Source organism: Bifidobacterium phasiani, from assembly GCF_019331775.1.
In the GTDB taxonomy this organism is placed as follows: domain Bacteria; phylum Actinomycetota; class Actinomycetes; order Actinomycetales; family Bifidobacteriaceae; genus Bifidobacterium; species Bifidobacterium phasiani.
This window is the reverse complement of record NZ_JAHBBD010000007.1, coordinates 57,672-115,342: the sequence shown is the minus strand read 5'-3', so window position 1 is coordinate 115,342 and position 57,671 is coordinate 57,672. Positions and strand designations below refer to the sequence as shown.

Annotated in this window: 43 protein-coding genes (2 of these 43 cut by a window edge); 29 read left to right on the top strand and 14 right to left on the bottom strand. The window is 69.0% G+C overall.

What is annotated here, in order from left to right; genetic code table 11:
- Together KIH73_RS04600 and KIH73_RS04595 are read left to right on the top strand one after the other, a co-directional pair.
- Positions 1-730: the 3' portion of an aldo/keto reductase gene (locus tag KIH73_RS04600; RefSeq protein ID WP_219081047.1), read on the top strand. It extends 209 nt beyond the left edge of the window; 730 of the gene's 939 nt are visible here — the last part of the coding sequence; the start codon falls outside the window, past its left edge; its stop codon occupies positions 728-730.
- A gap of 349 nt (positions 731-1,079) precedes the next feature.
- Complete coding sequence (locus tag KIH73_RS04595; RefSeq protein WP_219081046.1) at positions 1,080-1,331, top strand: hypothetical protein; 252 nt, start codon at positions 1,080-1,082, stop codon at positions 1,329-1,331.
- Positions 1,332-1,471: 140 nt separating this feature from the next.
- Here the strand turns inward: KIH73_RS04595 and KIH73_RS04590 are convergent, their stop codons facing one another.
- Entirely contained in the window at positions 1,472-2,248 is a 777-nt protein-coding gene (locus KIH73_RS04590; protein ID WP_219081045.1) for a nitroreductase family protein, read from the bottom strand.
- A 223-nt stretch (positions 2,249-2,471) separates the two neighbouring features.
- Positions 2,472-2,855 carry a DUF4235 domain-containing protein gene (locus tag KIH73_RS04585; RefSeq protein ID WP_219081044.1) on the bottom strand — a complete coding sequence of 128 codons (384 nt, stop codon included), beginning with the start codon at positions 2,853-2,855 and terminating at the stop codon, positions 2,472-2,474.
- 159 nt (positions 2,856-3,014) lie between these two features.
- Between KIH73_RS04585 and KIH73_RS04580 the strand changes: the two genes are divergently transcribed.
- A complete protein-coding gene (locus KIH73_RS04580; RefSeq protein WP_219081043.1) occupies positions 3,015-3,704 on the top strand; it encodes a histidine phosphatase family protein in 690 nt (229 codons plus the stop codon).
- Positions 3,705-3,922: 218 nt separating this feature from the next.
- The gene (locus KIH73_RS04575) at positions 3,923-4,948 is read left to right on the top strand and encodes a LacI family DNA-binding transcriptional regulator (RefSeq protein WP_219081042.1); all 1,026 of its coding nucleotides are present in this window, start codon (positions 3,923-3,925) and stop codon (positions 4,946-4,948) included.
- Between the two features lie 60 nt (positions 4,949-5,008).
- On the opposite strand, the gene KIH73_RS04570 is transcribed toward KIH73_RS04575, so the two are convergent.
- Both KIH73_RS04570 and KIH73_RS04565 read right to left on the bottom strand, forming a co-directional pair.
- On the bottom strand, positions 5,009-5,725 hold the full coding sequence (locus tag KIH73_RS04570; RefSeq protein ID WP_236022580.1) for an HAD family hydrolase: 717 nt from the start codon (positions 5,723-5,725) through the stop codon (positions 5,009-5,011).
- A 101-nt stretch (positions 5,726-5,826) separates the two neighbouring features.
- Positions 5,827-7,434: an alpha-amylase family glycosyl hydrolase gene (locus tag KIH73_RS04565; protein WP_236022579.1), complete on the bottom strand. Its 1,608-nt coding sequence runs from the start codon at positions 7,432-7,434 to the stop codon at positions 5,827-5,829.
- Between the two features lie 368 nt (positions 7,435-7,802).
- On the opposite strand from KIH73_RS04565, the gene KIH73_RS04560 reads away from it, so the two are divergent.
- The 8 genes from KIH73_RS04560 to KIH73_RS04525 all read left to right on the top strand — a co-directional run bounded on the left by KIH73_RS04560 (position 7,803) and on the right by KIH73_RS04525 (position 20,390).
- Positions 7,803-9,050, top strand: coding sequence for an extracellular solute-binding protein (locus KIH73_RS04560; RefSeq protein ID WP_219081041.1), 1,248 nt, complete (start codon positions 7,803-7,805; stop codon positions 9,048-9,050).
- A 20-nt stretch (positions 9,051-9,070) separates the two neighbouring features.
- The gene (locus KIH73_RS04555) at positions 9,071-10,471 is read left to right on the top strand and encodes a carbohydrate ABC transporter permease (protein ID WP_219081040.1); all 1,401 of its coding nucleotides are present in this window, start codon (positions 9,071-9,073) and stop codon (positions 10,469-10,471) included.
- Positions 10,468-11,373 (top strand): sugar ABC transporter permease, encoded by a 906-nt coding sequence (locus KIH73_RS04550; RefSeq protein ID WP_219081039.1) that lies wholly within the window; start codon positions 10,468-10,470, stop codon positions 11,371-11,373. The genes KIH73_RS04555 and KIH73_RS04550 overlap by 4 nt, the downstream gene beginning before the upstream one ends.
- Before the next feature lie 664 nt (positions 11,374-12,037).
- Positions 12,038-14,035 (top strand): type I pullulanase, encoded by a 1,998-nt coding sequence (pulA, locus tag KIH73_RS04545; RefSeq protein WP_219081038.1) that lies wholly within the window; start codon positions 12,038-12,040, stop codon positions 14,033-14,035.
- Positions 14,036-14,140: 105 nt separating this feature from the next.
- Positions 14,141-14,893 (top strand): TraX family protein, encoded by a 753-nt coding sequence (locus KIH73_RS04540; RefSeq protein ID WP_219081037.1) that lies wholly within the window; start codon positions 14,141-14,143, stop codon positions 14,891-14,893.
- A 1,109-nt stretch (positions 14,894-16,002) separates the two neighbouring features.
- Positions 16,003-18,267: a 4-alpha-glucanotransferase gene (malQ, locus tag KIH73_RS04535; RefSeq protein WP_219081036.1), complete on the top strand. Its 2,265-nt coding sequence runs from the start codon at positions 16,003-16,005 to the stop codon at positions 18,265-18,267.
- A gap of 199 nt (positions 18,268-18,466) precedes the next feature.
- Positions 18,467-18,898 (top strand): VOC family protein, encoded by a 432-nt coding sequence (locus KIH73_RS04530; protein ID WP_219081035.1) that lies wholly within the window; start codon positions 18,467-18,469, stop codon positions 18,896-18,898.
- Between the two features lie 475 nt (positions 18,899-19,373).
- Positions 19,374-20,390 (top strand): LacI family DNA-binding transcriptional regulator, encoded by a 1,017-nt coding sequence (locus tag KIH73_RS04525; protein ID WP_219081034.1) that lies wholly within the window; start codon positions 19,374-19,376, stop codon positions 20,388-20,390.
- 119 nt (positions 20,391-20,509) lie between these two features.
- Here the strand turns inward: KIH73_RS04525 and KIH73_RS04520 are convergent, their stop codons facing one another.
- Positions 20,510-22,333 carry a glycoside hydrolase family 13 protein gene (locus KIH73_RS04520; protein ID WP_219081033.1) on the bottom strand — a complete coding sequence of 608 codons (1,824 nt, stop codon included), beginning with the start codon at positions 22,331-22,333 and terminating at the stop codon, positions 20,510-20,512.
- A 262-nt stretch (positions 22,334-22,595) separates the two neighbouring features.
- Between KIH73_RS04520 and KIH73_RS04515 the strand changes: the two genes are divergently transcribed.
- The 4 genes from KIH73_RS04515 (at position 22,596) to KIH73_RS04500 (ending at position 28,370) form a co-directional block, all read left to right on the top strand.
- Entirely contained in the window at positions 22,596-23,828 is a 1,233-nt protein-coding gene (locus KIH73_RS04515; RefSeq protein ID WP_236022578.1) for an extracellular solute-binding protein, read from the top strand.
- A 10-nt stretch (positions 23,829-23,838) separates the two neighbouring features.
- Complete coding sequence (locus KIH73_RS04510; RefSeq protein WP_219081032.1) at positions 23,839-25,236, top strand: carbohydrate ABC transporter permease; 1,398 nt, start codon at positions 23,839-23,841, stop codon at positions 25,234-25,236.
- Positions 25,233-26,135, top strand: a complete 903-nt coding sequence (locus KIH73_RS04505; protein ID WP_219081031.1) for a sugar ABC transporter permease — start codon at positions 25,233-25,235, stop codon at positions 26,133-26,135. The genes KIH73_RS04510 and KIH73_RS04505 overlap by 4 nt, the downstream gene beginning before the upstream one ends.
- A 462-nt stretch (positions 26,136-26,597) precedes the next feature.
- Positions 26,598-28,370: a glycoside hydrolase family 13 protein gene (locus KIH73_RS04500; protein WP_219081030.1), complete on the top strand. Its 1,773-nt coding sequence runs from the start codon at positions 26,598-26,600 to the stop codon at positions 28,368-28,370.
- Positions 28,371-28,477: 107 nt separating this feature from the next.
- Here KIH73_RS04500 and KIH73_RS04495 read toward each other — a convergent pair whose 3' ends face one another.
- The gene (locus KIH73_RS04495) at positions 28,478-29,482 is read right to left on the bottom strand and encodes a LacI family DNA-binding transcriptional regulator (RefSeq protein ID WP_219081029.1); all 1,005 of its coding nucleotides are present in this window, start codon (positions 29,480-29,482) and stop codon (positions 28,478-28,480) included.
- Positions 29,483-29,922: 440 nt separating this feature from the next.
- Between KIH73_RS04495 and KIH73_RS04490 the strand changes: the two genes are divergently transcribed.
- The 6 genes from KIH73_RS04490 to KIH73_RS04465 all read left to right on the top strand — a co-directional run bounded on the left by KIH73_RS04490 (position 29,923) and on the right by KIH73_RS04465 (position 39,183).
- The gene (locus KIH73_RS04490; protein ID WP_219081028.1) at positions 29,923-31,308 is read left to right on the top strand and encodes an ABC transporter substrate-binding protein; all 1,386 of its coding nucleotides are present in this window, start codon (positions 29,923-29,925) and stop codon (positions 31,306-31,308) included.
- Between the two features lie 130 nt (positions 31,309-31,438).
- Complete coding sequence (locus KIH73_RS04485) at positions 31,439-32,278, top strand: carbohydrate ABC transporter permease (RefSeq protein WP_236022586.1); 840 nt, start codon at positions 31,439-31,441, stop codon at positions 32,276-32,278.
- A gap of 1 nt (position 32,279) precedes the next feature.
- Positions 32,280-33,107: a carbohydrate ABC transporter permease gene (locus tag KIH73_RS04480; RefSeq protein ID WP_219081026.1), complete on the top strand. Its 828-nt coding sequence runs from the start codon at positions 32,280-32,282 to the stop codon at positions 33,105-33,107.
- Positions 33,108-33,357: 250 nt separating this feature from the next.
- Complete coding sequence (locus KIH73_RS04475) at positions 33,358-35,946, top strand: glycoside hydrolase family 31 protein (RefSeq protein ID WP_219081025.1); 2,589 nt, start codon at positions 33,358-33,360, stop codon at positions 35,944-35,946.
- 327 nt (positions 35,947-36,273) lie between these two features.
- Positions 36,274-38,337 (top strand): alkaline phosphatase, encoded by a 2,064-nt coding sequence (gene phoA, locus KIH73_RS04470; RefSeq protein ID WP_219081024.1) that lies wholly within the window; start codon positions 36,274-36,276, stop codon positions 38,335-38,337.
- Between the two features lie 612 nt (positions 38,338-38,949).
- Positions 38,950-39,183, top strand: a complete 234-nt coding sequence (locus tag KIH73_RS04465; RefSeq protein ID WP_219081023.1) for a hypothetical protein — start codon at positions 38,950-38,952, stop codon at positions 39,181-39,183.
- A gap of 271 nt (positions 39,184-39,454) precedes the next feature.
- On the opposite strand, the gene KIH73_RS11195 is transcribed toward KIH73_RS04465, so the two are convergent.
- Positions 39,455-40,060, bottom strand: coding sequence for a hypothetical protein (locus tag KIH73_RS11195; protein WP_219081021.1), 606 nt, complete (start codon positions 40,058-40,060; stop codon positions 39,455-39,457).
- Positions 40,061-40,126: 66 nt separating this feature from the next.
- Here KIH73_RS11195 and KIH73_RS04455 point away from each other — a divergent pair, with 66 nt between their 5' ends.
- Positions 40,127-40,480: a hypothetical protein gene (locus KIH73_RS04455; protein WP_219081019.1), complete on the top strand. Its 354-nt coding sequence runs from the start codon at positions 40,127-40,129 to the stop codon at positions 40,478-40,480.
- A 152-nt stretch (positions 40,481-40,632) separates the two neighbouring features.
- On the opposite strand, the gene KIH73_RS04450 is transcribed toward KIH73_RS04455, so the two are convergent.
- Complete coding sequence (locus KIH73_RS04450; protein WP_219081017.1) at positions 40,633-41,910, bottom strand: Fic family protein; 1,278 nt, start codon at positions 41,908-41,910, stop codon at positions 40,633-40,635.
- A gap of 841 nt (positions 41,911-42,751) precedes the next feature.
- Here KIH73_RS04450 and dnaK point away from each other — a divergent pair.
- From dnaK to KIH73_RS04425, 5 genes are all read left to right on the top strand, one after another.
- On the top strand, positions 42,752-44,611 hold the full coding sequence (gene dnaK / locus KIH73_RS04445; RefSeq protein WP_219081015.1) for a molecular chaperone DnaK: 1,860 nt from the start codon (positions 42,752-42,754) through the stop codon (positions 44,609-44,611).
- Positions 44,612-44,626: 15 nt separating this feature from the next.
- The gene (gene grpE, locus KIH73_RS04440) at positions 44,627-45,379 is read left to right on the top strand and encodes a nucleotide exchange factor GrpE (RefSeq protein ID WP_219081013.1); all 753 of its coding nucleotides are present in this window, start codon (positions 44,627-44,629) and stop codon (positions 45,377-45,379) included.
- A gap of 183 nt (positions 45,380-45,562) precedes the next feature.
- A complete protein-coding gene (locus tag KIH73_RS04435; RefSeq protein WP_219081010.1) occupies positions 45,563-46,570 on the top strand; it encodes a DnaJ C-terminal domain-containing protein in 1,008 nt (335 codons plus the stop codon).
- A 142-nt stretch (positions 46,571-46,712) separates the two neighbouring features.
- Positions 46,713-47,285: a heat shock protein transcriptional repressor HspR gene (locus tag KIH73_RS04430; protein ID WP_219081008.1), complete on the top strand. Its 573-nt coding sequence runs from the start codon at positions 46,713-46,715 to the stop codon at positions 47,283-47,285.
- A gap of 263 nt (positions 47,286-47,548) precedes the next feature.
- Positions 47,549-48,220: an HAD family hydrolase gene (locus KIH73_RS04425; protein ID WP_219081006.1), complete on the top strand. Its 672-nt coding sequence runs from the start codon at positions 47,549-47,551 to the stop codon at positions 48,218-48,220.
- Between the two features lie 261 nt (positions 48,221-48,481).
- Here the strand turns inward: KIH73_RS04425 and KIH73_RS04420 are convergent, their stop codons facing one another.
- The 6 genes from KIH73_RS04420 to KIH73_RS04395 form a co-directional block, all read right to left on the bottom strand.
- Entirely contained in the window at positions 48,482-49,768 is a 1,287-nt protein-coding gene (locus tag KIH73_RS04420) for a serine/threonine-protein kinase (protein ID WP_219081004.1), read from the bottom strand.
- Positions 49,769-49,938: 170 nt separating this feature from the next.
- Positions 49,939-51,549 (bottom strand): hypothetical protein, encoded by a 1,611-nt coding sequence (locus KIH73_RS04415; RefSeq protein WP_219081002.1) that lies wholly within the window; start codon positions 51,547-51,549, stop codon positions 49,939-49,941.
- On the bottom strand, positions 51,546-52,565 hold the full coding sequence (locus KIH73_RS04410; RefSeq protein WP_219081000.1) for a hypothetical protein: 1,020 nt from the start codon (positions 52,563-52,565) through the stop codon (positions 51,546-51,548). Before KIH73_RS04410 ends, KIH73_RS04415 begins: the two co-directional genes overlap by 4 nt.
- On the bottom strand, positions 52,562-53,533 hold the full coding sequence (locus KIH73_RS04405) for a protein phosphatase 2C domain-containing protein (RefSeq protein ID WP_219080998.1): 972 nt from the start codon (positions 53,531-53,533) through the stop codon (positions 52,562-52,564). Before KIH73_RS04405 ends, KIH73_RS04410 begins: the two co-directional genes overlap by 4 nt.
- Positions 53,534-53,880: 347 nt before the next feature.
- Positions 53,881-54,081, bottom strand: a complete 201-nt coding sequence (locus KIH73_RS04400) for a hypothetical protein (RefSeq protein ID WP_219080996.1) — start codon at positions 54,079-54,081, stop codon at positions 53,881-53,883.
- Positions 54,082-54,323: 242 nt separating this feature from the next.
- The gene (locus tag KIH73_RS04395) at positions 54,324-55,067 is read right to left on the bottom strand and encodes a vWA domain-containing protein (RefSeq protein ID WP_219080994.1); all 744 of its coding nucleotides are present in this window, start codon (positions 55,065-55,067) and stop codon (positions 54,324-54,326) included.
- Between the two features lie 290 nt (positions 55,068-55,357).
- On the opposite strand from KIH73_RS04395, the gene KIH73_RS04390 reads away from it, so the two are divergent.
- On the top strand, positions 55,358-57,671 hold the 5' portion of the coding sequence (locus KIH73_RS04390) for an NACHT domain-containing protein (protein WP_219080992.1). It continues 1,547 nt past the right edge of the window; the window shows 2,314 of its 3,861 coding nt (coding positions 1-2,314); its start codon is at positions 55,358-55,360; the stop codon falls past the right edge of the window.

Genomic DNA, 57,671 nt, shown 5'->3' with positions numbered 1-57,671 from the left:
CGACCGCTCCGCGATCCGCATTCAGACCAAATTCGGCATCAGCATCGATCCGCAGACGCATCGGCTGAGCCGGTACGACTTCACCCGGGAGCACCTGCTCGCCGCGCTGGACGGCGAACTGGAGCGTCTGGGCACCGACTACGTCGACTTCGTGCTGCTGCACCGCCCCGACACCCTGGTCGACCTGGACGAGCTTGCGGCGACCTTCGACGAGCTCGCCTCCAGCGGCAAGGCGCTGCACTTCGGCGTGAGCAACATGACGCCGATGCAGATCGAGCTGCTGAACGGCGCCGTGCGCCAGCCCCTCGAGGTCAACCAGCTGCAGGTGGGCCTGGGGCATACCGGCATGTTCCGCCAGGAGTTCCACGCCAACATGGCCGATGCCGACGCCGTCGACCATGACGGCGGCGTGCTGGCCTACAGCCGCCTGAAGCATATGACGATCCAGGCGTGGAGCCCGATGCAGCACAGCGCCACCGGTCGCGTGATCATCGGCGACCCGACGCTGCCGGAGCTGAACGACGAGCTGTCCGCGGTCGCCGAGCGCCACGGCGTCACGCCGAACGCGATCGCGATGGCATGGATCCTGCGCCACCCCGCGCATATCCAGGCCATCGCCGGCACGATGAACCCCGACCGCCTGGCCGAGATGGCCGCCGGCGCCGACGTGGAGCTCACCGGACAGGAGTGGTACGACCTGACCATGGCGGTCGGCGTCACGCTGCCGTAGCCGTGGTGCCGCAATGCCGTGGTGCCGTGGTGTCGCAATGCCCGCGCAATACGGCGGTGCGCCGCGGTGCGGCGGTGTATCGCGATGCCGCCGTGTATCGCGGCATGGCAGTTACGGCGGCCACGGCGGCGAGGCGTCGTGCCACGACGCTTCCGGCAGTCGCGGATCGAGGAACGGCCGTGCGGCCGCCGGCGTGCAGGTTGTCCGTCCGGTCCGACAAACGGTGAAACAACGGCCGTGCGGGCGGGCGGAACGCGGTACAGTGATTGCTCGGTATTGCGAGGCCGTGTCCGGCGCATCCCGTCCTTCCGACGCGGATGCGCCGGCGGTCGGGAACGGGAAGGTCGCCATGCATTATTTCACGCCGAAGCGGTGCGCGTCGTCGGGCAAGATCATGTACCACGACAAGGCGCAGGCGCAGCGCGCGGCCGACGAAAGCTTCCGCGAACGCGGCATCGACCTGTGGGTGTACCGCTGCGAGCTGTGCGGCACCTGGCATCTGACCAGCCACGACCCCGACGCCTCGTACCGCTACGTGCCGCTGAACCAGCAGCTCAAGCCGCATTCCCGCAAGAAGGGGTACAAGCCGCGCCGCCGGTAGGTGTGCCGGCCTCGGTGCGCGCGGGTCCGCGGAAGCCGCGAAGACAATGAGCCGTAAAGGCAACGAAACTGCGGAGACAGCGAAGCCGGCCCGGTCGACGCGTGACGTCGGCCGGGCCGGCTTCGTCTGTGCCGGGCCACTCAGCGGTCGAGGCGGAACCCCTGCCGCTCGGTGTGCGGCAGCAGCGGCTGGTTCAGCACGCCCTGGTCCACGGCGTTCCTGGCGATCTGGTCGCTGAACGCGTCGACCGGACGGTCCGTGTTGCGCAGGTCGTAGTACTGGTGCACCTCGTTGTCGAAGTCCTCCAGCCCGTCGATCAGCTCGACGTCGTCCGCCGGGTACTCGTTCTCGAAGAACTGCATCGTGCGCGGCATGCGCGGCTTGAGCTCGGGCTCCTGATCGGGCTTGCCGATCGCCAGTCCCAGCACCGGGTAGGTGTATTCGGGCAGTTTGAGCAGTCTGATCAGGTCGGCGGTGTCGGCGAGGATCGAGCCGAGCACCACGCAGCCCAGGCCGAGCGCGTTCGCGGCGGTCTCCATGGCGTGCAGCGCGAGCACGGCGTCGTTCTGCGCCTGCGTGAAGCGGTAGCTCGCGTTCAGCGTGAAGTCCTCGCCGTGGCCGTCGACCTCCTTGGTCTCGGCGATGACCGCGTTGCGGTGCTCGTCGAGGATGAACACGTACAGCAGCGGCGCCGTGGCGATGTACGGCTGATGGCCGATCTCGGCGAGCTTGGCCTTGATCCGCGGATCGGTGACGCGGATGGCCGACCAGTCGTTGAGGTACTGGCTGGACGGCGCACGCTGGGCCACCAGCTCCAGTGCGGCTATGGTCTCGTCGTCGATCGGCTCGTCCTTGAACTTGCGGATCGAACGACGGTTGAGCAGGACATTGACTGTTTCGTTGCCGAGATCACTCATACTGCCATTGTCGCAGGAAACGCCGCCGCGACGAGCGGCTATCTCTCTGGGCTGACGCGCGTGCCGGCCGGCGTATGCTCCGCTCGGCGTACGCCCCGATCGGGCCCGCGCCGCGGCGCGAACTCGCGATCCGCGTGCGCGTCGACCCCGCCGCGGGCGCCTGGCTCCGGCATGTACCATGCGCCTGCCGTCGGCGTGCGGGCAACGCCGCGCGCCGGTCCGGCTAGCGGCGCCGGGCGGCCTTGCGGTGGCGGCGGTCCACGAACGCCTGCGACCCGCGGGTGGACAGCTGCGAGACGACCGCGCCGAACGCGGCCGAGCACGCGGCGAACAGCAGCCCCATCAGGAAGCTCTGCTGCGCGGCGTCGCCGTGCCGGCGGGTGCGGGACGTGCCCTTGTCCCACGCCATCTGGAACAGCTGGCCCGCCACCAGGCCGGTCAGCGCCGGCATGACGAGCTTGAACAGCTTGTCGCCGAGGGAGTCGGGGTCGCTGAGTCGCTGCTCTCGCATGGCGTTCACCTTCTCGTCGATGGCATGGAACCTGGCCACGGTGCGGTCCGCGGACGACGCCTCGGCGTGCCCGTATGCCTCATACTCGTCGCTCATGGTTCCCATCATAGACGAGCCGGCCGGCCCGCACCCGGCCGGCCCCGCGGCGGCGCGGCGGCCGCGGCTGCGGTTCCGATCGGGGACCGTGCGCCGGTCCCGGCCGGCATACGCGGACCGGCCGTCGTGTTCGGGGGTGGTCCGGGCTACAGTGGGGCTATGACTACGAACAACGTTGGAGGCAACGGAGCCCCGGGCCGTCTCGTGCTGCTGCGACACGGCCAAACGGCGTGGAGCGTGTCCGGGCAGCACACCGGCCGCACCGACATCCCGCTGACCGAGGTCGGCCGGCGGCAGGCCGCGGAGGCCGGCGTCCGGCTGCGCGCGGCGTTCCCCGACGGCTTCGGCGATGGGTGCGTGTTCTCCAGTCCGCTGCGGCGGGCCCGGGACACCGCGCGGCTGGCCGGATACCGCTGCGCGCCGCTGGACGAGATCGCCGAATGGGACTACGGCTGCGCGGAGGGCCGCACGCGCGGCACGGTCAGCGAGATGCTCGGCCGGCAGTGGGATCTGTGGCGCGACGGCACCGAGGCACTGCCCGAGGCGATGCGCGGCGAGCACGGCGAGACGCTGCCGGACGGCACCCGCGTCACCGTGGTGAACGGTCCCGGCGAGACCAGGGACGACGTGGCCGCCAGGACGCGGACCGCGATCGCCCGCGTGCTGCCGCTGATCGAATCCGGGCACGACGTGCTGCTGGTGGCCCACGCGCATGTGCTGCGCATCCTGACCACGCAGTGGCTCGGCGTCGACGCCGGGCTGGCCCGTCTGCTGCGCCTGGACACCGCGCACTACTGCGTGCTCGGCCAGTACAAGGGCGACAACGTGATCGTCCACTGGAACGCCTGACCCGCCCGCCTTCGCCGCGTCGCGCCGCGCCGCGCTGCAACCCTTGCAACGGCCTGCGCGGCCGCATCCGCCCCGCCATGACGCCGCTGCCGGCGGTCGTACGCGCATGGCGGACTGACAACGTGTGCAGTATTCTTGAAACAGTTGTCATATGCAATGGGCCGCCGCGTGCCGACGACGGTTCCGGCGGCGCCGCGTGGCGAAGGGACGGACGGAATATGAACAAAGCGGGTATCCGCGAGGTGGCCGAGGCCGCCGGCGTATCGATCTCCACGGTGTCGCGTGCGTTCACGCGCCCCGACCTGGTCTCGGAGAAGACCCGCGACAAGGTGCTGGAGACCGCGGACCGGCTCGACTTCAACATCTCGCGTTCCGCCACCGCCCTGAAGTCCGGCCAGTCGTACCGCGTGGCGCTGCTGATGAACGAGGAGATCACCAGCTGGTTCAACACGCAGGTGTTCGCCGGCATCGACTCGGTGATGCACGACGCCGGCTACGACGTCTCGCTCTACCAGCACATCGACACGGCGGAGAACCGCCGGGAGTTCTTCACGACGCTGCCGGTGCGCCGCAACGTCGACGCGGTGTTCGTCGCCTCGTTCGCCATCGACGGCGCCGAGGTCGACCAGCTCAAGCGCACGAACGTGCCGATCATCGGCATCAACACGCCCTCGACCGAGGGGTTCGACGGGTCGATCAGCATCGACGACGAGGACGGCATGTTCACCGCGGCCCAGCACCTGATCAACCTCGGCCACAAGCACATCGTGTACACGTGCTCGGCCCCGGCGGAAAGCATCCACTCCAGCATCGACGCCCGCGGCCGCGGCTTCATCCGCGCCTGCGAGGCGGCGCAGGCCACGCGCGACCTGGACTGGGAGGTGCTGACCGTGCCGCGCGGCACCGAGTTCGTGGAGTCGACGCTGGCCGCGCTGCTGGCGCTGGACGACTTCCCCGACGCGATCTGCTGCCAGATGGACATGATGGCGATCCCGCTGGTGCTGCGCCTGGGCCAGTACGGGCACGAGACGCCGCGCGACTACTCGATCATCGGCTTCGACGACAGCTCCTACGCGGACACCGTGAACCTGACCACGATGCGCCAGAACCCCAAGGAGATGGGCCGCATCGCCGCGCAGAAGGCCCTGACCCTGATCAAGGGCGAGACGCTGGAGAACCCGCACGAGACGGTCAAGGCGCATCTGGTGCTGCGCGGCACCGACCGCCTGTACCACGAGGACTGACGCCGGCCCGGCGGCCGCGCGGCATGCGCCCGCGGCGTCGCCCGGCGTCAGAAGAACGCGTCAGGAGAGCAGGTAGGAGACCAGCCCCTCGTAATCGGCGCCCTTGAGCGAGAGCACGGCCTTCTTCGACTCCATCGGATCGGAGTACGGCGAGATGCCGGTGCGCAGATAGATGCCGTCGACGCCGGCCGAGCGCGCGCCGAGGATGTCGCACTGCTCGTCGTTGCCGACCATCACCGCCCGCTCCGGCTCCACGCCCTCGCGCTCCAGCGCGCGGCGGAAGAACTCGGCGCCCGGCTTCTTGACGCCCTCCTCGCTGGAGATCATGATGCGGTCGAGCGCCTTGTCCAGCCCGAGCAGCTCCAGCTCGGGGCGCGTGTAGCACGACTGCGCGTTGCTGACCAGCACCACGCGCAGCCCGGCGTCCTTGAGCGCGGCGAGCATGTCCAGCGCGCCGGGGTACAGCCAGATCAGCCGGGTCGAGGCGCGGCGGAACACCCAGGCGGCCTCGCGGCTCAGGCGTTCGCCGGCGCGCATGCCGCGCAGCGAGAACATCGCGCGGTAGACCGGCAGCAGATCGGGCTCGAACCATTCCGGATCGCGGTTCGCGGGCACCGCGGTCGCCAGCGCGCGGGCCCCCATGAACCGGTCGCGCAGCTGGGTCGCGTTGTCGTAGTGGGCGCCGGCGTCGTCGAGGAACCGGCGCAGCTCCTCCCACGCCTCCTCGGACTCCTCGTCGGTCCGGATATCGACCAACGTGCCGTACAGATCGAACATCACCACGTCATACCGCCGTGCGCCGCCCCCGTTGTGGGACGCGGCGGCCGTGCGGATCCTGCGAACGCCCAAGCCCATGTGCACCATCACCGTTCCTTGTGTCACACGGCGATGACGGCGACGCTTTGCGCGCCGAGCGTCAGCGACTCCCCGTCGAGAACCGCGTCACCGCGTGTGAGCACCATCGTAGGCGCTCCGTCCGACGTGGCGTGGTCCGGCAGCGTGCACGACTCGGCCGACAGGCCCGGGTTCACCGCGACGAGCAGGCGCTCGCCGCCGTCCGCGGCGGTGCGCAGGTACGCGAAGAGCCGGCCGTCCTCGGGCGCGGCGACCACGTCGAACGCGGCGCCGGCGTCGAGCGCGCGGTGCGCGTCGCGCAGGGCGAGCACCGCGCGGACCCAGTGGTACAGCGAGTCGGCGCGCTCGCTCTGGCTGCGCACGGTCGGCGCGTCGGGCGCGGGGTCGACCGGCAGGTACAGGTCGGCCGGGTCGGCGCTCGAGAAGCCCAGGTTGGCGCCGTCGCCCCACTGCATCGGGGTGCGCGTGCCGGTGCGGGTGTAGCCGCCCTCCTTGGTGGGCAGGACGCGGTAGCGCATGCCGATCTCGTCGCCATAGTAGAGGAACGGCACGCCGGGCATCGTCAGGATCATGGCGTACGCGACGGCCAGCTCCCGCTCGCTCAGGCGCGGGGCCAGGCGCGGGGTGTCGTGGTTGCAGGTGAGCAGGCAGAAGTAGCCCTTGTCCCTGGTGCGCTCGTACTGCGGCAGGTACTGGTCGAGGAAGCCGTGGACGCTGCCGCCGCCGCGGGCCGAGAAGTAGCTGCGGTCGTGCTCGGCGTCGAGCGCGGCCGGGGTGTCGCGGCACAGGCGGTTGTAGCCGTTGCGCTCCCAGCTCCAGTCGAGGTAGAAGTCCATGTCGAAGCCGGCCTTGAGCGACTGGTCCGGCACGCCCCACTCGGAGACGAACGCGGTCTGCGGGTACTCGCTTTTGATCGTGCCGAGCATCTGCCGCCAGGCGCGGATCGTCTCGGCCTTGCCGTCGTCGTCGTGCTTGACCAGCGAGTTGGCCATGTCGACGCGGAAGCCGTCGCAGCCCTGGCCGATCCAGAAGCGCATCACGTCGATCATCGCCTGGCGGGTCGCCTGCGCGGCGGGGGAGTCGGTCGTCTGCTGCCAGGGGCGGTCGACGCGCGCGAAGCCGTAGTTCAGCGCGGGCTGGCACTTGAAGAAGTTGATGATGTAGGCGCCGTCGCGCGGGGCCTCGCCGCCGATGAACGGCAGGCCGCCGCCGTCGGACAGCCAGGTGTCGGTCCAGATGTAGCGGTCGGAGTACTCGTTGCGCTCGGCTCGGCCGCTGATGTCGAACCAGCGGTGCTCCTCGCTGGTGTGGCCGGGCACGAGGTCGAGCAGGACGTGCATGCCGCGCCGGTGGGCGGCGTCGAACAGCGCGATGAGGTCGTCGTTGGTGCCGTAGCGGGGGGCGACCTTGAGGTAGTCGCGCACGTCGTAGCCGGCGTCCTTGAACGGGGAGTCGAAGCAGGGGTTGATCCACAGCGCGTTGCAGCCGAGGTCGCGGATGTAGTCGAGGTGCGCGGTGATGCCGGGGATGTCGCCGATGCCGTCGCCGTTCGAGTCGGCGAAGCTCTGCGGGTAGACCTCATAGAAGCGTGCGGTCTCAAGCCACTCCGGGCGGGGGAACGTGTCGGTCAACGTCGGTCCTTTCGGTAGGTCGGCGGCGCGTCGTCGGCGCCGGCGGTAACAATCGTATGCCCTCTTCTCCCCGCCGCCGCGTGCCGTGCCGCCTTCCCGCCGCCGGCGCGGCATACGGCGGGCGGCGGACGCCAGGGCGGGTGCGAACGTTTCCAATAATACGGTATCGGGAAAATGACGTTACCGAACAGAAGCTAAATAATTCGGGTGAAAGGGGTGGGGGTCGTTGACTTGCAAACGTTCGCAAACAGGTATATATTGTTGCAAAGCAATGCGTCGTGACGCCGTATCCTCCTTCGGGGGGGGGGCTTCAAAGCGCATTGCGGGTTCAGATACCGCAGTCGGAACCCGAAGAAAGGAAATCAACGATGATTGCACGATGGAAAAAGGCCTTGGCGGCCACCGCGGCGTGCGCGCTGTTCGCAGGTGGCCTGGCGGCCTGCGGGGACGGCACGGCGTCGGACGGCGACGTCGAGAACATGACCCTGGTCGTCTGGGCGTCCCAGGAGGACCAGGCCAACGAGGACTCCTGGCTCCAGACCATGGAGCAGGCCTTCGAGGAGGAGCATCCCGAATACAACATCACGTGGAAGAACCAGGTCGTCGCCTCCGCCGACGCGGCGGGCGTCGCCAAGCAGGACCCGACCGTCGCGGCCGACGTCTACACCTTCGCCTCCGACCAGCTCGGCACCCTGCTCGACGCCGGCGCGATCGGCCAGGTGAGCGACGACACGATGGCCCAGCTCGAGGAGCAGACCGAGGGCAGCGAGACGATGCTCGACACGGTCAAGGGATCCGACGGCAACGTGTATGGCGTGCCGCTGGCCGGCAACACCTGGTTCATGTACTACCGCAAGAGCAAGTTCTCGGACGAGGACATCAAGTCGCTCGACGCGATGCTCGCCAAGGGCAAGGTCTCCTTCCCGCTGACGAACTCGTGGTACCTGCCCGCCTTCTACATCGGCGCGGGCGGCACGCTGTTCGGCGAGGACGGCACCGACGCCGAGTCCGGCGTCCAGTTCGGCGGCGAGACCGGCGCCGCGGTGACCGACTACCTCGTCTCGCTGCGCGAGAACCCGAACTTCGTGCTCGACGCCAACGGCTCCGGCCTGGCCGGCCTCAAGGACGGTTCGGTCGACGTGGTCTTCACCGGCAACTGGGACGCCGCCACCGTGCGCGCGAACCTCGGCGACGACTGGGGCGTGGCCCAGCTGCCGTGCTTCACGCTCAACGGCCAGCAGGTGCAGATGAAGGCGTTCGCCGGCTCCACCGTGTACGCGTGGAACCCGTACTCCAAGCACCCGAAGGCCGCCGACCAGTTCGCCGCGTTCCTCTCCGGCACCTACTCGCAGCAGGCGCACTACGAGATGCGTTCGGTCATCCCGTCCGACGTCATCGTCGCCGCGACCCCGGAGGTCGAGGCCGACGCCGTGGCCCAGGCGCAGATCGACACCATCGCCAACACCTCGGTCGTCCAGCCGTCCCTCTCCGAGATGAGCAACTTCTGGACCCCGTGCGAGAACTTCGGCAAGGCCATCTACAACGGCGAGGTCACGCATGACAACGCGGCCCAGCAGACCGAATCGTGGATGGCGTCCTACGAGAGCCTGATGTGAGATAAGGGAAGGGTTTGAATATGGAAGCAACCGCTACTCCGCGCCCCGCCAAGCGCGGACTGATCCGCCGCAAGGCGGACTACATCCCGCCGTCGCGCTACACGCTGCGCGCGGCCGCCACGGACGGCGACGCGCTGACGCGCCTGTCGTTCCTGATCCTCGGCGCCGGCAACATCGCCCGCAGGCAGGTCGTCAAGGGCCTGTTCTTCCTGGCGGTCGAGGTGGCCTACATCGTCTACATGGTCGTGCAGGGCGCGGGCAGCCTGGTCACGCTGGGCACGCTCGGCTACCGCACGCAGACCCGCGAGAAGATCGACGGCTATTGGTACTACGACGCCGGCGACAACTCGGTGCTGCTGCTGACCGCGGGCGTGGCCACGGTGTTCATCACCGTGCTGTTCGTGGTCTTCTGGGCGTACGCGGTGCGCAGCGCCTACAAGGCGCAGGTGCTCCAGCGCGAGACCGGCGCCGCCCCGAGCCTGATGGACGACTGGCACAACCTGACGGACCGCAACGCGCAGGTCTCGATGATGTTCCTGCCGGTGATCGGCATCCTGATCTTCACCGTGCTGCCGACCCTGATCATGGTCTGCATCGCGTTCACCAGCTACGACTCCGACCACGTCCTGCTGTTCGACTGGGTCGGCTTCCAGAACTTCAGCTCGCTGTTCGCCGACACCGGCGCGGTGACCGCCGACCAGTTCGTCAGCGTGCTGATCTGGACGCTCGTCTGGGCGTTCTTCGCCACGTTCCTGAACTTCTTCTTCGGTCTGTTCCTCGCGATGGTGATCAACCGCAAGACCACCCACTTCAAGGGCTTCTGGCGCGCGATCTTCTCGCTGTCGATCGCGATCCCGCAGTTCGTGTCCCTGCTGGCCATCAACCAGATGCTCCAGCCGGAGGGCGCCGTCAACAGCACGCTGATGTCCTGGGGCTGGATCGACCAGCCGCTGCCGTTCTTCACGGACGTGACCTGGGCCCGCGTGACCGTCATCATCGTCAACCTGTGGATCGGCATCCCGTTCACGATCATGCAGATCACCGGCATCCTGCAGAACATCCCGGCCGACCAGTACGAGGCCGCCAAGATCGACGGCGCGAACTGGTGGCAGACGTTCACCAGGATCACGATGCCGTACCTGGTCTTCGTGCTCACCCCGTACCTGATCACCACGTTCACGGGCAACGTGAACAACTTCAACGTCATCTACCTGCTGTCCGGCGGCAACCCGACCGCGGTCGGCGACACCGCGGGCTCCACCGACCTGCTCATCACCTGGCTGTACAAGCTCACGGTGGACCAGGGCGACTACAACCTCGGCGGCGTGATCGGCATCTTCACGTTCGTCGTGCTGGCGATCGTCTCGCTGATCACCTACCGCAACAGCGGTTCCTATAAGAACGAAGGAGGCTTCCGGTGAGCCATGCAACCCAGTCGGCCACTGTCAAGGCCGAAAGCAATCCGTTCCTGCACGACCAGCGCAAGCGCCGGATCGTCGGCGACATCCTCAGCCACCTGCTGCTGGTGGTGCTCGCGGTCATCTGGATCATCCCGGTCCTGTGGGTGCTGCTGGAGAGCTTCAACAAGAACCCGGGCCCGTACAACTCGACGTTCTTCCCGACCGAGTACACGCTGGACAACTACGTGCAGCTGTTCACGGACACGCACATCCTGAACTTCCCGCGCATGTTCCTGCACACGTTCGTCATCGCCGTGTTCTCGTGCCTGATCAACGTGTTCTTCGTGCTGTGCGTGGCGTTCTCGATGAGCCGTCTGCGCTTCCGCTTCCGCAAGACCTTCATGAACGTCGTGCTGGTGCTCGGCATGTTCCCGAACATCATGTCCGTCGTCGTGATCTACTTCATCCTCAAGTCCATGGGCCTGACCCAGGGCGTGGGCGTCACGATCGCGCTGATCCTGGTCTACTCGGCCGGCGCCGGCGCGGGCTTCTACGTCATGAAGGGCTACATGGACACCATCCCGATGTCGCTGGACGAGGCCGCCGCCCTTGACGGCTGCACCCGCTGGCAGACCTTCAGGCTCATCATCCTGCCGATCTGCAAGCCGATGCTCGTCTACCAGGCCCTGACCGCGTTCCTCGGCCCGTGGCTCGACTTCGTGATGGCCAAGGCGATCTGCCGCACGCAGGACAACTACACGGTGGCGCTGGGCCTGTACCAGATGCTCAGCCGTGAGTACCTGAACTCGTGGTTCGCCCGCTTCGCGGCCGCCGCCGTCATCATCTCCATCCCGATCGCGGTGCTGTTCATCATCATGCAGCGCTACTACCAGGAGGCAATGGGCGGAGCCGTGAAGGGCTGAGCCTGCGCTCAGCCCTTCGGTGGGGAGTCCGGTGGACTCCCCACCAGGCTCCGCCGAGCGGCCCGCCAAGGGCCGCGAGGCAGCCATGAGTCTCCGCCGCAGGCGGAGTCGATAATTGCAGGCTGCGGTCCGCCAAGAAAGTCCGGTGGACTTTCGACCGGTCCGCAGGCGGAGCCGCGATGTGCGAGCGGCGGAGCCGGATCAGGCCGGCCGCGGGCCGTCCGTAATCGCGGGATGCCGGAGGCGCGCGGTCAAGGGCTGAGTCCGCGCTCAGTCCCCCCGGCCGGAAGCCCGGCGGACTCCCCACCAGGCTCCGCCGAGCGGTCCGCCAGGCAAGCCGGAGGACCGCCGCCCGGTCCGCGGCCAAAACCGCACCGCACGGCGCCGCCCGCATCCCCTGCACCCCATCCGTCCGGCCCGGGCGACAGCCACCGGGCCCGGACCGCGGGCGGGGCGGCCTCGAAGCCGACCTCCCCGCCCGCACCCACACGCGTCCCCTCCATACGTCCGGACGCCCCGCCCCATTCCTCCTGCTACCGGGGGCGGGGCGGACCGGACCCCCACCGCCCGCAGCCGGACACGGCCGCAGGCACGCGCCGCCGCGCGGCGCCCATCCCATGCCCATCCCCGCCGCAGCCGCGGCCCCACCACGCCAGGAGTTCCAATGACGCAGCCCAGCGACTACCAGCGACGTACCGTCAACCCGATCTCGACCCTGCCCGTATACGACGGCGACCTCGGCGTGACCCTGTGCTCGGACGACACGATCTTCACGGTCTGGGCGCCCACCGCGCAGTCCGTGACGCTGCGCCTGTTCGCCACCGGATCGGACGGCGAGCCCGGCGCCCGCGACCTCGGCGAGCACGAGATGGAGCGCGGGGCCGACGGATCCTGGCACCTGACTCTTCCCGGCAATCACGCCGGCGTCTACTACGACTATGTGGTGCGCTTCGACGACGGCGCCGAGCACCGCGGCGCGGACCCGTGGGCCCGCGCCGCCGGCGTGAACGGCGCGCGCAGCATGGTCATCGATCTTGCCTCCACCGACCCCGAAGGGTGGCAGAACGACTGCGGGCCTGCCATCCCCGAAGGGGAACTGGTCGTCTGGGAGACCCACATCGGGGATTTCAGCAACGACCCCGCCAGCGGGGTGCCGTCGGAGCATCGCGGCAGGTTTCTCGCCTTCACCCACGACGGCACCCGCCTCGGCGGCACGGCCGGGGAGTTCCCGACCTGCCTGGAGCACCTCAAGCGGCTCGGCGTCACCTGCGTGCAGCTGCTGCCGTTCTACGACTACGGATCCGTCGACGAGACCCGCCCCGACGACGGCCAGTTCAACTGGGGCTACGACCCGGTGAACTACAACGTGCCCGAGGGCTCGTACAGCACCGACCCCTACCACGGCGAGGTGCGCATCCGCGAATGCAAGCAGATGATCGCCGCGCTGCACCGCGCCGGCTTCAAGGTCGTCATGGACGTGGTCTACAACCACATGTACTCCGCCGACAACTGGTTCGAGCGGATGGTCCCCGGATACTTCTGCCGCCGCGACGACGACGGCGCGCTCGCCGACGGCTCGGGCTGCGGCGACGACATGGCCAGCGAGCACCCGATGTTCCGCCGCTACCTGGTCGAATCCGTGACGTACTGGGCCCGCGAATACCACATCGACGGCTTCCGCTTCGACCTGATGGGCCTGATCGACGTCGAGACGATGAACCAGGTCCGCGCCTCGCTCGACCGGCTGCCCGGCGGCGAGTCGATCCTCATGTACGGCGAGCCGTGGTCGGCGACCGTGAGCGCCGCCGAACCCGGCACGATCCTGGCGGACAAGGGCGGCGCGCTGGGCCTGGACCCGCGCGTCGGCTGGTTCTGCGACTCGACCCGCGACGCGATCAAGGGCCACGTGCTCTACCCCGACCTCGGCGGCTTCGTGAACGGCCTGGCGACGGCGTTCGCCCCGCAGGTGCGCATGGCGGTGGACGGCTGGCGCGGCGGCGTGCCCCAGCCGAACGACACGATGCAGCTGGTGCAGTACGTCTCCGCGCACGACGACCTGACCCTGTGGGACAAGCTGTGCGCCACGATGCGCCGGGAGCCCGCCGAGACCGACTACCGCGCTGACGACGCCTCGGCGTGCGCCGACATGCTGGCCGCCAACGCGATCGCCGCCGGCCTGGTGCTGACCGCGGCCGGACTGCCGTTCATGCTGGCGGGCGAGGAGTTCGCCCGCACCAAGATGGGCTGCTCGAACTCGTTCGACCAGTCGGTCGAGCTCAACCTGCTCGACTGGTCGCGCGCGCGTCGCATGGCGCCGCTGAGCGACTGGTACGCCGAGCTCATCGCCATCCGCCGGGCGCATCCGGAGCTGTGCCGCGCCGTGCACGAGGCGCTGCCCTCGCCGGCCGGCGTCGTCGCGACGCGCGCCGGCGACCTGCTGATCTGCGCGAACCCGACCGACGCCGACGTCGAGCTGTCCGTCGCGGGCGGGGAGTCCTGGCGCCCGATCGCCGACTCCGCCGCGACGCTCGCCGCGTTCGGCGGCGCCATGACCGTGGCTGGGGAGGACGCTCACGCCGCCGCGCCGGGGGAGGCCGGCGGCCCGACGCTGCGGCTGCCGCGGCGCTCGCTGACGGTCTGGGAGGCGGACGGCCGGCGTTAGGCCCGACATGCCGTCCGGCGGGGGGCCGGACGGCGCGGTAACATACGAAGCCACATGAAGCCATATAACGCATATAACGGCACAAGCACAGGAAAGGCGGTTGACATGTCCGCACGCTCGACGAGCAAGGACGCCTCCGGGGACAACCACAAGGGACTGACCTCGTTCGCGCTGAAGATCATCGCGCTGCTGTTCGTCATGGTCGGCACGGCGAGCACGGCGCTGCTGCAGCCGCGGCTCGGCGACCTGAACACGGCGGACATGGGCAGCCTGACCGGGGCGATCCTGACCGACGCGGTCTCGTGGTGCGCGGTGCCGATCTACGCCTGGCTGCTGGTCAACGGCTTCCGCCACACGCATTCGGCGGGCTGGTATCTGGGGCGCCTGGCGGTTCTGGCGGTGGTCTCCGAGGTGCCGTACGACCTGGCGACCTCGCATCGGGTGTTCGACATGGGCTCGCAGAACCCGGTGTGGGGCCTGTGCATCACGCTCGTCGTGCTGATCGTGCTCAACGCGTTCCAGGGGCGGCACGACGTGGCCTCGTGGGGCATCCGCATCCTGGTGTTCATCGCGGCGCTGATGTGGATCTTCATGTTCAACGTCGGGCTGCGGCTCGGCCTGGTCAACGAGGGGCTGCTGACGCTGGCGTTCGCGCTGGTGTTTTGGCTGCTGCCGGCGCGCGAGAACACGATGATGTTCACGGCCGGCGCGCTGGGCGCGCTGTCGTTCATCCTGCCGGCGCTCGGCGTGATGCTGCTGCACTGGCGCTCCGGGCGCGAGGGCTACCCGGCCCCGTGGGTGCGCTGGGTGTTCTACGTGCTCTATCCGCTGCACCTGCTGGTCTTCGGGCTGCTCTAGCGTCGCCGGGCCTTCGGGCCGGCGACGGGTCCTGCATGTGCACGCCGGGTGGTTGGCGGTGTCGTGCCCGTCGGCCGCCCGTGCCGCGCCTGTGTGCGCGTGCCGGGGGCCGTCTACGCACAGCAGGGCCGCGCGGAAGCTGAAGTTCCGTGTGCGTGCGCGCCGAGTGGTTGGCCCATGGTCGTCATCTTTGAGGAGCCGTCAACCCTGTGTGTGCACGCCAGGGGATTGACGGCATCGTGTTCGTCGGCCGTCCGTACCACACCCGTGTGTGCGTGCGGGGCGGTTGTGCGCGTATGCCGGGGTGGTTTGTGCGCGTATACCGGGTGGCTATGTGCGCATGTCGAGATGGCTGCATGTGCGCTCCGGGGGTGGTTGTGCGCGTGCATGTGTGCGTGCCCGGAGATGTCTGTGTCCGCAAAGGCCCGCAGGCGCGTTGAGGCTCTCGTGGTACGCAATCCGTGACACGCCTGCGAGCATGGTTCCGTACCGTACCGTGGTACGGAAGCCGATCGGGAATGGCGGATTTCCAAGGGTTGTGATTCCGTACCGTACCGCGGTACGGTACGGTGGGGGCCGGAGCAGGGTGTTTGGAGTTCCGTACCGCACCAAGGTGTGTGTGGCGGAGTGTGGATGATTGGGTACTGTACCGTACCAAGGTGCGGCGAGGCTGCGTGCGAGGGGAAGGGGTTCCGTACCGTACCGCGACCAGGCAGGGCACTCGCCGCATGGGTGGATCATGGCGGGATACGCCGGATTGGATACGTATGCATACTGGGGCATGAGATTCGGGGCCAAACCTGAGGATGCGCCGTTGCGCCAACGATGGCCTCGAGTCGGATAATCTGCGGGAATACGGGAGCGGCATCGGCCGGCGCGCCCGCGTGACATGCGCCGCGAAACGCGCTTGCAAACGTTAGCATTCTGGGCTATCGTATGAGGCAGTTGAACACGCTGGCATCGGGGTCGGCATCATGCAAGGCAAGGCATCCCGGTTCCACGGGTTCCGGCACGAGAAATCAACGACGATTGCACACCGTCAGCCCGGCACCGCCGTCGACGACTCGGACTCGCCGTACCACGACACCGAACACAAGAAAGCAGGGAAGATGACCGGCAACGACGCTACCGTTTCGGCAGAGCAGCAGAACGTGCAACCCCCGACCCAACGCGAAGAGAGCCCGGCGCGTCTGTCGCGCCCGCTGATCCGACTGGCCAAGGCGTGCGGCGTCTCCACGTCGTACTTCGACCAGCTCGGCGCCTACGTCGAGATCCGCGACGAGGTGCTGGTCGCCGTGCTCGCCTCGCTCGGCGTCGACGCGTCGAACCCCGCCGCCATCAGCAAGTCGCTGCTCGACGTCGAGTGCCGCAAGCGCGAGGAGCTGATCCCGCCGACCATCCTCGCCCTGACCGACCGGACCACCAGCGTCCCGGTGCGCTGCTCCGCCGACTCCCTGGTGTCGATCACGATCACGCTGGAGGACGGCACCGCGTACCCGCACGACCTCAAGGCCCACGCTCGCACGGACACGGACCGCGACTTCGGCGAGCAGCTGGTCCTCGACCTGCCGAACGACCTGCCGGTCGGCTACCACACGCTCAACGTCCAGGTCGGCGGCGTGCGCCGCAGCGCGACGATCATCGCCGCCCCGCCGCGCATCGAGCTGCCCGAGGCCGTGCGCCGGCATCAGCGCTGGGGCTGGATGACTCAGATGTACTCGGTGCGCTCCGCCGACTCGTGGGGCGTGGGCGACTACGGCGACCTCAGGCGTCTGCTGCACGACGCCGGCGAGAAGTCCGGCGCCGACTTCATGCTCATCAACCCGATCCACGCGGGCGCGCCCGTCCCGCCGCTGCAGCCCTCGCCGTACCTGCCGGAGTCGCGCCGCTTCCTGAACGTCACCTACATCCGCCCGCAGGACATCGCCGAATACGCGCGGCTCGACGAGGCCGAGCTGGCCGAGGTGACCGCGCTGCACGACGGCGTCGCCGCGCAGAACGACAGCGTCGAGCCGATCGACATCAACGCCGCGTGGGACGCCAAGCGCAAGGCCCTGCGCATCATCTTCGACAAGCCGCGCAGCGAGGAGCGCGAGGCCGAGTTCGCCGCGTTCAAGCGCGCCGCCGGCCCCGACCTCGACGCCTTCGCCACCTGGTGCCTCGCCTTCGAGGTGTGGGGCGCCCCGTGGGAGGAGAACTCCTGGTTCTTCCGCACGTCGAAGACCTCGCCCGAGGTCGCCGACCTGGTGCGCGAGCATCATGACGAGTTCGAGTTCCAGCGCTGGCTGCAGTGGATCGCCGACGAGCAGGTCGGCGCCGCGCAGCGGGCCGCCAAGGACTCCGGCATGGCGCTCGGCCTCATGCAGGACATGGCGGTCGGCGTGCACGCGCTCGGCGCCGACGTGTGGTGGAGCCCCGAACGCTTCGCCGACGGCGTGACCGTCGGCGCGCCGCCGGACTTCTACAACCAGCTGGGCCAGGACTGGGGCCAGCCGCCGTTCAGCCCGCAGTACCTGGAGAAAACCGGCTACAAGGTGTACCGCGAGATGGTGCACAACATGTTCGCCCACGCGGGCGCGCTGCGCATCGACCACGTGCTCGGCCTGTTCCGCCTGTGGTGGATCCCGCGCGGCCGCACCGCCCGCGACGGCGCGTACGTGACCTACAACCACGAGGTGATGCTGTCGGTGCTCGCCATCGAGGCCACCCGCGCCAACGGCGTGGTCATCGGCGAGGACCTGGGCACCGTGCCCGAATACGTCTCGAAGATCCTGGCGGACCACGGCGTGCTCGGCACCGCCGTCGAATGGTTCTCCCGTGTCGACAACTCGCCGAACGCCGGCGACCCGTACTCGCCGCCGGAGGACTACCGCCGCTACGCGCTGGCCTCGGTGACCACGCACGACCTGCCGCCGACCGCCGGCTACCTCAAGCTCGAGCACGTCGACCTGCGCGAGCGGCTGAACCTGCTCAACGAGCCGGCCGAGCAGTTCCGCGCCGAGGTGCAGGGCGAGGTCAACGCGATGCTCGACCTGCTCGTCGAGCGCGACTACCTGCCGAAGCAGATCGCCGACGAGCTGCGCGAGATGGACGCCGCCGACGAGGACGCGGCCGCCGACCGCGAGGCCGTGATCCAGCGGGTCGTCGAGGCGATGCACGCCATGCTGCTGGACGCCCCGTCGGTGCTGGTGCAGGCCGCGCTGGTGGACGGCGTGGGCGAGCATCGCACGCAGAACCAGCCCGGCACGAGCTGGGAGTATCCGAACTGGCGCATCCCGCTGGCCGACGAGACCGGCCAGGTGGTGCATACCGAGGAGGTGTTCGACCTGCCGCGCGTGCAGTCGCTGGCCGCCGTGCTCAACGGCAGGGCCTGACCGGCCGTGCCGGCGTGCCCGGGCAGCACGGCGCGCCGGCACGACCAGGGCCGCGAACTGCGGTCGCGGCCCGAAACCAATCGTTGTTGTCTCCTATCCCTTGCAGACTCCCCGTCCCATACTTCCGCGTGGGGCGGGGAGTCTTTCCGTCCGCGGGCGCGATGCGACGGATGGGGCCTGCCGAACGGAGGATATAGGCATGAACAAGATCACCTGCATATGCCTGGGCGTGCGTGACATGCGGCGGTCGGTCCGCTTCTACCGGGACGGCCTGGGGTTCCGGGCCACCTGCGCGGACGACGAGCCGGGCGTGTGCTTCTTCGACACTCCCGGCACCAAGTTCGAGCTGTTCCCGCTCGACGGACTGGCGAAGGACATCGGTGGGGACGACCCGCCGCGCATCGCGGACGGATTCGGCGGCATCACGCTGACCTACAACGTGGAGCGGCGTAACGAGGTGGACGAGGTCATCGGGCTTGTCAGGCGTGCCGGCGGCACGGTCGTCAAGGAGCCGCAGGACGTGTTCTGGGGCGGGTACCACGCCTACTTCGCCGACCCCGACGGATACTACTGGGAAGTCGCCTGGGGTCCGGACTTCCGGTACGACGAGGACGGGCTGCTGCGGTTCTGACGGAGTGCGAACGGTCGGGCACGGCCAGCCGGGTTGTTCGGGGCACTCTATGCGGCAACATATCTGCAATGACGCCGTATCGGACTTCTGACGACGGCTTTTGTCGGTGCTGCGGTGCGACGCCTGTCCGTGATGGGTGCGCGCGGAGTTGTGGAAGATGGTCCGGGCGCGCGTGAACGGGCGCGGCGCCCGGCGGCGAGCGGGCCGGGCGGCTGGAGTAGGCACATCGGCGCTTCCGTAGGCACCCGCCTCCGCGCACGCCGCGCGGCGGAACCGCGGAATCGGCCCGATGCCGCCATCGCCGTTGCCGTCATTCCGCGGCACAAGTGCCTACGGAAGCGCCAATGTGCCTACTGTTGCGTTCGGCGGCCGTGGCGCGCCACGGTTTGGGCGGATCGTGCGGGATTGCGTAGGATGGTTGGGGAGCGCGCGAATCGGCGCGCGGCGCATCGATCGACCGGCGGGAGGGACGCACATGGCCAAGGCCGTGATTCGTGACGTGGCGGAGGCCGCCGGCGTGTCGACGGCGACGGTGTCGCGCACGCTGTCCCACCCGGAGGTGGTGTCGGAGAAGACCCGCCGCAAGGTGATGGAGGCCGCGAAACGGCTCAACTTCCAGACCTCGCGTTCGGCCATGGCGCTCAAGCAGGGGCGGTCCTACCGCATCGCGCTGCTGATCAACCAGCAGCTGACGAGCTGGTTCAACGCCTCCGTCCTGATGGGCCTCAACTCCGTGCTGCAGCCGGCCGGCTACGACATCACGGTGTACCAGGACATCGACGACGCGGAATCCCGGCGCGACTTCTTCGAGACGATGCCGGTGCGGGGCAACACGGACGCGGTCATCGTCGCGTCGTTCGACGTCGAACGGGGGCAGATCGAGCAGCTCAGGCAGAACGGCATCCCGCTGGTGGGCATCAACGTGCCGCGGACCGAGGGCTTCGACGCCTCGATCAGCATCGACGACGTGGCCGGCATGCACATGGCTGCCACCTACCTCATCAACACCGGGCACCGGCGGCTCGTGTACGTGTGCTCGACCACGATCCCGTCGATGACCTGCAGCACCGACCTGCGCGAGCAGGGGTTCATCCGCGCGTGCCGGGAGAACGAGGGGAGCCACGACCTGCAGTGGCAGGTGATCCACGTGCCGCGCAACACCGAGGTGACCAACGAGGCGCTGAGCAGCCTGCTCGCGCTCGACGAGTTCCCCGACGCGATCTGCTGCCAGGCCGACATGTTCGCCGTGCCGCTGCTGTACCGCCTGGCGCGCTACGGGCATGTGGCGCCGCGCGACTTCTCGATGGTCGGGTTCGACGACGGCACCTACGCCGAGGTCATGCAGCTGACCACGGTCCGCCAGCATCCGGAGACGATGGGAGTGGTCGCCGCGAACAAGGTGCTGGCCCTGATCAACGGCGACCATCTCGACCACCCGCATGAGACGGCCCCCATCCAGCTCATGCTGCGCGGCTCGGACTCGCCGCGCTGATTCCGCCTTCCCCCACGTGCCATGCGCAGCCGCGCGGCGCGCGCAACACGGCCGTGCCGCCGACGCCGATCGCGGCGACGTCCGACGGCACGGCCGCATCGCGGCCGGCGGCGGGGCGGTCACAGCCGCACGACCATGCCCTCCCACGGGGCCAGCGCGCCTGCGCTCGCCGACCGCGCCGCATGCTCCGGATCGTACGTGGCGATCAGCACGGCATCGGCATCGATCTCGCCGCCGAGCAGTCCGCGGCATTCGCTTGGGATACGGGCGCCGCCGCCGGTCATGTTGACCATGACCAGCAGCGTCTCGTCGCCCAGCGTGCGGGTGAACGCGTACACGGACTCGTCATCGGCATCCACCAGCGTCCAGTCGCCGGCGGCGACCGTCGGATCCTCATGCCGCAGGGCGATCAGCCGCTTGTAGAACGCATGCACCGACCGCGGGTCGTCCACCTCGGCGGCCGCGTTGATGACCTCGTGATTCGGGTTGACGGTCAGCCAGGGTTCCACGTCGGCGTCCGCCGGCATGAACCCGGCGTACTTCGAGGCGTCCCACTGCATCGGCGTGCGGGCGTTGTCGCGGCTCATCTGCGCCAGGCTGTCCATCATCTGCTCGTGCGTGACGATCCCCGCGTCGAGGACGCGCTGCCGGTACATGTTGTGCGACTGGATGTCCTGATACTGGTCGAGCGAGGTGAAGTGGGCGTTGGTCATGCCCAGCTCCTCGCCCTGGTAGACGTACGGGGTGCCGCGGTGCATGTGCAGCAGCAGGCCGATCGCCTTCGCCGAACGCGCGCGCGACTCCTCGTTCGAGTCGTCGCCCCAGCGCGAGACCACACGCGGCTGATCGTGATTGCAGAAGAACAGGCTCGCCCACCCGGCGTCGGCCACGGCCCGCTGCTGTCCGCCGAGCGTGGCCTTGAGGTCGGTGAGCCTCCACGGCACCACGTCCCACATCGACTGCTCGCCGTGGTCCACGTCGGTGTGGTTGAAGATGAACAGCATGTCGAGTTCGCCGTTTCTCGGGTCGGTGATGTGGCGGTTGCGCTCCGGGGTGATGCCCGGCGCCTCGCCGACGGTGATGAAGCCCTCGCGCCCGGCGAACACCTCGCGGCGCATCTCGGCCAGGTACTCGTCCAGGCGCGGGCCGTCCGAACAGAACGGGAAGGCGTTGGAGTAGCCCTCCGGGCCGAGCGGCAGCTCGTCGACCGAGGCGCCCTCCTCGCCCGGCAGCAGCCCGGCGGCGTCGTACGGCTTGGAGATCTGGGTGATGACGTCCATGCGGAAGCCGTCGATGCCGCGGTCCATCCACCAGTTCATCATGTCGTACACCGCATGGCGCACCGCCGGGTTCTCCCAGTTCAGGTCCGGCTGCTTGCGGGAGTACTGGTGGAGGTAGTATTCGCCGCGCCGCTCGTCGTACTGCCAGATGGAGCCGCCGAAGTACGAGCCCCAGCGGTTCGGCTCGGCCCCGGGCTCGCCCGGCTTGAATCCGGGCCGTGCCTTGCGCCAGATGTACCAGTCGGCGTGCGGGTCGTCCTTGTCGCGCGAGGCCTGGAACCACGCGTGCTCGTCGGAGGTGTGGTTGACCACCAGGTCCATGATGAGCTTCATCCCGCGCTCATGGACGGCCGCGATGAGCCGGTCCATGTCGTCCATGGTGCCGAACATCGGCTCGATGTCCTGGTAGTCGGCGATGTCGTAGCCGTTGTCGTCCTGCGGGGACCTGAACACCGGCGACAGCCAGATCACGTCGACGCCCAGGTCGGCGAGATAGTCCAGCCGGCTGATGATGCCGGGGATGTCGCCGATGCCGTCGCCGTCGGAGTCCTGGAAGCTGCGCGGGTAGATCTGGTAGACGACGGCGTTCGCCCACCACGGGTTCGGCGTCGCGCCGTTCGTGCGCGTCGTGTCGGGGAGCGATGCTCGCTGTTCGGTGGTCATGGCCTCGTCCGTCCTTTCTCGTCTCCGTGCCGCGCGGCCCGCCGGTCCGCCCGGTGCGCCGTTGCGTTCGGTCGGCTGGTATTGCAACCGATTTCATTTTGATATGGGTCGCCGAAAGCGGCTTTGCGTACGGTTGTTCATTGTAGGATATGAACGGCCATTTTACAATCGATTACATCCGAGGTATGCTGAAGCGAGCCGTGGGCATGGGTATTGCTGACGGTAATCGAAGAACAGAGAAGGAACATCCCTAAGGAGTTCAATGATGAACAGATCAGGTATGCGGCGGGTCGGGGCGGTGTGCACGCTCGCCATGCTGATCGGGCTGGCCGCGTGCGGGCCCGGCTCCGCGTCGGATGCATCCGTGACGCTCACCGTGTGGACGTCCCAGGAGGAGCAGTCGTCGCAGGACGCCTGGCTGCAGACCATGGAGCGCGCGTTCGAGGAGGAGCACCCGGAATACGACATCACCTGGAACAACGCCGTCGTCTCGTCCGCGGACGCGCCGACGATGATGCGTCAGGACCCGAGCGCCGGCGCCGACGTGTACGTCTACGCCTCCGACCAGCTCGGCACGCTGCTCGACGCCGGGGCCATCGGGCAGATGAGCCGCGACGCCGTCGAGCAGATCAGGGAGCAGAACGACGACGTGTCGATCCAGACCGTCACCGCCGAGGACGGCGAGATCTACGGCGTGCCGCTGAGCGGCAACACCTGGTTCATGTACTACGACGCGAGCGTGTACACCGAGGAGGACGTCAGGTCCTTCGACGCGCTGCTGGCCAAGGGCGTGGTCTCGTTCCCGATGACGAACTCGTGGTACCTGCCGGCCTTCTACATGGGCAACGGCAACACGATCTTCGGCGAGGACGGCACCGACGTGTCCGCCGGCGTGGACTTCTCGGGGGAGAAGGCCAGCGAGGTGACCGAATACCTGGTCGGGCTGCGCAACAACCCGAACTTCGTCAACGACGCCGACGGCGCCGGCCTGGCCGGCATCCAGAACGGCACGGTCGACGTGCTGTTTTCCGGCTCGTGGGATTCGGTGAACGTCAAGGAGGCGCTCGGCGAGAACTTCGGCGTCGCGCAGCTGCCGTCATACAACCTCAACGGTAAGCAGGTCCAGATGCGCGCGTTCGCGGGTTCCACCGCGGTCGCATGGAACCCCTACAGCGACCAGCCCATCGCCGCGTGCCAGTTCGCCGCCTTCCTGGGCACCGCGGAAAGCCAGCTGAGCCGATACGAAAGCATCGGCTTCATCCCCACCGATACCTCGCTCGCCGCCGATTCCGAGGTCGCCGACGACCCGGTGGCCGTCGCCCAGCTGGACACCGTGAACAACACGTCGGTGGCGCAGCCATCGCTTGCCGAGATGAACGACTTCTGGAAGCCGTGCGAGAACTTCGGCAAGGCCATCATCAACGGCGACGTGACCGCCGCCAACGCCGCCGAGAAGACCGAGGCCTGGAACTCGGCCTACGACTCCCTGAAGTAAAGGAACCACCATGAGCTTATCCTCCACCATCGGGCGACTCCGCGGCAGGTCCGCGTCGCCGGACGACGTCGCGCCGTCCCCGTACACGGTCCGCGCCGCGTTCCGCGACGGCGACGCGGCCACCCGCCTCTCCGCCGTCGTGCTCGGCCTGGGCAACCTGGCGCGCGGGCAGGTCGTCAAGGGCCTCGCCTTCCTCGCCGTCGAAATCGGCTTCGTCGTCTTCATCGTCCGCACGGGCGTCGCGAACATCGCGATGATCCCGTCGCTGGGCTGGCGCACCCAGACCAAGCACATGAACGAGCAGGGCTACTGGCTGTACGACCAGGGCGACAACTCGGTCATCGTGCTGCTGTACGGCGTGGCCACGCTGTTCATCATCGCGGCCTTCGTCTGGTTCTGGACGGTCGCCGTCCGCAGCGCCTACAAGGCGCAGAAGCTCAAGGAGCGCGACGGCGCCGCCCCGACGCTGGTCGACGACCTGCGCGCGTTCACGGACCTCAAGGCCCACGACCTGCTGCTGGGCCTGCCGGTCGCCGGCGTGCTCGGATTCACGATCCTGCCGACGCTGTTCATGATGAGCATGGCGTTCACCAGCTACGACTCCGACCACGTGCAGCTGTTCGACTGGGTCGGGCTCGAGAACTTCACCTCGATCTTCGGCCTGTCCGGCGAGGTGAACGCCGGGCTGTTCGGCCAGGTGCTGGCGTGGACGCTGGTGTGGGCGTTCTTCGCGACCTTCCTGAACTTCTTCTTCGGCACGTTCCTCGCGATGGCGATCAACCGCAAGACCATCCGCGGCAAGGGCTTCTGGCGCGCGCTGTTCTCGCTGTCGATGGCGGTGCCGCAGTTCGTGTCGCTGCTGGTCATGCGCACCATGCTCCAGCAGGAGGGCATCGTCAACCGCGTGCTGAGCGCGCTCGGATGGATCGACCAGCCGCTGCCGTTCTTCACCGACCCGACGTGGGCGCGCGTGACCGTCATCGTCATCAACCTGTGGGTGGGCATCCCGTTCACGATCATGCAGGTGACGGGCATCCTGCAGAACATCCCCGCGGAGCAGTACGAGGCCGCCAGGATCGACGGCGCGAACTGGTGGCAGACCTTCGTGAGGATCACGATGCCGTACATGCTGTTCGTGCTCACGCCGTACCTGATCACCACGTTCACCGCGAACGTGAACAACTTCAACGTCATCTACCTGCTGTCGGGCGGCGACCCGACGCCGGTGGGCGCGTCCGCCGGCTCCACCGACCTGCTGGTCACCTGGCTGTACAAGCTCACGGTGGATCGCGGCGACTACAACATCGGTGCGGTCATCGGCATCTTCACGTTCGTGGTGCTGGCGGTCGTCTCGCTGATCACGTACCGCAGCAGCGGTTCCTACAAGAACGAAGGAGGCTTCCGGTGAGCAAGGCAACCGCGGCCGTTCGCGCCGCCAACGGTGGAGGGTTCCTCCACGACCAGCGCAAGCGCCGGATCGCCGGCGACGCCGCCATCTACGCGATCCTGACGATCCTGGGCGTCATCTGGGTGCTGCCGGTGGTCTGGGTGGTGTTCGAGAGCTTCAACAAGAACACCACGCCCTACCAGGACACGTTCTTCCCGACCGAGTACACGGTGGACAACTACGTGCAGCTGTTCACGCAGACCGACGTGCTCGACTTCCCGCGCATGTTCATGAACACGCTGATCATCGCGGTCTTCGTGTGCGTCATCAGCGTGTTCTTCGTGCTGTCGGTGGCGTTCTGCATGAGCCGCCTGCGCTTCCGCATGCGCAAGGCGTTCATGAACATCGCGCTGGTGCTCGGCATGTTCCCCTCGATCATGTCGGTCATCGCCGTGTACTTCATCCTCAAGGCGCTCGGCCTGACCGAGGGCTCGGTGGTGATCTTCGCGCTAATCCTGGTGTACGCCGCCGGCTCGGGCGCGGGCTTCTACGTGATGAAGGGCTACATGGACACCATCCCGATGTCGCTGGACGAGGCCGCGTACCTCGACGGCTGCACGCGGCTGCAGGTGTTCACGAAGATCATCATCCCGATCTGCAAGCCGATGATCGTCTACCAGGCGCTGACCTCGTTCCTGACCCCGTGGCTCGACTTCGTGATGGCGCGCTCGATCGCCCGCACGCAGGACAACTACACGGTGGCGCTGGGCCTGTACACGATGCTGCAGCAGCAGTACATCAACGACTGGTACGCGCGCTTCGCCGCCGGCGCGGTGTGCGTGTCGATCCCGATCGCGATCCTGTTCATCATCATGCAGCGGTTCTACCAGGAGTCGATGTCCGGCTCCGTGAAGGGGTGATGCCCGGCTTCGGATGAGATGACTGCGGATGCGGCCTCCCGGACGACGTCGGGAGGCCGTTTTTCTTGTCGCGGGTCGGGTCGTGCGGCCGCCTCGGACCGTTCGGACGGCGCGGCGCCCGCCGGCAAGCGGGCGGACGGCTGGAGTGGGCACATCGGCGCTTCCGTAGGCACCCGCCTCCGCGCATGCCGCGCGGCGGAACCGCGGAATCGGCCCGATGCCGCCATCGCCCTCGTCGCCGTCTCGCGGCGGAGGTGCCTACGGAAGCGCCAATGTGCCTACCGTCGCGTTCCGCTGGGGGCGTTGTGCTCGAAACGCCATGAAACACTGATGACAACGTTTGCATTCTTTGCTACGATTTATCCAACGCCATACTGCTAAAAAGACGGCGATGTCTTGTGTCGACCGCTGTCATCACCGATTGCAACCATGCGAAAGCATGCACATCGAAAGGAGCCGGACATGACCCTCAACAACACCCATGCCGACTGGTGGAAGCAGGCGGTCGTCTACCAGGTCTACCCGCGCAGCTTCAAGGACATGAACGGCGACGGCCTCGGCGACATCGCCGGCGTGACCGACCGCATCGGGTACCTCAGGGACCTGGGCGTCGACGCGGTCTGGCTGTCGCCGTTCTACCCTTCCGACCTCGCCGACGGCGGCTACGACGTGATCGACTACCGCGACGTCGACCCGAGGCTGGGCACGATGGACGACTTCGACGCGATGGTCGCCGCCGCGCACGCCGCCGGCATGAAGGTCGTGGTCGACATCGTGCCGAACCACACCGCCGACCGTCACGCCTGGTTCCTGGAGGCGCTCGCCGCCGGGCGCGGCTCCGCCGCCCGCGACCGCTACATCTTCCGCGACGGCCGCGGCGAGCACGGCGAGCTGCCGCCGAACGACTGGCAGTCGATCTTCGGAGGCCCCGCGTGGGAGCGCGTCGAGGACGGCCAGTGGTACCTGCACATGTTCGCCAAGGAGCAGCCCGACCTGAACTGGAAGAACCCCGACGTGCACGAGGAGTTCAAGACCACGCTGCGCTTCTGGTCCGACCACGGCGCCGACGGCTTCCGCATCGACGTGGCGCACGGCCTGGCCAAGGACCTCGACGGCGCCTCGATGGCCGAGCTCGAGCACCTGGGCAGCCCGCTGGACGCCGACTCGCACGGCGGCGCCAACCCGCTGTGGGACCGCCCCGAGGTGCACGACATCTACCGCGAGTGGCGCGAGGTGTTCAACGAGTACGACCCGCCGCGCTTCGCGGTCGGCGAGGCGTGGGTCGCGCCCGAGCACCAGCATCTGTACGCCTCCGAGGACGAGCTCGGCCAGGTGTTCAACTTCGAGTTCGCCAAGGCCAACTGGGACGCCGCCGAGTTCCGCCTCGCCATCGACGAGGGCCTGGAGTCCGCGCGCGAGTCCGGCTCGACGACCACGTGGGTGATGAGCAACCACGACGTGCCCCGCCACGCCAGCCGCTACGGCCTGCCGCAGGTCAGGACGCGCTTCTACCACCAGCTCGCCGAGATGTGGCTGCTGCGCAGCGGCACGAACTTCATCGAGGACCGCGAGCTGGGCACCCGGCGCGCCCGCGCCGCCATCATGATGGAGCTCGGCCTGCCGGGCTCGGTCTACGTGTACCAGGGCGAGGAGCTCGGCCTGTTCGAGGTCGCCGACATCCCGTGGGACCGTCTGGAGGACCCGACCGCGTTCCACACCGACCACGGCCGCGCGTCGAAGGGCCGCGACGGCTGCCGCGTGCCGCTGCCGTGGGTCGCCGCCGACGAGCCGCAGCCCGCGCCGTGGGACGCGCGCTTCGGCGCCGGCGCGTCGTTCGGCTTCTCGCCGGCGACCCGCCCCGACGGCAAGCCCGCCGCGGACCCGCACCTGCCGCAGCCGCTGTGGTTCAAGGACCACGCGGCCGACGCCGAGGACGCGGACCCCGACTCGATGCTCAACCTGTACCGCCGCGCGCTCGCGTTCCGCCAGCGGATGCTCACGCCGACCGGCGACATCTCGATCCGTTGGATCGGCGAAAGCGAGTTCGGCGGGCGTGCGCCGCAGGTGGTGGCGTACTCGCGTCCGAGCGCCGACGAGGGCGGCGACCGCTTCGCCAGCGTCACGAACTTCGGCCCGGAGCCGGTCGAGCTGCCGGCCGGCGAGGTGCTGTTCGCCTCCGGTCCGATCGAGGGGCGCCGTCTGCCCGCCGATACCACCGTGTGGATGATGGTCTGATCCGTGGTTCGTCGCTGCGATGGCGAAGGCCGCGCACCCCGGAACGCCGGGTGCGCGGCCTTGGCCGTTTTGTGCGATCCGGGGCGTGACGCCCGCCGGCCCGCTCGCTACCGCGGCGGCGCGGCGGCGGAGTCGCGCAGGACGAGCTGGACCGGCGCGGTGACGTGCGGCTCGGCGGGCGTCTTGCCGTCGATGAGGTCCAGCGCCATGCGGGCGGCGAGCTGCGCCATCTCGCGCGGCCGCTGGCGGATCGTCGTCAGTCCGGCCTCGGCGGCGAAGTCGCTGTCGTCGAAGCCCACAATCGACAGGTCGTCGGGGATGTGGATGCCGTAGCGCCGCGCGCGGAGGAAGAACGGAATCGCCCACGAGTCCTGGTGGACGCAGATCGCGGTGGGCGGGTCCGGGCGGCTGAGCAGGGTGGTGAACGCCGCGTTGACGAAGTCGTCGCCGTGCTCGACCGCGATCGGCGTGCCGGTCACGCTGTCCAGCTCGTCGCACAGCTCGGTGAAGCCGGTGACGCGGCGGTACGAGCTGAACCGCAGCGGTGAGATCGACCGCTCGTACAGGTACGCGATCCGGCGGTGGCCGAGGGCGACCAGATGCCTCACGAGGATCTGGGACGCGGCGGTGTCGTCGATGCCGACCGAGGCGTCGAACCCGGTGGTGGCGGCGATGTTGATGCCGACGACGGGGATGCCCATCGTGCGCAGCCGCTCGGACTCCTGCTCGGTGATGTCGAACGACGAGACGATGATCGCGTCGGCGTTGCGGTTGGCCGGCAGCTGGTCGAAGAAGCGGGCGCGGTCGTCGTCGTTGTCGATGGCGTAGAGGGACAGGTCGTAGCCGGTCTCGTGCAGCACCGAGTTCAGCCCCTCGAAGATGCGCGCCGAGAACCAGTCGATGTGCCCGCCGGTGACGAGCGCGATGCGCAGGGTCTGGCCGTTCTTGAACGCGCCGGCGGATCGGGAGACGGAGAAGTTGAGCTCGTCGGCCACCTTGAGCACCTTGGTGCGGGTGCGCTCCGACACCAGCTCGGGGCGGGTGAAGGTGCGGGAGACGGTGGAGACCGAGACCCCGGCCTCGCGGGCGACGTCGTTGACGCTGGCTCTCATCGGCCCTCCTTGCGTGGTGCGGTGCGGTGGTGCGGTGCGGTTGCGGGACGGCGGCCGCGTGGTCCGGCATGCGGTCCGGCCGTGCGGCGGTCCGCGCGCCGGCCCGGTTCCGCCGCAGGCGGCGGCCGGACGTCGGCCCGGCGGCCTTCGGTCCGGCTGCGATCCGGCCGCGGCCGCGGTGCGCCCGTGTGCAACCGTTGCCATTGTATCGTGCCCGGACCGCGCCGACGGCAGCGAACCGGTTAGCTGCGACACGCCGAACGTCGGGGTTTTCGGGGGATATCAGGCGTATATAGTGTGAGCGTTAACGACAGCGGTATTGCAACGGGTTGCAATAAACTCAGTCAAATATCATCAAAAACATAGGAAACTCAAGGAAGCCACGGATGTCATATACTGGTTTCCGTCACTATTCATTCTTACAAAGGAGTAAGTGTCCTATGAAAATCAGACGCTTGGTAGCGGCGCTGATTGCAACCGGTAGCATCGTGGCGCTTACCGGCTGCGGCGCGGACCCCGACGCGCCCGTGGTCGACACCCAGGCCGACAAGGGCCTCGAGGTCATGGGCGACGCCGTGATCTACGACCCCAACCACCTGGTCAACGACGGCCAGCCGATCACCGTCGAGTACTGGACGTGGGGCAACGCCTCCACCGACCCGATCTACTCGATGATCGACGAGTACGAGGCCATCCACCCGAACGTGCGCATCGACGTCACCGTGGTCGCCTGGGACGACTACTGGACCAAGCTGCCGCTGTCGGTCAAGGGCAACAGGAACGCCCCGGTGCTGTTCAACGTCCACAACTCCTACGACGCGCTGATCCGCCCGCACATGGAGCCGTACGACATCGACCTCGGCGACCTGGAGGCCGACTACTCCTTCGTCGACACGCACGTCGACGAGAACGGCGACGTCAAGTACATCGACTCGGTGATCAACACCGGCGCGATCTTCTACAACAAGACGCTGTGGGCCGAGGCCGGGCTGAGCGACGCCGACATCCCGACCACCTGGGACGAGCTCATCGCCGTCGCCCAGAAGCTCACCAAGGTCGAGGGCAACACGATGGTCCAGGCCGGCTTCAACATCAACGGCTCGTACTCCGCCATCTGGCAGGGGCTGAACTACCAGAAGGGCACGCTGATGTTCCAGGACGACGGCACCACCGCGAACTACGACTGCGAGACCACCAAGGAGAACCTCGAGTTTCTGCAGAGCCTGTACGACGAGTACGGCATCGGCTCCGTCAAGTTCGGCGACGACCGCGACCTGAGCTTCGGCAACGGGCAGAGCGCGATGATCTACGAATGGGGCTCCTACGTCGGCACGCTGGCGACCAACTACCCGGACATCGACTACGGCGTGTTCCCGACCCCGACCTTCGACGACGACGTGCCGTTCGCCTACGACCGCTACAACGGCGAGTCGACGCCCGGCATCAACACCCACCAGAGCGACGAGCAGAAGGCCGTCGCGCAGGACTTCATCCGTTTCATCCTCGCCAACGACGACTACATCCGCCTGGCGTCGCAGGTGCTCAACTCCCTGCCCGCCAAGATCTCGCTGCAGGACGACGCGGACATCCTGGCCAACCCGATGCTGGCCGCCATCGCCCCGCGGCTCGACCGTCTGATCTGGCCGGGCCCGACCCCCTCCACGCTGGAGACCAGCCCGCTCATCGCGTTCGAGAACGTGCTGCAGAACGGACAGGACATCGACGCCGCCGTCGCCTACAGCCAGCAGCTGATCGAGACGGACATGGAGGACAGCGCCTTCACCTCGATGGAGGACCGCTATGCCCACTACGACGAGCACAACTGACCCTAAGGAGAGAGAAATGAGTGACGCAACCTCAGGGGCGACGCGCGCCGTGCGCCCCGGCGGACCGGACCGCGGCCCGCAGGCCGCCAGGGGCGAGGGCGCCCGGCGGATCCTCGGACGCATCTTCACGATGCGCAACATCGCCGTGACCGTGCTCGTCGTGTATTTCGCGGTGTTCATGGCCTACCCGATCTTCAGCGCGTTCGCGGGCAGCCTGCACAAGTGGAACCCGCTGGTCGACCAGTACGACTGGGTCGGCCTCGACAACTTCGTCAGCGTGCTCACCGACGGGCTGTTCTGGAAGGCGCTGTGGAACACCGCGGTGTTCTCGTTCTTCTCGATCCTGTTCCGCGTGGTCATCGGCCTGGGGCTCGCGCTGCTGCTGAGCTCCAAGCTGGTCAAGTGCAAGGACACGCTCCGCGGCCTGTTCTACATGCCGACCATCACCCCGCTGGTCGCCGTCTCGTTCGTGTGGATGTGGATGTTCGACCCGCAGTTCGGCATGATCGACAAGATCACCGGCCTCGACATCAGCTGGCTCAACGATTCCAAGTGGGCCATGCCCGCGATCATCATCATGACCGTCTGGAAGGACTTCGGCTACGCGACCGTGCTGTACCTGGCCGGCATCATGGCGCTGCCGACCGACGTCTACGAGGCGGCGCAGATCGACGGCGCCAACGGCTGGCAGACGTTCCGCTCGATCACGCTGCCGCTGCTCAAGCCGACCACGCTGCTCATCGTCATCACCTCGCTGATCTCCTACCTGCAGGCCTACGTGCAGATCCTCGTGATGACCGAGGGCGGCCCCGGCACCGACACCTACACCATCAGCTACCTGATCTACGACCAGGCGTTCGAAAAGTACAACTTCGGCACGGCATCGGCGATGAGCGTCATCCTGTTCGTGCTGACCGGCATCCTGACGATCCTGATGTTCCGGGCGTCGGGCGACAACACGGAGGCGTGACATGAGCAAGACAACCAAGAAGGCGCTTTCCGTCGTCGTGACCGTGTTGCTGTTCGCGCTGGCGCTCGTCACGATCGTCCCGTTCATCTGGATGTTCGTCTCGTCGTTCGCGCCCAACAGCGAGATCGTCAAGATCACCGGCGGCATCTTCCCGACGCCGAGCACGGTCGACAACTACGTGAACATCCAGGAGACGTTCAACTTCTTCCGCCTGTTCGCCAACTCGCTGTTCGTCGCGGTGCTCAAGACCGTCATCATCATCTACGTGAGCGCCGTGCTCGGCTACGTGTTCTCCAAGATGCACTTCCGCGGCCGCAACGTCCTGTTCGGCATCGTGCTGAGCACGATGATGCTGCCGTGGGCCGTCACGATCATCCCGCAGTACGAGATGATGGTGCAGTTCGGCTGGCTCGACACCTACCGCTCGCTGATCGTGCCCGGCCTGGTCTCCGGCTTCGGCGTCTTCCTGTTCCGCCAGTCCATCGGCTCGATCTCCGACGAGATCATCGAGGCGGCGAAGCTCGACGGCGCCGGCGACGCACGCATCTTCCACCAGATCATCCTGCCGATGAGCCGCAACAGCATCGCGGCGCTCGCGATCTTCACGTTCCTGTGGAACTGGGAGGACTACCTGTGGCCGTTCCTGATGATCACGGACAGCGACAAGATGCTGCTGTCCGTCGGCCTGAAGATGTTCTCCGGCCAGTACGGCACCGACTACGGCGGCCTGTTCGCGGCGACCTCGCTGGCGATCGTGCCGGTGATCATCGTCTACATGGTCTTCCAGAAGCAGTTCATCGCCGGCATCGCCACCGGCAGCGGCAAATAGCCGCGCCCGCGGGCCGCGCCGGACGTGGGGCCTCCCGCGTCCCGGCGCGGCCCGCCTGCCTCGCCTCCTGTCCTCGCGATGGGGGCGAGGCGCTCCGGCGCCGTCCCCGGCTGCGGCGGCGGGACGAACCGCCTCGCGTTGGGCCGCCCGTTCGCCCCGCCCGTCCCGACAGCGCGGCGGGTCGATGCAAACGTTTGCAATACAATGGTGGGTGTTCGCACCCCTTCAACGACACAAGGAGTCAGGCACCATGTCTTCTCAGGACTTCCAAGGATTCGACCGGTTCCTGCGCGGGCTGAACCCCGGCATGGACCCGGCCGCCACGCTCCGCGGCGAGCATTGGCGCATCGGCATCATCACCGAGTCGCTGATCCGCCTGGAATGGTCGGACAGCGGCGAGTTCGAGGACCACGCCACGCTGACCGCGGTCGACCGCTCGTTCGCGCCGGCCGGCTCGGTGAGCTTCAGCTCGGGCGAGCGCGACGGCATGCTCGTCGTCGAGACCCCCGCCCTGCGCCTGACCTACGACCGCCGCCCGTTCAGCAAGGAGGGCCTGAGCATCGTGGTCAAGGGCGTGCCCGACTCCCAGTTCAACACCTGGCACTACGGCGACGACCCGCGCGGCAACCTGCGCGGCACCGCGCGCACGCTCGACGAGGCGAACGGCGCCATCGACCTGGGCCTCGGCGTCGTCTCGCGCGACGGCTGGGCCGTGCTCGACGACTCCGCGACCAACGTGTTCGTCACCGAGCAGACCGGCGGCGTCGAACCGTCCGGCGGCGCGAACCCGTCCGGCGCCGCGGACGGCGAGCGTCCCGCCCCCTACGGCGGCTTCGGCATCGCCCCGCGCGCCCACGCCGAAACCGATCTCTACTTCTTCGGCTACGGCCGCCGCTACCGCGAGGCCGTGCACGACTTCCAGCGCCTGTCCGGCCCGGCGCCGCTGCTGCCGCGCTTCGCGCTCGGCAACTGGTGGAGCCGCTACTACCGCTACTCGCAGGACGAGTACCTCGACCTGATGGACCGGTTCAAGGCCGAGGGCATCCCGTTCACCACCTCGGTGATCGACATGGACTGGCACCTGGTCGACGACGTCGACCCGCGCTTCGGTTCCGGCTGGACCGGCTACACCTGGAACCGCAAGCTGTTCCCCGACCCGAAGGCGTTCCTCGGCGCGCTGCACGAGCGCGGCCTGAAGACCACGCTCAACGTGCACCCGCGCGACGGCATCCGCGCCTTCGAGGAGCCGTACGCCAAGGCCGCGGCCACCGTCGGCGTGGACGCCGAGGCGCAGGAGCCGGTCGAGTTCGACCTGACCAACCCGCGCTTCGTCCAGGCGTACTTCGACATGCACCACGACCTGGAGGCCGACGGCATCGACTTCTGGTGGCTCGACTGGCAGCAGGGCGGCGTGACCCGTCAGCCCGGCCTCGACCCGCTGTGGGTGCTCAACCACCTGCACTACTGCGACTCCGGCCGCGAGGGCCGCTGGCCGCTGACCTTCTCGCGCTTCGCCGGCCCCGGCTCGCAGCGCTACCCGGTCGGCTTCTCCGGCGATACCGTGATCACCTGGGAGTCGCTGAGGTTCCAGCCGTACTTCACCGCCACCGCGAGCAACATCGGCTACGGCTGGTGGAGCCACGACATCGGCGGGCACATGTTCGGCTACCGCGACGAGGAGCTGGAGGCCCGCTGGTACCAGCTCGGCGCGTTCAGTCCGATCAACCGCCTGCACTCCAGCTGCTCGCCGTTCTCCGGCAAGGAACCGTGGAACTTCCACGAGCCGGTGCGCTCCGCGATGGTCGACGTGCTGCGCCTGCGCCAGGCGCTCACCCCGTACCTGCACACGATGAACTGGCGCGCCGCGCTCGACGGCGATCCGATCGTCGAGCCGATGTACTGGGACGAGCCGAACAACAACGAGGCCTACCAGGTGCCCGACGAGTTCCGCTTCGGCACCGAGCTGCTGGTCGCCCCGATCGTCGACCCGGCCGACAAGGCGTCGATGCGCGGCAAGGCCGACATGTGGCTGCCGCAGGGCGAGTGGTTCGACTTCTTCGACGGCCGCCGCTACCGCGCCGACGATCCGGCCGGCCGCCGCATGCAGGCCTGGCGCACGATCGATCGCATCCCGGTGTTCGCCAAGGCTGGCGGCATCGTGCCGATGCAGTCCGATCCGCTGGACAACTCCAGCGAGAACCCGGCCGCGCTCGACGTGCTCGTGTTCCCGGGCGCGGACGGCGCGTTCACGATGCGCGAGGACTCCGGCGTGTTCGCCGAGGTGTGCGGCGAGACGGCCGGCGCCCGGCCGCAGGCCTGCGCCGAGACCGCGATGTCGTGGCGCTGGGACGAGGGGCGCGCGCCGCAGTTCGTCATCGAGGCGGCCTCGGGCAACACCGCGGTGGTGCCGGAGCGCCGCGACTGGACCGTGGTGTTCCGCGGCGTCGCGCGGACGGCCATGCAGGTGATCGTCGGCGGCGAACCGTGGGACGGCGACCTGCTCGGCACCACCGTCGTCGACTACGACGCGGCGACGATGAGCCTGAGCGTGCGCCTGATCGACGTGCCGACCACGGCCCGCGTGCAGATCCTGTTCCCCACGGGGCTGCCGCTCGCCGAGTCGCCGGCCGTGGAGGACTGCGAACGCGTCCTGTTCGACGCGCAGATGCTGTACTCGACCAAGGAGGCGGCGATGTCGCTGATCCGCCGCTACGGCGTCGGCGCGATCGCCGGCCTGCGCGCGCTGGAGCGCGAGCCCGCGGGGGAGAAGGACTTCTTCGTCTCGCATATGCCGCAGAGCGTGATGGCGGCGCTCGAGGAGGTGCTGCTCAGGAGCTGAGCGCTGCCGGCCGCGCGCCGGATTGCGTCAGGGCCCGCACGGGAGGCGAAGGTCGCCGCCCGTGCGGGCCCTTGCCGTTCAAGGGCTTGGCGACCGCCCCGCCCGCGCCGCGTAACTCCGCGCTCCCGATACGTAGTCATCCGTCGTTCATCGACGGTTCGGCTTCGGCGTCAACTATTCACCGCCGTGAGGTCTTCATGTCGCGTGCCCGACGCTTTGCCGGCCTAGCGTGACGACGTGGGGAATCCCGTGGGAACCTCCCCGGAGTCGGCTGTGACGAAGGTCGGAGCAGCCGGCCGCACCCGAATCCGACGAAAGAGGCAAGAAGTGAAGAATCACAAGGCTTTGAAGGGGGCGCTCGCCGCGCTCGTCGCCGCGGCCACGCTCGCGGGCACCAGCGGCGCCGCGTTCGCCGCCGAGGGCAAGCAGGCCGCCGACCTGGCGGTGCACGGCGGCGCCCAGCGCATCGAGGGCGTGTACGGCAACCAGAACGCCAAGAACGTCATCCTGTTCATCGGCGACGGCATGGGCGACTCCGAGATCACCGTCGCCCGCGACTACCTGCACGGCGCGAACGGCTCGTTCGACGGCCTCGACAAGATCGGCCAGCCGAGCTACGTGGGCGACCCCAACGTCGGCACCGGCCAGTACACCACGTTCTCGCTCGGCGCCGGCATCGAGGACAAGGGCGAGCCGGCCGTCACCCCGGTCACCGACTCCGCCGCCTCCGGCTCCGCCTGGGCCACCGGCACCAAGACCTACAACAACGCGCTCGACGTGGACGCCTACGGCAAGCCGCAGCTCAACCTGACCGAGCTGGCGAAGGCCGCGGGCAAGGCCACCGGCAACGTGACCACCTCCGAGATCCAGGACGCCACCCCGGCCGCCCAGATGTCGCACTCCACGCTGCGCTCCTGCTACGGCCCGCAGGGCAAGACCGACGGTTCCGACAACAACGCCGACGCGCAGTGCGAGCCCGCGCAGCTCAAGGAGAACGGCGGCATCGGCTCGATCTCCGAGCAGATGCTCGACACCCGCGCCGACGTGACGATCGGCGGCGGCGCCAAGTACCTGCACCAGACCGTGCAGGCCGGCGAGTACGCGGGCATGACCGTGTGGGAGCAGGCCGAGGCCATGGGCTACGACACCGTCGAGAAGGACGTCGACGCGCTCAACGCCCTGGAGTACACCGGCAAGCCGGTCCTCGCCCTGATGGCGGACGGCAACCTGCAGACCCAGTTCGCCCCGTCCGTGGCCACCAAGCAGGACCCGGCCAAGGACGAGAACCCGATCCAGTGCGCGGTCAACCCCGACTGGCTCGGCAACAAGAACGCCAACGGCAACTCCGCCTCGCTCGCCGACATGACGGCCAAGGCCATCGACCTGCTCGAGGCCAACCCGAACGGCCAGAGCAACGGCTTCTTCCTGCAGGTCGAGGGCGCCTCGATCGACAAGCAGGACCACAACGCCAACGCCTGCGGCCAGATCGGCGAGACCGACGACCTCGACAAGGCCATCTCCGCCGCGCTCGCCAAGGTCGACCTGAGCGAGACCCTGATCATCGTGACCGCCGACCACGCGCACACCAGCCAGATCGTCGAGGAGCAGCCGAACTACGCGCTGAGCACCGTGCTTGAGTCCCCGGTCGACGGCGCCAGGATCACCGTGGCCTACGGCACCTCGCCCGACCAGATGTACGCGAACGACGACGCCCCGAAGTTCGACGAGGTCGAGAGCTCGATGTCGCACACCGGCACCCAGCTGCGCATCGCCGCCTCCGGCCCCGGCGCCCAGCGCGTCATCGGCCTGACCGACCAGACCGACAACTTCTACACGATCGCCAACGCGCTCGGCCTGGCCAAGACCTCCGAGGAGATCGCAGCCCTGTCCGACGGCGCCGACGCCCAGCTCGTCTCCGACGCCGACGCCGATACCCAGCGCGTCGAGTTCTCCGGCTTCGACGGCGACGCGGCGGTCTCCTACACGGTGGCCGAGTCCGGCGACAACGGCGCCGTGATCGTCAGCTCCGACGACATCGCCAAGAGCGCGACCGACCCGATCTCCGGCGTGCGCGTGCGCACCGGCCAGACCATGAGCATCGACCTGACCGGCAAGCTCACCGAGGGCAAGTCCTACACCGTGACCATCACCGGCAAGCAGTCCGGCAAGGTGGTGACCAAGGAGTTCCAGGCCCCGGCCGACAGCGTCTCCGGCATCGTGCCGGGCGAGAGCGTCGAGAACCCCGGCGACAGCCAGGCCGACGGCCAGCAGTCCGGCGTGGCCGGCGTGCTCGGCCAGACCGGTTCGGCGATTATCGCGGCCGTCGTGCTGGTCGCGGCGCTGGTCTCCACCGCGCTCGCGCTCAAGATGGTCAAGGACCGTCGTCGCTGAACGTGGGTATGACCCCTCCGGCGGCGCCGGGCGCGGTTGCGCCGCGTCCCGCCGCGGAGGGCCCCATGCCCTGAACCGATAGAACCGAAGATGGGACGGGATGACCCGTCGGACGCCCTGCGGCATGTGCCGCAGGGCGTTTTTGCGTATGGGGTCGGTTCACGGGATTCGCCGGCTGAATCCTGTGAACCGGAGGCATGTGCGATTGAACATTCAGGCGGCGGACGCGACGGCGGCATCGGGGCCGCGTCGTCGCAGCGGACCGAAATGGTGTGAAATCGGTGTGCGGATGAACAGGAGTCCGGTTCACAGGTTTCATCGGGGCGAAAGTGTGAACCGGCCGGTTCGGAGGGTCGTATGGGGGTCTGTGTCGGGTGCTGGAAAACGTGGGGTAAAAATCGGGGGGTATTGCGAATTTGTAGAAAATGTTTTTTCTAAAAGAATTATATCGATAAAAGCGTGGGTAACATGGAAGGATAGGGGGTATAGACCGGGTGGTTTTCGGGGTGTTAGCATCTGGAATCGGTATGGCCACGTGCCGGGGTCGTCGGGTGCGCCCTGTCGGGCGGTGCGGATGGCCGGAGAAAGCACTCGTACAGGGAGAACGGAAACATGCACAAGACCTATCGGCGTCGACAAGGGGGTGTTTCGTTCAGGTTGGTCACGGCCGTCGCCGCCGTGGCAATGCTGGCCACTTCGGCGATCGCCGGGACCGCGTTCGCGGCCGATGAGACCGGCGGCGACCGGATCATCCGGGACGCGATCCAGGCCGATTCGCCCGACCCGGGCACGGCGCCGGCGACGTCGCCGCCGGCGCCGCCGGCAGCGCGCTGTTCGTGGTGCTGAGCCTGTTCGTCGCGGGCGCGGGCGTGGCGATGTACACGAAGTCGCGCAACGCGCGCAACGCGATGCGCGACTGAACGGCATGACGGCCGCCGTCGCGGTCCGGTCCGTGCGGGGCCTGCGCGGACCGGACCGGCCGACGGTTCGCTGAAAGCGCGTGGTCGGCACCTTCCGGCGGGGTGTCGGCCATCGGTGCGTGTGAAGCCGTATGTGGAGATGGCTGCCAGCGGATTTACAGCATAGTGACGGGTTTTCGTCACCTAACCAGTGAAACCTATGGACGCAAACGCGGAAAGTGGGAGTAGTTATGACACGTAACGCGGATACAGCAACATTCAGCGCCCGTGAGATCAGATATCTGCAGTCGTTGCCCGCCGTCGAGCGGGTCGCGCAGAACCGTATCCACTACACCGAGGAATTCAAACGCGACTGCATACGCCAGTACGAGGCGGGGGAGTCGCCCGCGCAGATCTTCCGGCGTGCCGGACTGGATTCCTCGCTGATCGGATACAAACGCATCGAGCGATGCATCGCTCGATGGCGGCGGTACTTCAAGACGGAGAAGCCCGATGGCGCGGTCAGGCGGCAGGGCGTCGGCGCCGCCGACGCGAGGGGCGGCATCGAACCGGTTGGGGCTGCGGCGGACGGCATCGGCTCCGGCGTGCCGGCCGAAGTCGGGTGCGGCGGTGCCGGTGGCGTCGGGCATGCCGGCGAAGCGGGCGGCGAGGCGCGGAAACGCGAGCGCGCGGAAGATGGGGGCGGCGCCGCGCCCGAGCGCGATGGTGCTGCGATCGGCTTCGAGGGTGGTGTCGTGAACGGTGATGCGAGCGGGGCCGTGGACGACGTGGAGTCCGGGGACGTTCCGGAACCGGACCGGCATGCCGAATCGTCGGGGCGCGGACGGACATCCGGGCATGCTCGCACGACCGGTCGTGATCGGGCGGGTGTGCGTGGCCGAACGGCCGGGGCCGAGCATGCCGGCTCGCGTGGCGGCCGCGACGGTCGCCGCGCCGGGTCCGCCGGGGACGTGCGCGTCGGACGGTTCGACGTGCCGGAGTCCCAGCGGTGGACGCAGCCGGTCACCCCGCCGGTCGGCCACGCGCGCAAGGACGACGACGAGCTGACGTCCATGGAGCTGTCGGCGCGGTATGAGCCGGCCGCGCCGGAGCGTGGCCGCGGGCGCGGCGACGCGGACATCTACGGCCTGATCATCATGCAGCAGGCCCGGCGCATCGACCAGCTCGAACGGCAGCTGGAGCGGCTGCGCGACGAGATGCGCCGCGGCGCGACCGCTCGCTGACGTTTCCGTGGCCGGGCTTGTCGCCGGCCGCATCTGATATGGGCGGGGCTCCTTATTATCACTTATCGCATAAGTGATAATAAGGAGCCCTGTTCGTATCACATTGACAGTCGGGGCGGGGTATGTCTTCTTCGCCGTGCGTTGACGCTTCGTTAACGCCGCCTCAACCCCGCCGCATAGTCGTCGAGCACGTCGATGATGCCCTTATGCTCCCACACCCGGTTGCGTCGCCCTCCGGTTGTCACGGTGAGTATGTTTCGTTCCGTCAGCGTGTCCAGACTGCGGTACGCCGTCATCGCGGATATGTGCATCTCCCGCATCAGATACTCGGCGTTGACGATCGGCTGTCCGACCAGCAACGGCAGGGCGCGCCATGCCGCCGCATCCGCGCGGATCCCGCGCAGGGCCGTCCTTGCCTGATTCAGTTGCGCGGCAAGATCGTCTACCAGTTTGCGACCGGAGGCTGCGGCGAAGCGGCATGCCTGGGCGAAACACGAGATGATCGGGGTTGCATCGCCCTGTCGGTAACGCTGCAATGCTTGGAAGTATCTGTCGGTGTCGGTGAGCAGCCCGGCGGATACCGGCGGCGTTGTGTGGGTCACCAGTCCCTTGTTGTGCAGCAGTGCATGAATCAGTGCCCGCCCGACGCGCCCGTTGCCGTCGGCGAACGGGTGGATGGTCTCGAACTGGGCGTGCGCGATGGCGCATTGTGCGATGACGGGGAGGTCGTCGCGCCGGACGAACTCGAACAGATCGGCCATGCAGCTCGGAACCAGGTCGGCCTCCGGCGCCACGTAAGAGGCGTGCCGCGGTCCGTGCCCGCTGCCGCCGATCCAGACCAGCTCGGTGCGGTACCGGCCCGCATATGGCTCCCATCCCTGCTGCGTGGACAGCAGCGCCCGGTGCATGCGCAGCACGTTGTCCTCGCACAGGTCATCTGCCAGTTGCAATGCCGACTCCATCGCCGCGACATTGCCGGATATCACGGCGGCGTTATCGTTGCGTTTGCCTTCGCCCAGCTCCTGGAGCGCCAGGGCCCGTGCACCGGCGGTCAGATGCTCGATTTGAGAGGACGAGGTCGATTCCGTGCGCAGCAGCACCGCGGACATCGGACCGAGCGTGCGTGTGTGCCGGTCGGCCGCGGCATGGTCGTCGCGACCTGCCGCGTCGTCGAACCTCCGGCCCGCATAGGCGTCGAAATCGGCGAGTCTGGCGGCGGTTTCCTCCAGGTCGGCGGCTATGTCGGCCGGGAAGACGATGTCATGGTCCGCAATCCGTGACGGTATCGCCGAACGGTACGGACCGGTCTCCTTGAGACGCTGCGTGCGTGACAGATAGGTCCCATCTCGGGGACGCCAGTACCCGTTGTGCCAAGCGGGGGCGGGCAGGGTGATGGTGGGGGCGGCGGAGCCGATATCCGATGTGGTCATAGTTTCTTATTATCACATATGCGATAAGTGATAATAAGGGTGATGTTTATTACCACTTATCCGCCGGTGAGGGTGATGTCGGGCGTGCTGTGTGCCGAGGCGGGGCGTCGCTGTCGCGGGCCCTCGGCGTACGCCGCGCGCGCTGGTGGTGCAGTTGCGTTAGCTGTAGTGGATTTGGAGGTTTGCGGACATCGATCTGCATTAGGTGAGGTGGGCTTTGGGGCGTACCCCGAGTATGACTGGCGGAATTCCGCGGGTCGTACTCGGGATATGGCGTTCCGGTGCCTCACGTAATGCGATTTGGTGTCTGCAAGGCCCCGAATTTGCTACGCGTAATCAAGAAACCACTCCGCGGGGCGGCAATCCTGGCCGCGAATTTGGGTATCGTGCGCCGGTTCTGATGGGCCCGGGAACGGGCCGGCACCCGCCCGTTCCCGGCACTTTCGAGCGGTGTGCCTGCGCGGCGCGGGGCGGCGCGGGATGACTGTAGGCCGGTGCGGTGTGAGTGTGGCCGGTGCCGGTCCGTTCCCCGGGGCTATCCGGTGTCCAAGGGTGGCGTCGGCCGTTTCCCGGGGGCATTTCGATGCCTGCGTTGACCCGGCATGTGAGACATCCTTGGAGCCGGGCGAGCGCCTTGGCATCCGGGGCGCACGTGAATCGCTCGGCCGCCACGCCTCTCGCGCCGCAATCCTCCGCGCCCTCGCCATATCGCCCAAAAATTCCCTCAAAACCGGGAATAATAACTTGCGTCCCAAAGTTGAGTGGTGTAGGCTCAAGTTTTGGAAGCACCCAGAACCTGGGCGAAAGACGTAACGACAACCGAACATAAAGGAGCGAAACAATGGGACGTGCAGTAGGCATCGATCTCGGTACCACCAACTCGTGCATCGCCACGCTTGAGGGCGGCGAGCCGACCGTCATCGTGAACGCCGAGGGCGCCCGCACCACGCCGTCGGTCGTGGCGTTCAGCAAGTCCGGCGAGATCCTCGTCGGCGAGGTCGCCAAGCGCCAGGCGGTCACCAACGTCGACCGCACCATCAGCTCGGTCAAGCGCCACATGGGCACCGACTGGACCGTCGAGATCGACGGCAAGAAGTGGACCCCGCAGGAGATCTCCGCGCAGATCCTGATGAAGCTCAAGCGCGACGCCGAGGCCTACCTGGGCGAGCCGGTCACCGACGCGGTCATCACCTGCCCGGCGTACTTCAACGACGCCCAGCGCCAGGCCACCAAGGACGCCGGCACCATCGCCGGCCTGAACGTGCTGCGCATCATCAACGAGCCGACCGCGGCCGCGCTGGCCTACGGCCTGGAGAAGGGCAAGGAGGACGAGCGCATCCTGGTCTTCGACCTCGGCGGCGGCACCTTCGACGTCTCCCTGCTGGAGATCGGCAAGGACGACGACGGCTTCTCCACCATCCAGGTCAAGGCCACCAACGGCGACAACCGCCTGGGCGGCGACGACTGGGACCAGAAGATCATCGACTGGCTCGTGACCGAGGTCAAGAACAAGTACGGCGTCGACCTGTCGAAGGACAAGATCGCGCTGCAGCGCCTGAAGGAGGCCGCCGAGCAGGCCAAGAAGGAGCTGTCGAGCTCGACCTCCACCACCATCTCGATGCAGTACCTGGCGATGACCCCCGACGGCACCCCGGTCCACCTCGACGAGACGCTGACCCGCGCCCACTTCGAGGAGATGACCTCGGACCTGCTGGGCCGCTGCCGCACCCCGTTCAACAACGTGCTGGCGGACGCCGGCATCGGCGTGGGCGACATCAACCACGTCGTGCTGGTCGGCGGCTCGACCCGTATGCCGGCCGTCAAGGAGCTCGTCAAGGAGCTGACCGGCGGCAAGGAGGCGAACCAGTCCGTCAACCCGGATGAGGTCGTGGCCGTCGGCGCCGCCGTGCAGTCCGGCGTCATCAAGGGCGACCGCAAGGACGTCCTGCTGATCGACGTGACCCCGCTGAGCCTCGGCATCGAGACCAAGGGCGGCATCATGACCAAGCTGATCGACCGCAACACCGCGATCCCGACCAAGCGCTCCGAGGTGTTCTCCACCGCCGAGGACAACCAGCCGTCCGTGCTCATCCAGGTCTACCAGGGCGAGCGCGAGTTCGCCCGCGACAACAAGCCGCTGGGCACCTTCGAGCTGACCGGCATCGCCCCGGCGCCGCGCGGCGTCCCGCAGATCGAGGTCACCTTCGACATCGACGCCAACGGCATCGTGCACGTGTCCGCCAAGGACAAGGGCACCGGCAAGGAGCAGTCGATGACGATCACCGGCGGCTCCGGCCTGCCGAAGGACGAGATCGACCGCATGGTCAAGGAGGCCGAGGCCCACGAGGCGGAGGACAAGAAGCGCCGCGAGGACGCCGAGACCCGCAACCAGGCCGAGTCCTTCGCGTACCAGACCGAGAAGCTCGTCAACGACAACAAGGACAAGCTTTCCGACGACGTGGCCAAGGAGGTCACCGACAAGGTCAACGAGCTCAAGGAGGCCCTGAAGGGCGAGGACATCGAGGCCATCAAGACCAAGCAGTCCGAGCTGATGACCTCCGCCCAGAAGATCGGCCAGGCGCTGTACGCCCAGCAGGGCGCCGCGGACGCCAACGCCGGCGCCGCGTCCGGCTCCGCCAACAACGGCGGTGACGACGACGTGGTGGACGCCGAGGTCGTGGACGACGAGGACAACAAGTAATCGAGGCAGGCAATCATGTCTGAGTTCAACAAGGACGATTACCTGAACGACCTGCCGGACGCCGACGACTTCGCGGACGCCTCCGCGAAGCCGGCTCCGGCCGGTTCCGGCCCCGCCGCGGGCGGTTCCGAGGAGCCGTCCGCCCCCGAAGGCGCCGCCGCGCCCGCGGGCGACGCCGCGACGGGTGCCCCGACCGACGCTTCGGCCGAGGCGGACGCCGCCTCCGGCGACCAGGCCTCCGATGCCTCCGCGTCCGACGCCGGTGCCGCCGGCTCCGGCGATGCGGCGGCCGACGACGCATCCGACGCCGCCCAGCAGGGCGACGACACGCTGACCCCGCTCGGCAAGGCCAAGCAGGAGGCGGCCGAATACCTCGAGGCGCTGCAGCGCGAACGCGCGGAGTTCATCAACTACCGCAACCGTGCGCAGAAGGAGCAGGAGCGCTTCCGCCAGCACGGCATCATCGACGTGCTCACCGCGCTGCTGCCCGCGCTCGACGACATCGACCGCATCCGCGAGCACAGCGAGATGGACGACTCGTTCAAGGCCGTCTCCGCGAAGATCGACAAGGCCTTCGAGAAGTTCGGCGTCGAGAAGTTCGGCGAAAAGGGCGAGGAGTTCGACCCGACCAGGCACGACGCGATCCTGCACCGGCCGGATCCGAACGCGGACAAGGAGATCGTGGACACCGTGGTCGAGGCGGGCTACCGCATCGGCGACCGCGTGATCCGCGCCGCCCGCGTGGTCGTCGCCTCCCCGCAGAACTGACGACGCTGGCGACGGCGACGCACGCCGCTCCGCCCCGGACGACGGGCGGCATATGCCATCGCGGCTGCTGTGCGATCGACTGCCGAAACGCAGCCGACCACACAGCAGCCGCGCACCATCCATCCGCTTCTGCGCCACAGGAGTTTCCACTGACATCGATGCTTATGAAAGGAGGCAGCGAGAATGGCAGAGAATGAATGGCTATCCAAGGATTTCTACAAGGTCCTCGGTGTCTCCAAGGACGCCACCGAGCAGGAGATCACCAAGGCCTACCGCAAGCTCGCGCGCCAGTACCACCCCGATCTGAACAAGACCAAGGAGGCCGAGGAGAAGTTCAAGGACATCTCCGAGGCGTATGACGTGCTGAGCGACAAGGAGTCGCGTCAGAAGTACGACGCGATCCGCCAGTTCGGCATGGGCGGCGCCCGGTTCGCCGGCGGCGCCGGGGGCGGCGGCTTCGACGCCGGCGGCTTCTCGGACATCTTCGGTTCGATGTTCGGCGGCGGCGACGGCTCGCGCATCCGCTTCCAGACCTCAGGCAACGGCGCGAACATGAACGACATCTTCTCGATGTTCGGCAACATGGGGTCGGGCGCCGGCCCGTACGGCGCCGGCGGCCAGTACGGCGGCTACCGGCAGGAGGCCCCGCGGCCCGAGCGCGGCGAGGACCGCAACTCCACGATCACGCTGACGTTCCGCCAGGCGGTCAAGGGCGCGACGGTCTCGCTGGGCGCCGACGGCAAGAAGTTCAAGACGCACATCCCCGCCGGCGTCAAGGACGGGCAGAGGATCCGCCTGGCCGGCAAGGGGCGGCCGGGCCGCAACGGCGGCAAGGCCGGCGACCTGTACCTGCAGGTCAACGTCAAGTCCGACGACCGCTTCACGATGCGCGGCCGCGATCTGGTGACGACCCTGCCGGTCACCGTCGGCGAGGCCGTCTGCGGCGCGAAGGTCGAGGCCAAGGACATCGACGGCAACCCCGTCGTCTTCAAGGTGCCCGCCGGCTCGTCCAGCGGCACCGAGGTGCGCGTCGCCGGCAAGGGCGTCAAGGCGTCGAACAGCGCCGGCGACCTGGTCGGCCGCGTGGAGATCCGCGTGCCCTCCAAGCCCGGCATGGGCCTGAAGCGCGCCGCCAAGGACTTCGACAAGGAGTCCGGCGACTTCGCCGACCAGCTCGCCGCGCAGCGGTGACGGGCGACGGGGCGATGGGCCCGTTCGCGGGCGCGCCCCGGCCCCTTCCGGGCCCGACCCGGAGCCGGGACGCACTCCGGCATCATGACAACCATCAGACAACGAATCGGCGCGGCGGCGCACGGGGCGTAAAGGAGGAGCCATGGCACGCATAGCCCAGCAGATACGGCGACTCTACGACATGTGCGCCACCGCCATCGTCACCGGCCGCGCCGATCTCGACGGCGCCAGCGAGGTCGGGTTCGACATCGAACTGCCCGTGTTCACGGTGGGCCGCGCGGCCGAACTGGCCGGCGTCCACCCGCAGACGCTCCGCCAGTACGACCGTCTGGGGCTCGTCGTCCCGCAGCGCACCGAGGGCGGCGCGCGCCGCTACTCGCTGCGCGACGTGTCCCGGCTGTCCCACGCGCAGCGGCTCAGCCAGGACGAGGGGATCAACCTGGCCGGCGTGACGCGCATCCTCGCGCTCGAGGAGGAGAACCGCGAACTGCGCCGGCAGGTCGCCCGGCTGCGCCGGCCGCAGGGCACGAGCGTGTTCGCCGCGGACGCCGACGGCGACATCGTCGAGATCCAGCAGGAGAGCAGCGCCCGCCGCTGGCGCCGCCAGATCAAGGTCGACCCGCGCGCGCTGCCGTCGCGCAGCACCCGGTACGGTTCCGCCGACGCCGCCGACCCCGGCGATTCCCAGGCCATCGTCGTGTGGGGCGTGCGGTAGCCGTCTCTTGCGATGCCCCGCGCGCCGACGGCGCTGATCGAGGCCGCGCGCCGGCCGCGCTGCGCGGCCGCACGTCGCGGACTTCTGGTGAGATGGAGACGACGCGAATCGACATGACGGGACGCGGACGCGGCTCGATTCCCGAGAACCGGGCGTCACGGGCATACCGGGTCGGCACCCGGAACGTGACGCCCCGGCGACCGCCGTCATCGACGCCGCGGACGACATACATACGGCGCATACATACCGACGCGAGGTGAGGCATGGAACTGAAAGCGGTGTTCTGGGACCTGGACGGCACCCTGATCGACTCGGAGCCGTTGTGGCACCAGGGCGAGATCGTGCTCGCCCACGCCAACGGCGGCGAATGGACCGAGGAGGACGGCTGGGCCGGCTCGGGCACGCCGGTGCCGGACGTGGCCCGCCGCATGATCGCCAAGGGCTGCACGCTGAGCGTCGAGCAGATCGACGTGCGGCTCAAGCGCTACGTCTTCGAGGCCGAGCAGGAGCGTCTGCCGTGGATCGACGGCGTGCTCGACGTGGTGCGCTCGCTCAAGGACGCGGGCGTTCCCTCGATGCTGGTCTCCACGTCGCCGCGCCCCATCGTCGAGAACGTGATGCGCCAGGCCGTCGGCCTGTTCGCCGGCTACGTATGCGGCGACGACCCCGTGGCGCACAAGCCCGATCCCGCTCCGTACCTGGAGGCCGCGCGGCGCCTCGGCATCGCCGCGGAGGACATGCCCGCCACGATCGTGTTCGAGGACTCGTCGTCCGGTCTGCGCTCCGGCGTGGCCTCCGGGGCGACCGTCATCGCGCAGACCGGGTGGATCCGCACCGACACCTCCGGTCTGGGGCAGTACACTTCGATCGATTCGTACGCGGGCGTGACCGCCGAGACGCTGGACGCGCTCGTGCGCGAACGGCTTGGGCGCTAACTGCATTAGCTGTAGCGGATTCGAGGGTCTGCGGACATCTATCTGCATTAGGTGAGGCAATCTTTCGGCCTACCCCCGGGTATCGGCCGCGGAATACCGCCGGTCGTACCCGGGGGTATGGCGTTCCGGGTGCCTCACGTAGCGCAGTTGGGTGTCTGCAGACCCTCATATCTACCGCACCTAGGCAAGGAACATCGATGTACTTGCCCGCCGGCCGCCCCGTGGACTCGGCCCACAGGTCAGGGCATGCGGTCCGCTCGATCACATCCGTGCCCGGGCACAGGCCTTGAGCGAGGCGTCGGCATTCGGGCTTTCCGCGACCGCGCGGAACACGGCCTGCGCCTCCGCCGGATGGCGTGACGCGAGATCGACGACGCCCAGATTGTACAGCGCGCGGCAGTCGCCGTTCGCGGCGGCACGCGCGTACCAGCGTCCGGCCGCGGCATGGTCGCGCGCCACGCAGCGCCCGCCTCGGAAATACAGGTTGCCGAGAAACCGCATCGCGGCGCCCGCCCCCGCATTCGACGGCAAGTGCCGCACCGGCACGGAGAACGCCGGCACCGGGCCTCCCGCCGTTCGAACGTCCGGTTGCACCATGCGCAGCCGTTCCATCATCTGCGCCGCCGACGGACGCTCCGAGGCGCGCGGCCGCAACGCGAGCCGGCACAGCTCGTCCGCCCACGACGGCATTCCGGGCACCAGGTCGGACGGTGTCTGGACCAGTCGCGGCGGGTGCAGGCCGCCGGACGTCTCGGACCGTGGCATCCTGCCGGTCAGCAGCTCGAACATGAGCACGCCGGCCGAGTACACGTCGCTGCGGTCGTCGACCGGCTCGCACCGGCGCTGCTCGGGCGAGGCGTACTGCCCGCTGCCGACCTGCTGCCCGACGACCGTCATCGCGTCGCCGTCGGTGCCGAACGAGCGCGCGATGCCGAAGTCCATCAGCCTGACGCACCCGGACTCGTCGATGCCGATGTTGCTCGGCTTGACGTCGCGATGCACGAACCCCAGCCGGTGGATCTCGGACAGCCCCTCGAACACCTCGACCATCAGCCGACGCACGTCCTCGGGGCGGAACGTCGGCGTCCCCCCGTCCAGGTGCATTAGTTCGTGCAGCGTGTGGCCACGCACGTACTCCATGACGTAGTACGGCGACCCCGCGGCGTCCGTGCCGATGCCGTACAGGGCGGGCACGTGGTGCGTGACGCCGGCCAGCGCGAGGATGCGCTGCTCCCGGGCGAAACGGCGGCGGAACATCTCGTCGTCGCGCAGGTCGGCACGCATCTGCTTGATGGCCACCTCGCGGTCGTACAGGAACGTGTCGCGCGCCAGCATCACCCGGCCCATGCCGCCCTCGCCGAGCCGGCGGACGATGAGGTAGCGGTTGTCGAACATCACCGCGGTGGGCGGGGTGGGCGCGGAGCGTTGGACGTGCACAATGTGCGGGTTGGACGTGGTGGGCTGATTCGCCGGGCCATCCGCCGGGCCATTGCTGGGGACGTAGCAGGCGGTGGGCCGGTCGTTGGCGTGTGCGGTGGTGCCGGTCATGGCTGTTCCTTTCGATGGATGGGTGGGCATATGGGGCGGTGGGTGGAAGCGCGGCCGGGCGTCGGCTCTGCGGCGCGGCTCGTCCTGCGGCCGGTCCTGCGTCTGGTCCCGCGGCGTGGCCGGCTCTGCGGCGCGGCTGGCCGTGCGGTGCGTCTGGCCGACGGCCTCGCCTAGAACCCCGCGGTCACGCGGGCGATCGCCTCGGCCGCGCGGACGACCAGGTCGCCGATCCACGCGACGACCTCGCCGAACCACGCCGTCACCGGCTCGGCCACCGGGGCGATTACCGGGCCGATCACCGGCGCGAGCGTCGCCTCGCAGGCCTCCGCCAGCGTCGCCCCCATCGGGGAGACCCACGCCGCGGCGACCAGCCAGACGACCATCGTGCAGGCGCACAGCAGCCGCGGCGCCCGGATGCGGGCGAGCAGCCACGCGCCGACCACGACCACCGCACCGACGATCCACGCCGCCAGCCCCGGCACGGCCAGCGCGGCCTCGATCAGCGTCGCGCCTCCGTCGGCGCGCAACGGCATGCCGAGGAACGCGGCGCCCAGATACCGGGCCACGGCGATCGGCACGACGCCGGTCGCGCAAACCATGACCGCCAGTGCCGGCGCGACCATGCCGCCCGGCCCGGACGGCGCGTCCAGCGCGGTCGTGTCGCCGCCCACGTGGCGGAACGGCGTGCGCCACGGCGCGTCCTGCATGTCATGCATGCCGTAGGCGGTGAACGCCGCCAGCGCGGCCATCAGCACGGCCATGATCCACTGCCGCGCGTCGGAGGCGTCGGCCGGGGCGCCGAGCAGCGCGAGCGCGGTCAACGTGTCGACCAGCGCGATCAGAATCAGCCCGTCCGAGGTGTCGTGCGCGGCCTTGGGCGCAAGCAGCAGGTGCGCGACGATCAGCGCGATCTGCGCGACACCGAGCGGCGTGGCCTGCGCCGCGACGGCCCATTCGGCGATCGCGAGCAGCGGTTCGGGCAGGAACCAGAGCCATCCGCCGAACACGGCGACCACCCACAGCATGGCGAGCACGGCAAGGCTCAGCGCGCTCGCCGTGGCGACCAAGAGGTACGTGCTCTGCGCGTCGTCCAGCCCCGGCCGGCGGTCGGCGGCCGACCCGGCGGCCTGCCCGGCGGCGCCCCGGCCGCCGGCAGGTCCGGCGCGGTGATCGTCCGCATCCGCCGCGCCGCCGAACACGCGCCGGAACACGTCGGCGAACATCTCCTCGGTTCCGAGCGTCGTATCCGCCGCGTCGCCAGCGCCTGCAAAGCTCGCGGCCGCCCGCCCGGCCGCCCGCGATGCCGCCGTCTCGCGGAACGTCAGGTGCGGCATCGCGTCGAGTACGCGGCGGACGTCCGCGCCGACGCCGGCGTGGTCGTAGACGGTGACGGGCGCGTCCGCAGCATCGAGCACGGCGCGGGCCATCCACAGTTCGTCGGTGATCGTGGCGGCGGCGTCCGGAACGGCCGATCGTGCCCTTGTGCCGGCCGACGACGCTGCGGCCGACGCAGACGCCGCCGACGGCCGCGACGACGGCCCCGACGACAATGGCGACGACAACGACGGCGCCCCCGTCGCGCCGGGCGCGAACCTGCCGATCGGCCGATCCGCCACCTCGCGCAGCGGCAGCGCCGGGCAGGTCACGACCGCCCGGTCGCCCTGCACCGCCGCGATGACGCACAGCGACGCGTCCGGCGCGCCCGGGCACAGGCCGCGCACCGTAGTGCCGCCGGCGTCCCGCGCCGCGTCGACCAGCAGCAGCGTGATCGAGGTGGTCATCGGGATCCTCCTTTCTTCCCATCGCACGAGCCGCCGCGGAACGCGTGGTACAGCTCGTGCATCGTGGGCCGGTCCTGTGGGTCCTCGGCCAGCGCGCCCTGCAGTGCGGCCAGCGCCTCGGATCCGCCGGCCGCGCGGACGGCGGCGCGCTGCGCGGCGCTGCGCACGCGCCGGACGGTGGACGGGAACGGCTCGCCGCAGGAGCACAGCCGCAGCACCAGCAGCGCGGCCTTGTAGACGTCGGTGCGTTCGGTCTGCACCGTGGCCATCGCCCGCGCGAACCGCCGTTCGTCCTCGCGCCGCGCCTGGCCCGCGCGGCGCTGCCACATAACCGACTCCGGCACGTCGAACCCGGGCGTCGTGCCCTGCGCGATGCCGCAGCCGCAGCCCTGGCGGCGGTAGGTGTCCACCTCGATGAACCCCACGTTCGCCAGCGCGCCCTGGCGCCGCTCCGGCACGTAGGCGAGCACGTTGCGCAGGCTGATGTCGCCGACGACGAAGCCGAGGCGGTGGACCAGCGAATAGTAGGCCAGCAGCTGCGTCACGATGCGGGCGCGGCCCTCGTCGCCGAGCGGGTGCAGTCCGTCGCGTACCAGCATCGCGTCCTGCGACGGGTCGCGCACCCAGCGTTCCAAGTGCGCGACCTCGGCGTCGCGAGCGTTCGGGCCGCCGAGGAAGCGTGCGTCGACGCGGCGCTCGACCACGCCGACCGTGCCGTCGTCGGCGGCGACCGTCGCCAGCGGCCAGGCGGCGTGATGGTCGAGCATGCCTCGGATGCGCGCGCCGTCTGGTCGCGCGCCCAGCCCGTGGTAGGCGCCGACCAGCTGCTCCAGCGTGAGCAGCGTCGCGGTCTCGCGGCCGCGCATGGTCCGCGTGGGCCGGTAGCGCTTGTAGACGAGCCGGTCGTGCCCGTCGACCCGCATCGACTCGGGCAGCAGGTACACCGTGGCCTGCGCGCCGCGGCTGAGCCGGGTCAGGTCGTCGGGATTCGTGCGGGCGAGCTGCCGCAATGTCATTGCGCCCATACCATCACCACCGTCCGGTCGTCGTGCGATTGGAACTTCAGATACGAGGCCGCGCGCAGCAGCTCGTGCGGGGCGACCGGCCGCGACAGGCGCCGCAGCAGGTAGCCCGCGGTCGGCGTGGAACCGTCGGCCATGTCGTCGCCGATGCCGTCGGTGGTGAGCATCAGCGCCTGGCCGCCGCGGCCGATCGTGCCGGCGACGATGCGCGGGTAGCCGGCGCCCGGGTCGGCGGGCAGCGGGCGGATCGCGCTGGTCGCGAGGCCCGACTCGTCGCCCTTGGTGGTGCCGAGCGGCAGGACGCCGTGGTCGGCGTCGAGCAGGAACGCGTAGCCGTCGCCGGCGAGCGTGGCCCGCACGAACGTGGGCGTCTCGGCTTCGGCGTCGACGACGAGCACCTCGGCGGTCGTGCCGAGCAGGGCCGCGTAGGTGGAGTCGTCCGGTCCGGGGTGCGATGCGCCGGTTTCGCGGGCCGGCGCGCCGAGCAGCCGTGCGGCCTGACGGCGCAGCGCGTCGCGCGTCACGGCGGTGACGGCCTGCCAGTCGAGCGACTCCGGGGTCGCCCCGCCGCGCAGTTGGTCGCGTACCGCGGCCGTGGCCGAGCGGCAGACCACCGAGGCGCCGATGTGCGAAAGCCGCGCCTGGGAGGCGCCGTCCGCCACCGTCGCGATGATGTGGCGGCCGGCGCGCAGCAGGCCGGCCGCGTCCTGCCGCGGGCGGCCGAAGTCCTCGTGCGCGAGGCCGCGCAGCGAGGCGTAGGCGGCGGTCACGCCGTGGTGTTCGACGATGTCGAGCGCGACCGCCGGGCCGCTGGTCGCCGCCTGCCGCTCGTTGACCGCGCGGCGGTGCGGCAGCGCGTCATCCGTCGCATGGTCGGCCGCCGCGCCGGGTGTGGCGATGCGGTCCGTGCCGGCGCGGTCGCCGGTGCCGACGGTGGTGATCTGGGGCGCCGCGGGGCGCACCCAGCGCGGGCGGGGTGCGGCGGCGGGCGATGGTTGCGGTGCGGTGGATTGGCGGGGTGCGGCAGATTGGTTCGGTGCGGTGGGCTGGTTCGGTGCGGCGGCGGGCTGGTACGGTAGCCCGTTCGGTGACGGTTCGCCGGCCGGATCCGTCGCGTCGCGGTCCGTCGTCGCGTTTGCCGTTGTGGGGGCGGCGGTGACGACGCGACTGATGGCGGTGCGGTCCGGGGGCCGTGTGCCGCCGGTCATCGCCGTGGTGCGCCGACGCTCGGTCACGGCCTTCGAACGCGGCGGGAAGGCCGGGGGAGCGGGCGGCGACAAGGGCGACGGCTGTGCGCCTTCCACACCCTCTACACAATGTGCATGCTGGGAGCCGTCCCCGATGCCCGGTATTTCGCCATTGGAGGGTCGTGAACCTTGTACACATTGTGCGCGGGGCGAGAGGCCGTCGCGTTCGTTGCCGCCATCAGCGCTGCCGTCGTCAGCGCTGCCGCTATCTCTGCCAGCAGCATCAGCAGCATCATTAACATCATCAGCGTTATCAGCGTCATCGGCGCCGTCGGCCCGCCGCCGACGCTGGACGGCCGAGGCGGCCGCGGACAGCGCGACCGCGATCAGCAGCCCGGCCGCGGCCGGCGCGATGGCGAGGATGGCGCCCATCCAAGGTTCGATCATGTCGTTGCTCCCGGTGTCGTTGGGGGGCAGCAGCACCTCGCGCGGAACGGCGAAGGAACGTTGCCCCCGGTGTCGTGGGGTTGGGTTGAGGGCCGTCGGCGGCGGGCCGGCGACGGCGTCAGGACAGCACGTCGTAGTCGAGCACGTCGAAGGATTCGGGGATCGCGCTTTCGTCGATGATCGGCGCCTGCTCGTCGTCCATGCCGGTGCCGAGCCCGATGATCGTGCCGTTCATCAGCTCGACCAGGTCGACGATGGACGCGGCGACGTCCTTCGGGTCGCGCGCGATGAGCACGCTGCCGCGGCGGTTGCGGTACTTGGCGATCTTGTCCGGGGCCACGTCGCCGACGCCGCAGGTGATGAAATGCGGCGCGAAGCGGAAGGCCGGGTCGGTCAGGCGGCGCCACTGCTCGTCGCGCTCCTCGTCGTCGTCATTGGGGTTGCCGTCGGTGATGAAGAAGACGACCGGGCGGTGGATGCCCACCTTCAGCCCCGACAGCCGCTCGTGCCGCTGCAGGCGCCCGGGCAGCTGCTCCAGCTCGGTGCGGGCCGCGCGGAACGCGGCGCCGTAGTGCGTGCTGCCGTCCGCGGTGAACTTCACGTCGCGCTCCTCAAGCTGGGAGAGCAGGCCGGAGGCGCCGATCGGCAGCAGTACGTGGGCGTCCGTGTTGAACTCGATGAGCCCCACGCGGGTGGACTGATCCACGGTCGGGAACTCGCGGCCGATCCTCGCGAGGTTGGGGACGATCCGCTCGGCGATGCGCAGCGGGCAGGTCTCCTCGTCGCCGCGCAGCATGGACGGCGAGGTGTCCTGGATGATGAGGAACGGCGAGAACGTGATGTCGTACAGCGTGGATCCCATGGCGTGCTCCTTGTCTGGTCGTGCTCGGGTGCGTCCGGTTATGCCCGGTTGCGCTTGGTGGCGTCCGGTCGCGCCCGGCTTGGTTCGGACCTGCCGGCGGTCGGTCCGCCGGCGTTGCCGCCAGTCAAGCAGCATCGGGTCCGGGGGTGCTCCGGGTGGCGATGCGCGCCGTGTCCCCACGGTGTTCCCCGCACGTTCCCCGGTGCCGCCGCGGGGGTGGAACATCGTGCGCCGGCGTGGCGCGAAGCCCGTAGTATAAGGAATTGGGCATGGATCGAGGGAGCACCATCATGGCAGGCGACGGACGGCGGAAGCGGGCCCGGCGAGGCGACGCGGGGCAGTACTGGGACATCGAGGCGGTCGGCTACCGGCTGGTCGCGGCCCTGCTGCGCCCGATCCGCGACGACGCCGACATCCACCACCGCCAGTGGTCCGAACCGGACCGGACGACCGGAACGGCCGATACCGCCGAAGCCGCGCCCTACGATGGCGGCGAGGCGCCTGAGGTGGAGAAATCCCAGCCGATACGCCATGTCGAGCGCCAGGCCGACGCAGATACGCCCAAGACGAAAGCCGCCAACGACACGACGCGAAACGTGGACATATCGACGGGCGAGGCGGACGGCACACGCGACCGCTATGTGCGCAGCAAGCAGCAGATGCTGCTGGAACGCATGATCGGCCCGTGCTTCGCCGACGGCTCCCCGGCCGCGGTCCCGTTCGGCGCGACGCCCGGCGACGACCACTCCGCCGCCTCCTACAACCACGCATGGTCGTCATATGGCGCCGGCGATTTCGACGCCTGGTTCTGGCAGGTGCTCAACCGGTTCGACAGCGCCGAACGCGCCCGCATCGTCGCCGGGCTGTCGCACAACATCCCCGGCGTCTCCGCTTCGACCGCCTCCGGCATCGCCCCGCTGACAGGCGCCGCCGCTCCGGCCGGCGCCGCCGCGCCCGCCACCCGCGAGCCGCGCATCGCCGAATACTCCGCGGTCGACTGCCGCTACGAGCCGCCGGCCATCGGCATCGCCGCCCCCGCCGGCTCCGATGCCGCCTCGGGTCACGCCGCCGGCGCCGCCGATACCGCCAGCGCCGCAAGTACCACGACTCCCGCCGCCACCCAACCCTCCGGCTACTACGCCAGCGCGCAGGCGCTGCTGCACGCCGACCCGCTCGTGTCGTACCGCCCGTGCGAGGGACTGGCGTTCTATGGTCTGTCGCAGTGGGACGAGGCGCGCGCCGCGGCGGCTGCCTCGCCGGACGGCGTCGCCCGCCGCCGGTTCTACGGCGTGCGCGGCATCGGCCCGCACCACGAGCTGATCCTGCGCCTGCGCCCGATCGGCGGCCTGCGGCTGCTGCCCGGCGACCGCGATATCTTCCCGTTCCCGTACGCCGACGAGGCCGAGGCGTGGAAGGCGGACGTGGGCGAGCGGCTCCGCGACGACGCCAAGGCCCGCTACATCGGCCGGGGCAACTATCTCGACTACGCGCTGTGCTTTCCGTACGCGGCGGCCGCCTGGCTGTCGCGCGTGCAGTACCGCGACGACCCGGCGACCGCGTGCCGTGCGCTGCGCGAGGCGCTGTGCTCGGCGACGGACGTGTTCGACGCCGGCGAACGCCCGGAAGACCTGCCGCTGTCCGGCGACGCGCTCGCGCTCGCGGCCCTGGTCGCGCAGGCGATGGTGCGGCTGTACCTCGACCGCTCGCCGTCGGGAGGCGACGGCCACGGCTTCGGCCGCGCGCTCGCCGACTGCGCCGGCATGGCCGATGCCGACGCCGACGCGGTGCCGGCATACCTGCCGGACTATCTTGACGGCGTCGCCGAGTGGGGGCGGACCATTCCGATGCGTCGTCCGGACGGCAACGACGACGCGCCGACCTACGACACCGGCTTCGTGTACCCCGCGTTCGTGGGCGCGAACCCGGTGGCCTGGCTCGCCGACTCGCTGCGCGCCGGTGAGCCCGCCCGCCGCGGCCTGTTCATCCGCGCGAACGCCGGCATGGGCAAAAGCACGTTCGTGCGCGGCCTGGCCTACGCGCTGGGCGAGCTGCTGCCGAACGAGTACCGCTCCTCGCGCAACCGCAGCCCGGTGCGTTCGGGATTCGTGCGCTACATGGCCGAGCAGGTGGACGCCGTCCGCTGGCGGGCGATCGAGTCCGGCGGACTGATACCCGTGGTCGTCGCCCAGCGCGACGTGCCGTACGCGGCCAACGCCGCCGAGGCGGGGGAGCGCGAAAGCGAGTGGTACCGCTCGTTCGAGCCGCTGCGCGAGGGGCCGCTGGCGCCGGACGACTTCGTGGACTTCCTGTACTCCCGTCTGCCCGACGAGATGAAGACGCGCATGTACGCCGACCGCGGCCGGCACGCCGCCGCCCGGCACGGCCTGGACGTCTTCGACGCCTTCGACGGGTTCGCCGCGTCACCCGATGCGCCGTCCGCCGCACCGTCTGCTGCGTCGCGCGCCACGCCGTCTGCCGCGGTGCCCGTCACACCGTCTGCTGCGTCGCCCACCACGCCACCCGCCGCGCCGCCGCCCGCCGAACTGACCGGCGTCGCCCGCTTCCGCGCGCTGCTCAAACGGCCGGACGCGCTCGTGCTCATCG

Excerpts from the sequence above, each read along its gene's own strand:
- KIH73_RS04500 (WP_219081030.1), top strand. The coding sequence starts at position 26,598 with ATGACCCTCAACAACACCCATGCCGACTGGTGGAAGCAGGCGGTCGTC.
- KIH73_RS04590 (WP_219081045.1), bottom strand. The coding sequence starts at position 2,248 with ATGAGTGATCTCGGCAACGAAACAGTCAATGTCCTGCTCAACCGTCGT.
- KIH73_RS04435 (WP_219081010.1), top strand. The coding sequence starts at position 45,563 with ATGGCAGAGAATGAATGGCTATCCAAGGATTTCTACAAGGTCCTCGGT.
- KIH73_RS04475 (WP_219081025.1), top strand. The coding sequence starts at position 33,358 with ATGTCTTCTCAGGACTTCCAAGGATTCGACCGGTTCCTGCGCGGGCTG.
- dnaK (WP_219081015.1), top strand. The coding sequence starts at position 42,752 with ATGGGACGTGCAGTAGGCATCGATCTCGGTACCACCAACTCGTGCATC.
- KIH73_RS04560 (WP_219081041.1), top strand. The coding sequence starts at position 7,803 with ATGATTGCACGATGGAAAAAGGCCTTGGCGGCCACCGCGGCGTGCGCG.
- KIH73_RS04410 (WP_219081000.1), bottom strand. The coding sequence starts at position 52,565 with ATGACATTGCGGCAGCTCGCCCGCACGAATCCCGACGACCTGACCCGG.
- KIH73_RS04480 (WP_219081026.1), top strand. The coding sequence starts at position 32,280 with ATGAGCAAGACAACCAAGAAGGCGCTTTCCGTCGTCGTGACCGTGTTG.
- KIH73_RS04580 (WP_219081043.1), top strand. The coding sequence starts at position 3,015 with ATGACTACGAACAACGTTGGAGGCAACGGAGCCCCGGGCCGTCTCGTG.
- grpE (WP_219081013.1), top strand. The coding sequence starts at position 44,627 with ATGTCTGAGTTCAACAAGGACGATTACCTGAACGACCTGCCGGACGCC.
- KIH73_RS04395 (WP_219080994.1), bottom strand. The coding sequence starts at position 55,067 with ATGGGATCCACGCTGTACGACATCACGTTCTCGCCGTTCCTCATCATC.
- KIH73_RS04420 (WP_219081004.1), bottom strand. The coding sequence starts at position 49,768 with ATGACCGGCACCACCGCACACGCCAACGACCGGCCCACCGCCTGCTAC.
- KIH73_RS04485 (WP_236022586.1), top strand. The coding sequence starts at position 31,439 with ATGCGCAACATCGCCGTGACCGTGCTCGTCGTGTATTTCGCGGTGTTC.
- KIH73_RS04595 (WP_219081046.1), top strand. The coding sequence starts at position 1,080 with ATGCATTATTTCACGCCGAAGCGGTGCGCGTCGTCGGGCAAGATCATG.
- pulA (WP_219081038.1), top strand. The coding sequence starts at position 12,038 with ATGACGCAGCCCAGCGACTACCAGCGACGTACCGTCAACCCGATCTCG.
- KIH73_RS04520 (WP_219081033.1), bottom strand. The coding sequence starts at position 22,333 with ATGACCACCGAACAGCGAGCATCGCTCCCCGACACGACGCGCACGAAC.
- KIH73_RS04525 (WP_219081034.1), top strand. The coding sequence starts at position 19,374 with ATGGCCAAGGCCGTGATTCGTGACGTGGCGGAGGCCGCCGGCGTGTCG.
- KIH73_RS04495 (WP_219081029.1), bottom strand. The coding sequence starts at position 29,482 with ATGAGAGCCAGCGTCAACGACGTCGCCCGCGAGGCCGGGGTCTCGGTC.
- KIH73_RS04570 (WP_236022580.1), bottom strand. The coding sequence starts at position 5,725 with ATGTTCGATCTGTACGGCACGTTGGTCGATATCCGGACCGACGAGGAG.
- KIH73_RS04510 (WP_219081032.1), top strand. The coding sequence starts at position 23,839 with ATGAGCTTATCCTCCACCATCGGGCGACTCCGCGGCAGGTCCGCGTCG.
- malQ (WP_219081036.1), top strand. The coding sequence starts at position 16,003 with ATGACCGGCAACGACGCTACCGTTTCGGCAGAGCAGCAGAACGTGCAA.
- KIH73_RS04490 (WP_219081028.1), top strand. The coding sequence starts at position 29,923 with ATGAAAATCAGACGCTTGGTAGCGGCGCTGATTGCAACCGGTAGCATC.
- KIH73_RS04450 (WP_219081017.1), bottom strand. The coding sequence starts at position 41,910 with ATGACCACATCGGATATCGGCTCCGCCGCCCCCACCATCACCCTGCCC.
- KIH73_RS04585 (WP_219081044.1), bottom strand. The coding sequence starts at position 2,855 with ATGAGCGACGAGTATGAGGCATACGGGCACGCCGAGGCGTCGTCCGCG.
- KIH73_RS04575 (WP_219081042.1), top strand. The coding sequence starts at position 3,923 with ATGAACAAAGCGGGTATCCGCGAGGTGGCCGAGGCCGCCGGCGTATCG.
- KIH73_RS04415 (WP_219081002.1), bottom strand. The coding sequence starts at position 51,549 with ATGACCACCTCGATCACGCTGCTGCTGGTCGACGCGGCGCGGGACGCC.
- KIH73_RS04530 (WP_219081035.1), top strand. The coding sequence starts at position 18,467 with ATGAACAAGATCACCTGCATATGCCTGGGCGTGCGTGACATGCGGCGG.
- KIH73_RS11195 (WP_219081021.1), bottom strand. The coding sequence starts at position 40,060 with ATGCCGGTCCGGTTCCGGAACGTCCCCGGACTCCACGTCGTCCACGGC.
- KIH73_RS04465 (WP_219081023.1), top strand. The coding sequence starts at position 38,950 with ATGCACAAGACCTATCGGCGTCGACAAGGGGGTGTTTCGTTCAGGTTG.
- KIH73_RS04425 (WP_219081006.1), top strand. The coding sequence starts at position 47,549 with ATGGAACTGAAAGCGGTGTTCTGGGACCTGGACGGCACCCTGATCGAC.
- KIH73_RS04555 (WP_219081040.1), top strand. The coding sequence starts at position 9,071 with ATGGAAGCAACCGCTACTCCGCGCCCCGCCAAGCGCGGACTGATCCGC.
- KIH73_RS04430 (WP_219081008.1), top strand. The coding sequence starts at position 46,713 with ATGGCACGCATAGCCCAGCAGATACGGCGACTCTACGACATGTGCGCC.
- KIH73_RS04400 (WP_219080996.1), bottom strand. The coding sequence starts at position 54,081 with ATGACGCTGATAACGCTGATGATGTTAATGATGCTGCTGATGCTGCTG.
- KIH73_RS04515 (WP_236022578.1), top strand. The coding sequence starts at position 22,596 with ATGATGAACAGATCAGGTATGCGGCGGGTCGGGGCGGTGTGCACGCTC.
- KIH73_RS04540 (WP_219081037.1), top strand. The coding sequence starts at position 14,141 with ATGTCCGCACGCTCGACGAGCAAGGACGCCTCCGGGGACAACCACAAG.